47 protein-coding genes, 1 tRNA gene and 1 pseudogene (1 of these 49 only partly in view) are annotated in these 57671 nt (G+C 62.4%); 17 read left to right on the top strand and 32 right to left on the bottom strand.

Features of this window, described 5'->3' with window-relative positions; translation table 11 throughout:
• Positions 1 to 83 precede the first annotated feature (83 nt).
• The 5 genes from GYM54_RS12990 (at position 84) to GYM54_RS12970 (ending at position 5563) form a co-directional block, all read left to right on the top strand.
• On the top strand, positions 84 to 1181 hold the full coding sequence (locus GYM54_RS12990) for a polyamine ABC transporter substrate-binding protein (protein ID WP_131649067.1): 1098 nt from the start codon (positions 84 to 86) through the stop codon (positions 1179 to 1181).
• Between the two features lie 251 nt (positions 1182 to 1432).
• Positions 1433 to 2518, top strand: coding sequence for a polyamine ABC transporter substrate-binding protein (locus tag GYM54_RS12985; RefSeq protein WP_131649066.1), 1086 nt, complete (start codon positions 1433 to 1435; stop codon positions 2516 to 2518).
• A gap of 107 nt (positions 2519 to 2625) precedes the next feature.
• Positions 2626 to 3777, top strand: coding sequence for a polyamine ABC transporter ATP-binding protein (gene potA, locus GYM54_RS12980; RefSeq protein ID WP_131649065.1), 1152 nt, complete (start codon positions 2626 to 2628; stop codon positions 3775 to 3777).
• A gap of 11 nt (positions 3778 to 3788) precedes the next feature.
• Positions 3789 to 4670 carry an ABC transporter permease subunit gene (locus GYM54_RS12975; RefSeq protein ID WP_177493039.1) on the top strand — a complete coding sequence of 294 codons (882 nt, stop codon included), beginning with the start codon at positions 3789 to 3791 and terminating at the stop codon, positions 4668 to 4670.
• The gene (locus GYM54_RS12970; protein WP_131649063.1) at positions 4667 to 5563 is read left to right on the top strand and encodes an ABC transporter permease subunit; all 897 of its coding nucleotides are present in this window, start codon (positions 4667 to 4669) and stop codon (positions 5561 to 5563) included. Before GYM54_RS12975 ends, GYM54_RS12970 begins: the two co-directional genes overlap by 4 nt.
• A gap of 66 nt (positions 5564 to 5629) precedes the next feature.
• On the opposite strand, the gene GYM54_RS12965 is transcribed toward GYM54_RS12970, so the two are convergent.
• Positions 5630 to 6796 carry a methyl-accepting chemotaxis protein gene (locus GYM54_RS12965; protein ID WP_181103432.1) on the bottom strand — a complete coding sequence of 389 codons (1167 nt, stop codon included), beginning with the start codon at positions 6794 to 6796 and terminating at the stop codon, positions 5630 to 5632.
• Positions 6797 to 7340: 544 nt separating this feature from the next.
• Positions 7341 to 7925 carry a DUF6436 domain-containing protein gene (locus tag GYM54_RS12960; protein WP_181103267.1) on the bottom strand — a complete coding sequence of 195 codons (585 nt, stop codon included), beginning with the start codon at positions 7923 to 7925 and terminating at the stop codon, positions 7341 to 7343.
• An 86-nt stretch (positions 7926 to 8011) separates the two neighbouring features.
• Here GYM54_RS12960 and GYM54_RS12955 point away from each other — a divergent pair, with 86 nt between their 5' ends.
• Positions 8012 to 8944, top strand: coding sequence for an alpha/beta hydrolase (locus tag GYM54_RS12955; protein ID WP_181103265.1), 933 nt, complete (start codon positions 8012 to 8014; stop codon positions 8942 to 8944).
• Here the strand turns inward: GYM54_RS12955 and GYM54_RS12950 are convergent.
• Positions 8925 to 9701: a DUF2059 domain-containing protein gene (locus tag GYM54_RS12950; RefSeq protein WP_181103263.1), complete on the bottom strand. Its 777-nt coding sequence runs from the start codon at positions 9699 to 9701 to the stop codon at positions 8925 to 8927. The two genes, GYM54_RS12955 and GYM54_RS12950, sit on opposite strands and share 20 nt — an antisense overlap.
• A 149-nt stretch (positions 9702 to 9850) precedes the next feature.
• Here GYM54_RS12950 and GYM54_RS12945 point away from each other — a divergent pair, with 149 nt between their 5' ends.
• Positions 9851 to 10459 carry a 2OG-Fe(II) oxygenase gene (locus tag GYM54_RS12945; protein ID WP_181103261.1) on the top strand — a complete coding sequence of 203 codons (609 nt, stop codon included), beginning with the start codon at positions 9851 to 9853 and terminating at the stop codon, positions 10457 to 10459.
• 52 nt (positions 10460 to 10511) lie between these two features.
• On the opposite strand, the gene dctM is transcribed toward GYM54_RS12945, so the two are convergent.
• From dctM to GYM54_RS12875, 15 genes and pseudogenes are all read right to left on the bottom strand, one after another.
• Entirely contained in the window at positions 10512 to 11792 is a 1281-nt protein-coding gene (gene dctM, locus GYM54_RS12940; protein ID WP_131649057.1) for a C4-dicarboxylate TRAP transporter large permease protein DctM, read from the bottom strand.
• On the bottom strand, positions 11792 to 12418 hold the full coding sequence (locus GYM54_RS12935) for a TRAP transporter small permease (RefSeq protein ID WP_131649056.1): 627 nt from the start codon (positions 12416 to 12418) through the stop codon (positions 11792 to 11794). Before GYM54_RS12935 ends, dctM begins: the two co-directional genes overlap by 1 nt.
• A gap of 235 nt (positions 12419 to 12653) precedes the next feature.
• Positions 12654 to 13646, bottom strand: a complete 993-nt coding sequence (gene dctP, locus GYM54_RS12930; protein ID WP_131649055.1) for a C4-dicarboxylate TRAP substrate-binding protein DctP — start codon at positions 13644 to 13646, stop codon at positions 12654 to 12656.
• A 375-nt stretch (positions 13647 to 14021) separates the two neighbouring features.
• Positions 14022 to 15413, bottom strand: coding sequence for a sigma-54 dependent transcriptional regulator (locus tag GYM54_RS12925; RefSeq protein ID WP_131649054.1), 1392 nt, complete (start codon positions 15411 to 15413; stop codon positions 14022 to 14024).
• A gap of 1 nt (position 15414) precedes the next feature.
• Positions 15415 to 17214 (bottom strand): ATP-binding protein, encoded by a 1800-nt coding sequence (locus GYM54_RS12920; RefSeq protein WP_181103259.1) that lies wholly within the window; start codon positions 17212 to 17214, stop codon positions 15415 to 15417.
• A 115-nt stretch (positions 17215 to 17329) separates the two neighbouring features.
• Positions 17330 to 18241, bottom strand: coding sequence for a dTDP-4-dehydrorhamnose reductase (gene rfbD, locus GYM54_RS12915; RefSeq protein WP_181103258.1), 912 nt, complete (start codon positions 18239 to 18241; stop codon positions 17330 to 17332).
• A complete protein-coding gene (rfbC, locus tag GYM54_RS12910; RefSeq protein WP_131649051.1) occupies positions 18238 to 18783 on the bottom strand; it encodes a dTDP-4-dehydrorhamnose 3,5-epimerase in 546 nt (181 codons plus the stop codon). The genes rfbD and rfbC overlap by 4 nt, the downstream gene beginning before the upstream one ends.
• The gene (gene rfbA, locus GYM54_RS12905) at positions 18780 to 19652 is read right to left on the bottom strand and encodes a glucose-1-phosphate thymidylyltransferase RfbA (protein WP_131649050.1); all 873 of its coding nucleotides are present in this window, start codon (positions 19650 to 19652) and stop codon (positions 18780 to 18782) included. The genes rfbC and rfbA overlap by 4 nt, the downstream gene beginning before the upstream one ends.
• Complete coding sequence (gene rfbB, locus GYM54_RS12900; protein WP_181103256.1) at positions 19649 to 20719, bottom strand: dTDP-glucose 4,6-dehydratase; 1071 nt, start codon at positions 20717 to 20719, stop codon at positions 19649 to 19651. Before rfbB ends, rfbA begins: the two co-directional genes overlap by 4 nt.
• Positions 20720 to 21084: 365 nt before the next feature.
• Entirely contained in the window at positions 21085 to 21789 is a 705-nt protein-coding gene (locus GYM54_RS22080) for a methyl-accepting chemotaxis protein (protein WP_374105196.1), read from the bottom strand.
• Positions 21790 to 21942: 153 nt separating this feature from the next.
• A pseudogene (locus GYM54_RS22075) lies at positions 21943 to 22965 on the bottom strand (cache domain-containing protein); the annotation flags it as partial.
• 162 nt (positions 22966 to 23127) lie between these two features.
• The gene (locus GYM54_RS12890) at positions 23128 to 23754 is read right to left on the bottom strand and encodes an ABC-type transport auxiliary lipoprotein family protein (RefSeq protein WP_197445349.1); all 627 of its coding nucleotides are present in this window, start codon (positions 23752 to 23754) and stop codon (positions 23128 to 23130) included.
• A complete protein-coding gene (locus GYM54_RS12885; RefSeq protein WP_197445348.1) occupies positions 23751 to 24689 on the bottom strand; it encodes an MlaD family protein in 939 nt (312 codons plus the stop codon). Before GYM54_RS12885 ends, GYM54_RS12890 begins: the two co-directional genes overlap by 4 nt.
• Positions 24690 to 25478: an ABC transporter ATP-binding protein gene (locus tag GYM54_RS12880; RefSeq protein WP_197445347.1), complete on the bottom strand. Its 789-nt coding sequence runs from the start codon at positions 25476 to 25478 to the stop codon at positions 24690 to 24692.
• Positions 25475 to 26617, bottom strand: a complete 1143-nt coding sequence (locus tag GYM54_RS12875; RefSeq protein ID WP_374105195.1) for an MlaE family ABC transporter permease — start codon at positions 26615 to 26617, stop codon at positions 25475 to 25477. The genes GYM54_RS12880 and GYM54_RS12875 overlap by 4 nt, the downstream gene beginning before the upstream one ends.
• Positions 26618 to 26941: 324 nt before the next feature.
• Between GYM54_RS12875 and GYM54_RS12870 the strand changes: the two genes are divergently transcribed.
• Genes GYM54_RS12870 through GYM54_RS12840 form a run of 7 tightly spaced genes read left to right on the top strand, consistent with a single transcriptional unit; the run spans position 26942 to position 33791 of the window.
• A complete protein-coding gene (locus GYM54_RS12870) occupies positions 26942 to 27349 on the top strand; it encodes a VanZ family protein (RefSeq protein ID WP_197445379.1) in 408 nt (135 codons plus the stop codon).
• A gap of 57 nt (positions 27350 to 27406) precedes the next feature.
• Positions 27407 to 28423, top strand: coding sequence for a cytochrome c oxidase subunit II (coxB, locus tag GYM54_RS12865; protein ID WP_197445345.1), 1017 nt, complete (start codon positions 27407 to 27409; stop codon positions 28421 to 28423).
• An 8-nt stretch (positions 28424 to 28431) separates the two neighbouring features.
• Complete coding sequence (gene ctaD, locus GYM54_RS12860) at positions 28432 to 30939, top strand: cytochrome c oxidase subunit I (RefSeq protein WP_231752193.1); 2508 nt, start codon at positions 28432 to 28434, stop codon at positions 30937 to 30939.
• Positions 30936 to 31349 (top strand): hypothetical protein, encoded by a 414-nt coding sequence (locus GYM54_RS12855; protein WP_181103233.1) that lies wholly within the window; start codon positions 30936 to 30938, stop codon positions 31347 to 31349. Before ctaD ends, GYM54_RS12855 begins: the two co-directional genes overlap by 4 nt.
• A complete protein-coding gene (locus GYM54_RS12850) occupies positions 31346 to 31969 on the top strand; it encodes a cytochrome c oxidase assembly protein (protein WP_197445343.1) in 624 nt (207 codons plus the stop codon). Before GYM54_RS12855 ends, GYM54_RS12850 begins: the two co-directional genes overlap by 4 nt.
• Before the next feature lie 7 nt (positions 31970 to 31976).
• Complete coding sequence (locus GYM54_RS12845; protein ID WP_197445342.1) at positions 31977 to 33182, top strand: c-type cytochrome; 1206 nt, start codon at positions 31977 to 31979, stop codon at positions 33180 to 33182.
• Positions 33183 to 33185: 3 nt separating this feature from the next.
• Positions 33186 to 33791: a DedA family protein gene (locus GYM54_RS12840; RefSeq protein WP_197445341.1), complete on the top strand. Its 606-nt coding sequence runs from the start codon at positions 33186 to 33188 to the stop codon at positions 33789 to 33791.
• A 244-nt stretch (positions 33792 to 34035) separates the two neighbouring features.
• Here the strand turns inward: GYM54_RS12840 and GYM54_RS12835 are convergent, their stop codons facing one another.
• The 3 genes from GYM54_RS12835 to GYM54_RS12825 are packed head-to-tail and all read right to left on the bottom strand — an operon-like array spanning position 34036 to position 37603.
• Entirely contained in the window at positions 34036 to 35211 is a 1176-nt protein-coding gene (locus GYM54_RS12835) for a polysaccharide pyruvyl transferase family protein (protein ID WP_197445340.1), read from the bottom strand.
• Positions 35212 to 35219: 8 nt separating this feature from the next.
• Positions 35220 to 36278, bottom strand: coding sequence for a nitroreductase family protein (locus GYM54_RS12830; RefSeq protein WP_181103224.1), 1059 nt, complete (start codon positions 36276 to 36278; stop codon positions 35220 to 35222).
• The gene (locus tag GYM54_RS12825; protein WP_197445339.1) at positions 36275 to 37603 is read right to left on the bottom strand and encodes a flippase; all 1329 of its coding nucleotides are present in this window, start codon (positions 37601 to 37603) and stop codon (positions 36275 to 36277) included. Before GYM54_RS12825 ends, GYM54_RS12830 begins: the two co-directional genes overlap by 4 nt.
• Before the next feature lie 1066 nt (positions 37604 to 38669).
• On the opposite strand from GYM54_RS12825, the gene GYM54_RS12820 reads away from it, so the two are divergent.
• On the top strand, positions 38670 to 39284 hold the full coding sequence (locus tag GYM54_RS12820; RefSeq protein WP_374105170.1) for a 2OG-Fe(II) oxygenase: 615 nt from the start codon (positions 38670 to 38672) through the stop codon (positions 39282 to 39284).
• A 117-nt stretch (positions 39285 to 39401) separates the two neighbouring features.
• Here GYM54_RS12820 and GYM54_RS12815 read toward each other — a convergent pair whose 3' ends face one another.
• The 5 genes from GYM54_RS12815 to GYM54_RS12795 form a co-directional block, all read right to left on the bottom strand.
• Positions 39402 to 41621 carry an OsmC domain/YcaO domain-containing protein gene (locus GYM54_RS12815; RefSeq protein WP_197445337.1) on the bottom strand — a complete coding sequence of 740 codons (2220 nt, stop codon included), beginning with the start codon at positions 41619 to 41621 and terminating at the stop codon, positions 39402 to 39404.
• 195 nt (positions 41622 to 41816) lie between these two features.
• Positions 41817 to 41892, bottom strand: a tRNA-Thr gene (locus GYM54_RS12810).
• Between the two features lie 75 nt (positions 41893 to 41967).
• Entirely contained in the window at positions 41968 to 43200 is a 1233-nt protein-coding gene (locus tag GYM54_RS12805; protein ID WP_197445336.1) for a methyltransferase, read from the bottom strand.
• Positions 43201 to 43293: 93 nt separating this feature from the next.
• Positions 43294 to 44670, bottom strand: coding sequence for a TRAP transporter large permease subunit (locus GYM54_RS12800; RefSeq protein WP_131649033.1), 1377 nt, complete (start codon positions 44668 to 44670; stop codon positions 43294 to 43296).
• A complete protein-coding gene (locus tag GYM54_RS12795) occupies positions 44663 to 45208 on the bottom strand; it encodes a TRAP transporter small permease subunit (RefSeq protein ID WP_131649032.1) in 546 nt (181 codons plus the stop codon). Before GYM54_RS12795 ends, GYM54_RS12800 begins: the two co-directional genes overlap by 8 nt.
• 195 nt (positions 45209 to 45403) lie before the next feature.
• On the opposite strand from GYM54_RS12795, the gene GYM54_RS12790 reads away from it, so the two are divergent.
• Positions 45404 to 46519, top strand: a complete 1116-nt coding sequence (locus GYM54_RS12790) for a TRAP transporter substrate-binding protein (protein ID WP_131649031.1) — start codon at positions 45404 to 45406, stop codon at positions 46517 to 46519.
• A 66-nt stretch (positions 46520 to 46585) separates the two neighbouring features.
• Here GYM54_RS12790 and GYM54_RS12785 read toward each other — a convergent pair whose 3' ends face one another.
• The 4 genes from GYM54_RS12785 to GYM54_RS12770 form a co-directional block, all read right to left on the bottom strand.
• The gene (locus GYM54_RS12785) at positions 46586 to 47011 is read right to left on the bottom strand and encodes an OsmC family protein (protein ID WP_181103216.1); all 426 of its coding nucleotides are present in this window, start codon (positions 47009 to 47011) and stop codon (positions 46586 to 46588) included.
• A gap of 93 nt (positions 47012 to 47104) precedes the next feature.
• The gene (locus GYM54_RS12780) at positions 47105 to 47413 is read right to left on the bottom strand and encodes a DUF2388 domain-containing protein (RefSeq protein WP_131649029.1); all 309 of its coding nucleotides are present in this window, start codon (positions 47411 to 47413) and stop codon (positions 47105 to 47107) included.
• A gap of 78 nt (positions 47414 to 47491) precedes the next feature.
• Complete coding sequence (locus GYM54_RS12775; protein WP_197445335.1) at positions 47492 to 52195, bottom strand: PAS domain S-box protein; 4704 nt, start codon at positions 52193 to 52195, stop codon at positions 47492 to 47494.
• Between the two features lie 192 nt (positions 52196 to 52387).
• Positions 52388 to 54007: a murein L,D-transpeptidase gene (locus GYM54_RS12770; RefSeq protein WP_197445334.1), complete on the bottom strand. Its 1620-nt coding sequence runs from the start codon at positions 54005 to 54007 to the stop codon at positions 52388 to 52390.
• A gap of 229 nt (positions 54008 to 54236) precedes the next feature.
• Here GYM54_RS12770 and GYM54_RS12765 point away from each other — a divergent pair, with 229 nt between their 5' ends.
• Positions 54237 to 54944, top strand: coding sequence for a murein L,D-transpeptidase catalytic domain family protein (locus GYM54_RS12765; protein WP_197445333.1), 708 nt, complete (start codon positions 54237 to 54239; stop codon positions 54942 to 54944).
• A 117-nt stretch (positions 54945 to 55061) separates the two neighbouring features.
• Here GYM54_RS12765 and GYM54_RS12760 read toward each other — a convergent pair whose 3' ends face one another.
• Together GYM54_RS12760 and GYM54_RS12755 are read right to left on the bottom strand one after the other, a co-directional pair.
• Positions 55062 to 56843 carry a GspE/PulE family protein gene (locus GYM54_RS12760; protein WP_197445332.1) on the bottom strand — a complete coding sequence of 594 codons (1782 nt, stop codon included), beginning with the start codon at positions 56841 to 56843 and terminating at the stop codon, positions 55062 to 55064.
• Positions 56844 to 57184: 341 nt separating this feature from the next.
• Positions 57185 to 57671, bottom strand: the 3' end of a protein-coding gene (locus GYM54_RS12755) for an inorganic triphosphatase (RefSeq protein ID WP_181103208.1). 878 nt of this gene lie beyond the right edge of the window; the window shows 487 of its 1365 coding nt (coding positions 879-1365); its start codon lies beyond the right edge, outside the window; the stop codon is at positions 57185 to 57187.

Raw genomic sequence — 57671 nt, 5'->3', positions numbered from 1 at the left:
CCATTAGCTGTCCAGGTGCAATGAGGGTGGCCTCAGCGTGACCTGTCCTTAGCCGATACATGACAACAACAGGAGCTGCACGGATGAAACCCTTTGCCAAGACCCTACTCGCGATGACGCTGGCTGGTGCCGTCGCCGGCGCTGCGCAGGCCGAAGACAAGGTACTGCACGTTTTCAACTGGTCCGATTACATTGCCGAAGACACCCTGGAGAACTTCACCAAGGAAACCGGCATCAAGGTCGTTTACGACGTTTTCGACAGCAACGAGGTGCTGGAAGCCAAGCTGCTGGCTGGCAGCTCCGGCTATGACGTAGTGGTGCCGTCGAACCCCTTCCTGGCCAAGCAGATCAAGGCTGGCGTGTTCCAGAAGCTCGACAAGTCCAAGCTGCCGAACTGGGACAACCTCGACAAGGACCTGCTCAAGGCCCTGCAGCCTAGCGATCCGGGCAACCTCTATTCGGTCCCGTACATGTGGGGCACCATCGGCATCGGCTATAACGCCGAGAAGGTCAAGGCCGTGCTTGGCGAAGACGCCCCGGTGGATTCCTGGGATCTGGTCTTCAAGCCCGAGAACATGGAAAAGCTGAAAGCCTGCGGCGTCTCGTTCCTCGATTCGCCGACCGAAATCCTCCCGGCGGCGCTGCACTATCTCGGCCACGCGCCGGACAGCAGCAAGGCTGATGAGTTGAAAAAGGCCGAGGAACTGTTCATGCAGATCCGCCCGAACGTGGCCTATTTCCATTCCTCCAAATACATTTCCGATCTCGCCAACGGCAACGTCTGCGTCGCCATCGGCTATTCCGGTGACATCTACCAGGCCAAGGCGCGTGCCGAGGAAGCTGGCAACAAGGTCAAGGTCAGCTACAACATTCCCAAGGAAGGCGCGGGTACCTTCTTCGACATGCTGGCCATTCCGGCCGATGCGAAGAATGTCGAAAGCGCGCATGTATTCCTCAACTACCTGATGAAGCCGGAGGTGATGGCGTCGATCACCGACTACGTCCAGTTCCCCAACGGCAACGCAGCGGCGACTCCATTAGTGGATGAGGCGATCCGTACCGATCCGGGCATCTATCCGAGCCAGGCGGTGCTGCAGAAGCTCTACACCTTCCCCGACCTGGACCCGAAGACCCAGCGGACCATGACCCGCAGCTGGACCAAGATCAAATCCGGCCGTTGATGGGTCATTGATGTTGGGGTGCTCAGGCTGGCTCGCGCGAGCGGCCTGGGTGCTGTGTCGGTGCTTTATTTGGGGGATGCCATGCACACAACCGCATTTTTCTGCCCGGCACGCCTCATGCGTTGTTCTTATCCTGAGGCAGTCACGCACGCCAGTTGCGTTCTGCCAGTTGATTTTTAGAGGTTTTTCCAATAAACAGCCCGCCTTTCGCCCGCTGTGGCAGGCGCGGTCTGTAACAAGAGGACAATCCCATGCACTCGACACTGAAGTCGCTCATCATCGCCGCTGCCGTTGGCGGCGCCGCCTCTGCGCAGGCCGCCACCGTCCACATCTACAACTGGTCGGATTACATCGGTGAGACGACGCTGGAAGCGTTCGAGAAGGAGACCGGCATCAAGCCCGTCTACGATGTCTTCGATTCCAACGAAACCCTCGAGGGCAAACTGCTCGCCGGCCGCACCGGCTATGACGTGGTAGTGCCTTCCAACCATTTCCTAGGCAAGCAGATTCGCGCTGGCGCGTTCCGCGAACTGGACAAGAGCAAACTGCCGAACTGGGAAAACCTCGACCCGGGCCTGCTCAAGCAATTGCAGAAGAACGATCCCGGCAACGTCTACGCGGCGCCTTATCTCTGGGGCACCAATGGCATTGGCTACAACGTCGAGAAGGTCACCGCCGCGCTGGGGATCGAGAAGGTGGATTCGTGGGCCGTATTGTTCGAGCCGGAAAACGCCAAGAAGCTGGCCGGTTGTGGCATTGCCTTCCTCGATTCGGCCGACGAAATGATTCCGGCGATGCTCAACTATCTCGGTCTGGACCCCAACAGCGAGGATCCGGATGACTACGCCAAGGCCGAAGCCAAGCTGCTGGAAGTGCGCCCGTACGTGCGGTATTTCCACTCCTCCAAGTACATTTCCGACCTGGCCAATGGCAATATCTGCATCGCCGCCGGCTTCTCCGGTGACGTCTTCCAGGCCGCGGCCCGCGCCGACGAGGCGGGCAAGGGCGTCGACATCGCCTATTCGATTCCCAAGGAAGGCGGCAACCTCTGGTTCGACATGCTGGCCATTCCCGCCGATGCGCAAAACGTCGACGAAGCCCACGCGTTCATCAACTACTTGTTGAAACCGGAGGTCATCGCGCAGGTCAGCGATTATGTGGGTTATGCCAACCCCAACGTGAACGCGGGCGAGTTGATGGATCAGGAAGTGCGCAACGATCCCTCGGTCTATCCGTCTCAAGAAGTGCTGGACCGGCTGTATGTCTCCGCCGAACTGCCACAGAAGATACTGCGTCTGAAAACGCGTAGCTGGACCAAGGTGAAGTCCGGCCAGTAACAGGTCGGTAATGGTCACGGGCGCGGCGGCTCGGTATTGCCGCGCTCACTCGAATCGATACCACCCGGCGCTGTCCGGGCCCTTTTCTTTCAATCGGGAGTTCGCGCATGGCCGTTGCCTCCAGCGCCTACAAAAAGGCCCTCACCGGAGAGAGCCAGAACAAGCAGGTGCTGCTGAAGATCGACCGCGTCACCAAGAAATTCGACGAAACGGTGGCGGTCGATGATGTCTCGTTGAGCATTCACCAGGGCGAAATCTTCGCGCTGCTCGGTGGTTCGGGCTCGGGAAAATCGACCTTGCTGCGCATGCTGGCGGGCTTCGAGCGGCCTACCGAAGGGCGGATCTTCCTCGATGGTCAGGACATCACCGATATGCCGCCCTATGAGCGGCCCATCAATATGATGTTCCAGTCCTACGCGCTGTTCCCGCACATGACGGTAGCGCAGAACATCGCCTTCGGCCTCAAGCAGGATGGCCTGGCCAAGGCCGAGGTCGAGGAGCGCGTCAACGAGATGCTCGCACTGGTGCAGATGACCCAGTATGCCAAGCGCAAGCCGCACCAGCTGTCCGGCGGCCAGCGTCAGCGGGTGGCACTGGCCCGTTCGCTGGCCAAACGCCCCAAGCTGCTGCTGCTCGACGAGCCCATGGGCGCGCTGGACAAGAAACTGCGCTCGCGGATGCAGCTGGAGCTAGTGCAGATCATCGAGCGCGTCGGCGTGACCTGCGTGATGGTGACCCATGACCAGGAAGAGGCCATGACCATGGCCGAGCGCATCGCCATCATGCATCTGGGCTGGATCGCTCAGGTCGGCAGTCCGATGGATATTTACGAGACACCGGCGAGCCGGCTGGTCTGCGAGTTCATCGGCAACGTCAACCTGTTCGACGGTGAGCTGATCGAGGACGTCGAGGACCATGCCGTCATTGCCTGCCCCGGGCTCGAAAACCCGATTTACGTGGGTCACGGCATCAGCACCCGCGCTCAGGACAAACAGATTACCTACGCGCTGCGCCCCGAAAAAATGCTGATCGGCACCGAGCTACCGGAACTGCAACGGCCCGGCTACAACTGGGCGAAAGGGATCGTGCATGACATTGCCTATCTCGGCGGACACTCGGTGTACTACATCAAGCTGCCGTCGGGGCATCTGGTTCAGGCGTTCCTCGCCAACTCCGAGCGCCACGTGAAGTGGCCGTCCTGGGAAGAGGATATTTACGTGTACTGGTGGGATGACAGCGGCGTGGTGCTACAGGCATGAGCCGCTCACGCTTGAATACCGGCCGCCGACTGGTCATCGGCGTACCCTTCCTGTGGCTGTTCCTGTTTTTCTTGTTGCCGTTCGCCATTGTGCTGAAGATCAGCTTCTCCGAGGCGGACGTTGCAATTCCGCCTTACACGGAGGTTTTCGCCTACGCCGAGCAGCAGCTGCAGATAGTGATCAACCTCGGCAACTACATCTTCCTCAGTGAAGACAGTCTCTACTGGGCCGCTTACGCCGGCTCGCTGAAAATCGCTTTTTTCAGCACCCTGCTGTGCCTGCTAATCGGCTATCCCATGGCCTATGCCATTGCTCGGGCGCGCAAGGATCTGCAAACCGTGCTGCTGCTGCTGATCATGATGCCGACCTGGACGGCTATCCTGATCCGCGTCTACGCCTGGATGGGCATTCTCAGCAGCAACGGTATCCTCAATGGCCTGCTGATGGGGCTGGGGCTGATCGACGAACCCTTGCGCATCCTCAATACCGATGTCGCCGTCTATATCGGCGTGGTTTATTCCTACCTGCCGTTCATGATCCTGCCGCTCTACGCCAATCTGGTGAAGCATGACCTCAGCCTGCTCGAGGCCGCCTCGGACCTCGGCGCACGGAACCTCACCAGCTTCTGGAAGATCACCGTGCCGCTGTCGAAGAACGGCATCATTGCCGGCTGCATGCTGGTGTTCATTCCGGTGGTGGGCGAGTTCGTCATTCCCGAACTGCTCGGCGGTCCCGAGACGCTGATGATCGGTAAGGTGCTCTGGCAGGAATTCTTCAACAACCGCGACTGGCCGGTGGCTTCCGCTCTGGCGGTGGTGATGCTGGCGATCCTGCTGGTGCCGATCATTCTGTTCAACAGAAATCAAGCCAAGGAACTGGAGGGCAAGCTATGAAACGCTGGAGCTTTTCCAACCTGATCCTGGTGCTCGGACTGCTGTTCATCTACCTGCCGATGGTCATCCTGGTCATCTATTCGTTCAACGACTCGCGCCTGGTGACGGTGTGGGGCGGCTGGTCGGTGAAGTGGTACGTCGGTCTGCTGGACAACAGCCAGCTGATGGGTGCGGTGATGCGCTCGCTGGAGATCGCGCTGTACACCGCCATCGCCGCGGTGGCGCTCGGCACCATGGCGGCCTTCGTGCTGACGCGCATCCCGGTGTTCCGCGGCCGTACGCTGTTCGGCGGCTTGGTAACGGCGCCGCTGGTGATGCCCGAAGTGATCACCGGCCTGTCGCTATTGCTGCTGTTCGTCGCCATGGCGCAGCTGGTGGGTTGGCCGGCGCAACGGGGCATCGTGACAATCTGGATTGCGCACACCACGTTCTGCTCGGCGTATGTCGCGGTGGTGGTGATGGCGCGTCTGCGTGAGCTCGACCAGTCCATCGAGGAAGCGGCGATGGATCTCGGCGCGCGGCCCTGGAAGGTGTTTTTCCTGATCACCATGCCGATGATCGCGCCATCGCTGGCGGCTGGCGGCATGCTCTCGTTCGCCCTGTCGCTGGACGACCTGGTGCTCGCCAGCTTCGTCTCCGGACCCGGCTCGACCACGCTGCCGATGGAAATCTTCTCCGCCGTGCGTCTGGGCGTGAAGCCGGAAATCAACGCGGTAGCCAGTCTGATCCTGTTGGTGGTGTCGTTCGCGACCTTCATCGCCTGGTACGTCAGCCGTCGTACCGAGAAGCGCCGCGTTCGCTCCATGCGTCAGGCCATGGATGAAACCAGTACGCAAAACTGGCGTCCTGCGGCCACCAACACGGTGGCGGCGCCGCCATCGGCGCATAGCTGACGCACAGGATATCCGGCGCGCTCGGGCGATAGCCTGGCGCGCCGGCCTGGTTCAGGTGGGGTGCGCTCAGCGCAATGCCGGCTCTTGACCCATTGCGGCCGTGACCGGCCAGCGAGCATCACCGGGTTCAAAAGCGTCATCGGCTCGTAGCACGGTGTTTCTCGGCATCGAGGCGGGATGCTCGACGGCGATGGGCACCGCCGGAAGCTCGGTCTGATTCGTGCCACTTACCTCGAATTGCCGACAAAGGTCGAGCAGATGCCCGGCCAGCCGCTCCAGGCGCTGACTGTCCGCCGACACCCCGGCCGCATCGCCGGTGGATTGCGCAGCAATGCCACGAATCTGCTCGACGAGCCGGCTCAGTTCGTTTGCGCTGGCTAGTTGCTCGCGGGTTGAAACGCCGATGTCCTGCACGGCTTCCATGGATCGATCGATCTCTCGCAACAGCTGGGCAATCTGCTCGGTGTGGCCGACACAGCGCTCGACGCCTTCCTTGCTTTGGGTCATGGCCCGAACCGCGTTGGCCGAACGCTCCCGCAGCTGGCCGGTCATGCTCTGGATTTCTTCCGTGGCCTGCTGGGTGCGATGGGCAAGCTGGCGTACCTCATCGGCGACGACGGCGAAACCACGGCCATGGGCGCCGGCCCGGGCGGCTTCGATGGCGGCGTTGAGCGCCAGTAAATTGGTCTGCGCCGCGACGGCATGGATGACATCGAGCACCCGGCTGATTTGCTGTGTATCCGCCGCCAGAGCGTGTACGACGTCGCTGCAGAGGCCGATTTCAGTGGCCAGCTCACCGATCCCGGCCTGTGCGGAGCCGACTGCGGTAATGCCGGCCGCAACGTCGCTGTCGGCCTTCCGCGCGCTTTGCGCTGCCCGTTCGGTCTCCTCGGACACCTGCGTCACCGCAGCACTGAGTTGCCCGACGGTATGGCCTATCTGGTCGGTACTGTCCCGCAAGGCTTCGGCGCCCAGGTTCAGGCGGCGGGTGGTTTGCGCCAGATGGCCGCTGGTGTCGTGCAACTCAGTGCCCGTATCGACGACGCGGCTGACCAGCCCGTCAAGTTCGTCGAGAAGCTGATTGAAACGCTGCGCCGAATCATCGGTTGCCTCGCTGCGGTAACTGAGGTCGATCGGGCGACCTTCGCGCAGCAGGTGCGCCGAGGTCTGCTGCAGGTGCTCGCCGATTGCCGCGTCACGAGCGCCATGACGGGCCAGCACCACCAGAATCATGCTTTCGACCACCACATAACCTGCATGCACCAGAACCACCGGCCAACCGGCATTCGCGTGAACCAGGCGTATGGTTTCGCCGCTCTGCTGTAACAGGAAAAAGCCGACGTGATGCAGGGCAATCACCGAGGCTGCCACCACAATCGGCAGCCAGTCGCGGTAATACACCAGGATCGCCAGCAGAACGAAAATGCCGAAGTGCATTTCGATCATGCCGTGGCTTTGCTGGATGTGCAGCGCGGAAAGCACCATGAAACCGGCGCCGATCAGGCAACGATAAGCGCGGGTGCCGCCGATCAGCGTTCGGAGCACGCTCATGGTGATGGCTGTGCTACCGGCTACGATCAGGGAGAGGGCGAGCGTATCCTTCCAGAAGGACAGGCCAATGGCATAGACCGCCATCGTCCAGAGTACGCCGAGCATGATGCGGTCGGCTTGCAGATGGAATTTGTTGGCCATAGTAGCGGTCCGTGTTGTTATGTCCAATGGCATCAGTTTTATCCAGTTCCCTGCAAATGTCTACGGATAGACGACTTATCCTTACTCATTCAGCGGTTATGTCTTTTCCCCAATCACAGAAGCAGGCCACCGCCAGGGAGTGCGTCGCGCGCACTTCGCGGCTAGCCAGCACGGCCTCGAGAATGGGTTCGACGAAGCTGTTGTCCGAGCTGCATACGGCGCCTTCGCTGTAGGGACCGATGTAGGCAAGCCGGCCTTGGGTGTCCCAGATGGCCACCGCCGGGCTGGCAGGCAGCTGGCCGGCACCCGCGAGATTATCGAGCGGTTTCAGCGCCGCCAGTTGCTGCGGCAGGCGTCCGGTGCTGCCCGGTTTCTGTACCGCATAGAACTCGGCTCCGGCGCCGGCAAAGCGCTTCAGCAGTTCCTCCAGATGCTGCTGGTTACCGACGTTGCACGGACAACCCGGATCCCAGAAATGCACGAAGCGCACCGGGCCGGGGCCCTGCAACTCGGCTGGCAGCTGCAGCGCATCGCCCGAGAACAGTTCGGCGCGCTCGCCTTCGAAGGTGCGCAGATAGCGCGCTTCGAACCACCAGAAGGCCGCCAGCATGGCGCCGCCCCAGAGCAGGGCGATGAGTGCTGCGATCAGGTATTTGTGGCGTACGGACATGGCGGCGCTCTTCTGTGGGGGCGCCAGCTTGCCACGTCGCGCCGCAGAGCTGAATATCGCCGTTAATTCGAGCCAGAAAACCCGACATGCCTTCGCGAATCGATCCCGACGCGCTGCGCGCGCAGCTGCGTCCTATCAATCACGGCGCCGAGCTGACCGCCGATGCCCATTTCTACCAGACCTACTACGGCCTGGATCTGCCTCATCACCGCAACGTCCAGCGCCGCCTTGGCTGCTTTCCGGTTCATGGTTACGAGGTGGCCGTGCAGGCCTGGTGCCCCGAGCAGCCGGTGGCGACACTGCTGATCCTGCACGGCTATTACGACCACATGGGACTCTACCGGCACGTGGTGGATTGGGGGCTGCGGATGGGCTTCGCAGTACTGACCTGCGACCTGCCGGGGCATGGGCTGTCCAGCGGACCACGCGCCAGCATCAACGAGTTCGACGAATACCAGGCGGTGCTGCAGGGCCTGCTGCATGAAGCCGCCGAGCTGGAGCTGCCGCAGCCTTGGCATTTGCTGGGGCAGAGCACCGGGGCTGCGATCGTGCTGGATTATCTGCTCGGCGAGCCGGAGCACCCGGGCCGCGGCATTCTGCTGGCACCGCTGGTGCGACCGCGTGCCTGGGGTTGGTCCCGCTTCAGTTACGAGGTGGTGCGCCGCTTCGTCAAACAGATCCCCCGGCGCTTTAGCGAAAACTCGGGCGATCCGGTATTTCTGGAGTTCATCCAGTCCAGCGATCCGCTGCAGCCGAATATCTTGCCGACCGCCTGGGTCGGCGCGCTGTCGCGCTGGATTCCGCGCATCGAGGGTGCGCCGCCGAGCCCCCATAGCCCGATCATCGTCCAGGGCGAGGCGGACATGACCGTCGATTGGCAGCACAACTTGCCGATTCTCGAAGGTAAATTCACCGCCCCTGAGATTTTGCGTCTACCTGGCGCGCGGCATCATCTGGTCAATGAGCGCGAAGCACTGCGCCGCGAATATTTCGACTTTCTCAGTGAACGGTTGAAGTAGTCGCCTGTGCCTGAACGTCGGCGGTGGTGGTATCAGCCGCCAGGCCGGCACGTAGCGCCTGGAACGCGGCCTGATAGTAAGCCTGGCCCGCTTGTGACTGAGCGAATTCGACGAATTGCTCGAGCTCGGCGTCCTCGAGGTCGCGATAGATGTACAGCAAGGTATTGTCCAGATCACTCTCGACCTGCTGCTGCAAGCGCTCGCGCTGGCTGTCCAGCAAGCCCTGTGCCTGCCCCCCGCCGAGCAGGCCGGGAATCATCTGGCTGAGGCTGTCGGCTGCGACACCGGCCAACGCCAGGCTGACTTCGGCGCCCGCTTCGGCCGCCGGCAAGGCCTGGGCCAAATGGCGGATCAGCAACTGCCGATTGCTGCCAGCCTCCATACGTGGCAAGCCATTTTCGTAGCGGGTGAGCTGTTCGCGACGGCCTGCCAAGGTTTCCGCCGAAACCACCTTGCGGCCCAGCGGTGACTGGAAAAAATCCAGCGCTGGCTGCGGGTCGGACAGATTCTGCCGTAGCGCCTGCTTGGCACGCTGGTCGATGGCGTCGACGGCGAAACGCCGGTTGCTGTTGGTCACCAGCGCCTGGTAAACCGCCGGCGGCAGACTGTTCTTGTAGCGTTGCTGCGCGGCTGTCAGCGCGTCGGAAAAGTTGGCGCGTTGTTCGGTCCAGCCCGCCGCCTCGTAAAGTTCATCATAGCTATCGGCCCAAACGTTCAGACTGAAGGCAAGCAATACACAAGCAATAAGGGCGCGCATGGAAGCTCCTTTGTGGCGGCGGTTTATTTTCGGCGTCGCAACCCGGGCTTGTCGAGCAGCGAAAGCGCTGCTGCTAGACTCATCCGCTGTTTCACTCCGGCCTGCCGAAGGCCGTAGGGAAACGCCATCAGCCCATTGGAGTCACGTCCTTGCCGTTCTCTACCATCATCGACGACCTCGCCACGCGCGGCTGGTCGTTGCAGAGTGCTTTCCTTTCCAGTGATGTGACCCGCCAGCTGGCCGATGAGTGCCGCAGACGATACGCCGAAGGTGCGCTGGCACCGGCCGGGGTTGGCCGCGGTGAAGATCAGGCGGTGCGCGAAGGCATTCGCGGCGACCATATCCACTGGCTGGAAGAAGGGCAGGCGGCAGTCTGCGATGCCTACCTGACGCTGATGGACGAGTTGCGACAGACGCTCAACCGCGAGCTGTTTCTCGGCCTGGAAGAGTTCGAGTGCCACTTCGCGCTATATCCGCCTGGCGCCTTCTATCAGACGCATCTGGACCGCTTCCGCGATGACGACAGCCGTTGCGTCAGCGCCGTGCTCTATCTGAATCCGGATTGGCGAGCGGCCGATGGCGGTGAGCTGCGCATGTACCTGGCCGATGGTTCGAGCCTGGATATCCCACCACTGGCCGGCAATCTGGTGGTTTTTCTATCGGGGAGTTTCCCGCATGAAGTGCTGGTCACGCAGACCGACCGGCTGTCGCTGACCGGCTGGTTCCGTCGTCGCCCGGCGGACGTGTTGGCGCTCTGAAGCGCGCACAAAAAAGCCCGGCACAAGGCCGGGCTGGATGCGTCTGGAGCGGTTACATTCCCAACAAGTTCGGCAGACCGAGCGAGATGGACGGCACGTAGGTGATGAGGATCAAGAAAGCCAGCATCATCGCGAGCCATGGCATGACTGCACGGATTACCTGAGTCACCGGCATACCGGTCACGGCCGAGGCGACGAACAGGTTCAGCCCCACTGGCGGCGTGATCAGACCGATCTCCATGTTCACCACCATGATGATGCCCAGGTGGATCGGGTCGATGCCCAGCTGCACGGCGATCGGGAACAGGATCGGCGCCAGGATCAGGATGATCGCCGACGGCTCCATGAAGGCACCGGCAACCAGCAGCACGATGTTTACCACCAGCAGGAACATCCAAGGCTGCAGGCCTGCCTCGAGCACCATGGCGGTGATCTGTTGCGGGATCTGCTCGGTGGTCAGCACGTGGGCGAACAGCATCGCATTGGCGATGATGAACATCAGCATGATGGTGAGCTTGCCCGACTCCAGCAGCACTTTCGGGCAATCGCGGATAGTGATGTCCTTGTAGACGAACAGCGCGATGAAGGCGGAATACACCGCAGCCACCGCAGCCGCTTCGGTCGGTGTGAACATACCGGAGTAAATGCCGCCGAGGATGATCACCATCAGCAGCAGGCCCCAGAGCGCCTTGCGTGCCGAAGACAGCCACTCGCGGAAGGTCGCGCGCGGCATTGCCGGGAGGTTCTTCTTCACCGCGATGATGTAGATCGCGGCCATCAGTGCGACGCCAAGCAGAATGCCCGGGACCACACCAGCCATGAACAGCTTGCCTACCGAGGTTTCGGTCGCGGCGGCGTAGACCACCATGACGATCGACGGCGGGATCAGGATGCCCAGCGTACCGGCGTTACAGACGATGCCAGCGCCGAACGCCTGCGGGTAGCCAGAGCGGACCATGCCGGCGATGGCGATGGAACCCACGGCCGCTACGGTCGCAGGCGACGAACCCGAGAGCGCGGCGAACAGCATGCATGCCATTACCGCACCGATGGCCAGACCACCACGGATGTGACCGACAGTGGCGTTAGCGAAATCGATCAGGCGACGCGCCACGCCACCGGTGGTCATGAAGGCGCCGGCCAGCAGGAAGAACGGAATGGCCAGCAGCGTGTAGTGCTCGGAGGTCTCGAACAGCTTGATCGCCAGTGAGGTAACCGAGTCCGGGCTGAACAGCAGGATGGTCAGCGAGCCGGCCAGGCCGAGAGAAATGGCCACCGGCACGCCGATGAACATCAGCGCGAACAGCGCCACGAAGAGGAACAGGATAGTCATTATTTCGGCTCCTCTTCACCGAGCTTAAGCGCCTCGGCGGCCTCATCGGCGAGTCCCAGCCCGGTTTGTTCGTTACGCAGGATGCGCACGAAGATTTCAACGAAACGGATGAACACCATGGCAAAACCAATGGGCACGATCATGCCGATATGCCACTGCTTGACGCCGATATGGCCAAGGTCTTCGGCGCCGATGTTGGCGACGAACAACGCCTGGATCCATTCGAAACTGGCCACCGTCATCAGGCCGGCGTAACCCAGGCAGAACAGGCAGGCGACGATGCTGATGTAGCGCTGTACCGGGCGCGACGCGAGCTTGACCAGCGCATCGACACCGATATGGCCAGCTGTGCGTACGCCGTAGGCGAGGCCGGTAAAGATCAGCCAGGCGAACAGCGCCTTGGTCAACGCGGTGCTCCACGTCATCGACTGGGCCAGTCCGATGACGAAATCGCCGATGGCGAAGAAGAAGTCTTCAGCCGCTGGAAAGCTGTCCGCGAGGCTGTAGAAAATGGTGTAGAGGTTGTTCAGGACCACATAAACAAAGGTCACCAGCGTCATGGCGGCCAACAGGAAGGCGATGAAGGCCTCCTCGAAGTGGTCCCAGACGCGCCGGAGGGCGTTCATGGATGACATCTCCCGATGGAATGCATTTTGTTTTGACGGGCGTACAGAACGTTCGCCATGAGCCGGTGTGGTGACCGGTTTATAGAGCAATGAAAAACGCTTGTTTTCGTCCAGACCTCAGGCTCGGGATCGCCTTGCCTCGATGACTGCCTGGTCGGGTTCTTTTTTCACTGATCTATCGGTGTTGTAGCTGTCGCAACGGAGAGGGCGAGTTGTGCCCGCCCTCTCTTCAGGCTTACTGAGCGTTGGACGCTTCGGCGGCCTTGATCAGGTCAGCACCGATTTCGTTCTCGAACTTCTTCCAGACCGGCTTCATGGCTTCGCGCCACTTAGCACGCTCTTCCGGAGTCAGCACCAGAATCTCGGTAGTACCGGCAGCCAGAATGTCCTGCTTGGCTTTCTGGTTCAGCGCGTCGGCTTGCTTGTTCACCTCTACGGTCACCTCGGCCAGGATACTTTCCAGCTCGCCGCGAACATCGTCGGGCAGGCCGTTCCAGAACTTGGTGTTGGTGATCAGCATGTAGTCGAGCAGACCGTGGTCGGACTCGGTGATGTGCTTCTGCACTTCATGCATTTTCTGCGAGTAGATGTTCGAGTAGGGGTTCTCGGCACCGTTGACCACGCCAGTCTGCAGACCCTGATAAACCTCGGCGAAGCTCATCTTGCGCGGGTTGGCGCGCAGGGCTTTGAATTGCTCGTCGAGTACGGCGGAAGCCTGAACGCGGAACTTCATACCACGGGCGTCTTTCGGTTCGCGCAGTTCCTTGTTGGCCGACAGCTGCTTCATGCCGTTGTGCCAGTAGCCCAGACCGGTGATGTTCTTGTCTTCCATGGAGCGCAGCAGGCCCTGGCCGGCTTCGCTCTGCTGGAAGCGGTCTACCGCCTGGATGTCGTCGAACAGGAACGGCAGGTCGAATACCTGGACGCCCTTGGAGTAATGCTCGAACTTGGCCAGCGACGGTGCGATCAGCTGCACGTCGCCCAGCAGCAGGGCTTCCATTTCCTTGCCATCACCGAACAGCGAGGAGTTCGGGTAGACCTGAACTTCGACCTTGCCGGGCAGACGCTCCTCTACCAGCTTCTTGAACAGGTTGGCGCCCTGGCCTTTCGGCGTGTTGTCGGCGACCACGTGGGAGAATTTGATCGTGATCGGATCAGCGGCCTGGGCCAGACCTGCGATACCCAGTGACAGAGCGCAGGCAAGCGCCGTGGCAGTCAGCTTGAACATTGTTGTGTTTCCTCTTGTTGTGGATTGAGCCGCCGCGTTGGCGAGGCAACTCGGTGAAGTCAGCAAGACCAGTCTAGGCGTCATTGAAAAAATCGCTGCGCGCTAGGCTCGCTTGCCGGCTCATGGATTAGCGAGAGCAAGTGCTGTGCCAGAAGCACGCACCTGTCTCGCGGTGCGAGAGTTTACTGGTGTAGTGGCGAAATGCTGACGAATATTTCTCAGGCCGACATGTCTATCTCGTAGCTTTTAACGATTCGGGACGGGTTCGGCGGCGCGGGTTATCTAGCCCAGGCAACTGTTGCAGCGGCGTGGCAGCCCATTCTTGGATACGTCCGTTGTGAACTGGCGCACAGCACGCTGGCGGAAATCCGCCAGCTATTCGCCGTCGTCCGGCGAGGTTCCGCCAGTATCACTGAAGACCAGCCCATGCTTGCGCAGCTTGTCGTGCAGCGTCTTGCGCGGCAGACCGAGGGCCTCGGCGACGCTGCGCAACGAGCCGTGCGGTCGCGCCAGCTCGGCGGCAATCAGAGCGCGTTCGAAGGCATCGACCTGCTCGTTGAGCGCATTGCCCGTCGCGTCAGCCGTGCCGTCGGCAAGCCGGGCTCGATCATCGAGGCCCAGTTCCAACCCCAGGGCGAAGCGCTCGGCGGTGTTCTGCAGCTCGCGGACGTTGCCCGGCCATGGATGTCTGAGCAACTGCGCGCGCTGCTCCGGGCGCAGTTCGCGGATCGGCAGCCCGTGGCGGTTGGCGGCGGTCTCGGCAAAATGCTGGAACAGGAACAGCAGGTCCTCGCTGCGCTCGCGCAAAGGCGGGATGCGCAGCGGTGCGACATTCAACCGGTAATAGAGGTCGGCGCGAAAACGGCCCTGATCGGACGCCTGGCGCAGGTCTTCCTTGGTCGCGGCGATGACACGGATGTCGAGCGGGATCATCTGGTTGCCACCCAGTCGCTCGACGACCCGCTCCTGCAGCATGCGCAGCAGTTTGACCTGCACGTCCAGGCTCATGCTTTCGATTTCGTCGAGGAACAGGGTGCCGCCATTGGCGAATTCGAATTTGCCGATGCGGCGCTTCTGCGCGCCGGTGAAAGCGCCCGCCTCGTGACCGAAGAGTTCGCTTTCGACCACCGACTCGGCCAGTGCGCCGGCGTTGATTGCGACGAAAGGACCACCGCGGCGACTGGACAAGTCGTGTAGCGCGCGTGCCACCACCTCCTTGCCAGCACCGGTTTCGCCAAGGATCAGTACGTCGGCCTGGGTGCCGGCGAGCGCACCGATCTGTTCCCGCAGGCGCTGCATGGCCGGCGATTGACCGAGCAGACGCATCGAAAGCTGCTGCCGATCGGCCAGTGCCAGACGCAGGCTGCGGTTGTCGAGTACCAGCTGACGCAGGGCCAGGGCGCGACGCACGCTGTCGAGCAGCGCCTCGCTGGGGAAGGGTTTCTCGAGAAAGTCGTAGGCACCGGCACGCATCGCCTGCACGGCCAGCTGAACGTCGCCATGGCCGGTGATCAGCAGAACCGGCAGCTCGCTGTCGAGCGCATGCAACTGCTGCTGAAGTTCGAGGCCGTCGAGACCGGGCATGCGGATGTCGGTAACCACCACGCCGGGCCAGTTAACCGGCAGCAGGGTCGACAGGCCGCGCGCATCGCCCAGGCTGAGGACCTTGAGCCCGGCGAGGTCGAGCGTTTGGCTCAGCGCCTTGCGCAGATGGGGATCGTCATCGACCAGGACTACCTGAAACTGCGGGTCGATCTGGCTGGTCATGCTAGTCCTCGCTGGGGAAGGCGATGCCAGGATCGGCGGATCGCAGATAGAGGCTGAGCTGGGCGCCGCCTTCGGGATGGTTGGCCATCTTCAGCTCGCCGTCCAGGGCGCGGGTCAGGGTATCGCAGATGGCCAGCCCCAGCCCCAGGCCCTGGGCGCTTGTCTTGGTGGTGAAAAAGGGTTCTCGGGCGCGTTCCAGAGCCGCGGCGGTAAACCCCGGACCGTTGTCCCGCAGGGTCAGCAGCACGCCATCATCCGTGCGTTCGGCGCGCAGCCAGATGCGCCGCACCGGCGGGCGCTCGTTGAGCGCGTCGAGCGCGTTGGCCAGCAGATTGGACAGAATCTGCCGCAGCCGTGTCTCGCCCGCCTGAACCCAGAGGGTTGCGTCGGGCATGTCGCGGATCAGTTCGACGCCCATCGCCTGTCGCCGCTTGGCCAGCAGCGCCAGCGCATCATCCAACGCCGGTTGTAGGGCTACCCGTTCCGGCGCATGGCGGTCGCGCCGGGCGAAGGCACGCAGGTGAGCGATGATCGAGGCCATCCGCGCGGTGAGCTCGCTGATCAGCCTGAGATTGTCGCGAGCCTCCTCGTTGCGCTGATGATCGAGCAGCACACCGGCGTTGTCGGCATAGCTGCGGATGGCGCCCAGCGGCTGGTTGAGTTCATGGCTGATGCTGGCCGACATGGTGCCCAGCGCCGACAGTTTGCCGGCCTGCAGCAGCTCGTCCTGTGCGCGGACCAGTTCCTGCTGGGCCTGCTCGCGTTCGAGCACTTCCTGCTTGAGCCGGCTGTTGAGCGCTTCCAGATCCCGCGTCCGCTCCTGCACGCGCTGTTCGAGCTGCTGCCGGGCCTTGGCATCCAGGGCGATGCGTTCCAGCAAGTGGCGCCGCCGCTGCATCCACAGGCCGAGCAGCAGTAGCAGCGCGGCGAGGGTTGCGCCACCGATGGCGACCACGGTGCGCACCGGGCGCTCAACCAGGTTGATGGGTGCCAGGATGCGGACCGTCCAGCCGGTTTCCTTCAGCTCGCGGCTCTGGATCAGCCAGCGTTCGATGTCCAGCGTCAGGTTCTGTGGCGTGATCGTGGGGTAGGGCTGGTCGAAGGCGATCTGCTCGCGCTCTTCGGCATCCAGGGCGCGGCTGGCGCGAAACCGCCAGTCAGGCCGAGAGGTAAGGATGACCACGCCGAAATTGTCGGTGACCAGCAATTGCTCGGGCGTATTGCCCCAGAGCGTTTCGGTGTGGTCCAGATCGACCTTGACCACCAGCACACCAATAATTCCCTCGCTGTCGCGCACCGGCGCCCCGAAATAGTAGCCGCGCTTGCCGGAGGTGTTGCCCAGGCCGTAGAAGCGCCCAAGGTGGCCGTCCATGGCCTGGCGGAAATACGGACGGAAGGCGAAGTTGCGGCCGATGAAGCTGTCTTCGGCATTCCAATTCGAGGTCGCCAGGGTCTGGCCGTTGGTGTCCATCAGGTAGATGACGTCGGCGCCGGTCTGCTGGCGCAGCCGGTTCAGCAGACGATTGGCCCGGTCGATCAGGGCCGGGCTCTGGCCGTCGCGCAGCAGGCTGCGCAGGTCCGGCAGGTCGCCCAGAATGCGCGGCAGGACTTCGTAGCGGCGCAGGGTACCGAGCAGGTTGGCGACGTAGAGATCCAGCGTCTGGCGGTTCTGTTCGATCAGCTCGTTGCGGTAGTAGCGCTCCGTCAGCTGCTGCAATGGCCAGAGCAATGGCGCGAGCAGCAGCGCTAGCAATGCCAGGTTGCGCCAGCGTGGGCGGCGAGTAGAAAGGGATGCGGTCATGCGTACGTGCCTGTTGTCCGGGCGACATTATGCACGTTCAGGCCTTGCGCGTTAGGGACGTGCCCGTTCGGACTCGAACAGCGCCGCAGGGCCGTCGCTTGGCTTCGATCCGCAATTAGACGTTCTGTGCAGCGACGGCGTCTTGTCCGGTCTGCGCGTTGCGCGGGCTGTTCAGGCACTGATGCAAGGCGTCCTCCCAGTCTGGCAATTCGATGTTCCAGTCGCGCTGCAAGCGTGAGCAGTTGAGGCGCGAATTGAGCGGGCGCTGAGCGGCGGTGGGGTAGTCGCTGGACAGGATGGGTTCGAGGCTGGCGCGCAGGCGGCCCTGCTGGCTCAGGTGTTCGGCGATGCTGCAGGCGAAGCCGTACCAGGAAGTCTCGCCGTTGGCGGTCAGGTGATAGAGCCCGCTGGGGCCGCCGCTGCCGTTGCGCCATTTGCGCACCAGCTCGGCGGTGACCGTGCCGAGGGTACCGGCCCAGGTCGGCGCACCGATTTCATCGTCGACGACCGACAGCGAATCGCGCTCCTGCAGCAGGCGCTGCATGGTCAGTAAGAAGTTGCGACCGTGCGATGAGTAGACCCAGCTGGTGCGCAGAATCAGGTGCTTGCCGCCGACCGCCTGAACCGCCTGTTCACCGGCCAGCTTGCTCTCGCCGTACACGCTCAGAGGGGCCGGCTGATCCTCCTCCCGATACGGCTCGGATTTGCGACCGTCGAAGACGTAATCGGTGGAGTAGTGAATCAGCGGCACGCCAAGAGCGGCCGCTTCCTCGGCCAGCACGCCGGGGCCGACGGCGTTCACCGCGAAGGCCTGATCGCGATCAGCCTGCGCCGAGTCTACGGCGGTATAGGCAGCCGCGTTGATGATCAGGTCGGGACGCAGCAGGCGAACCTGCCGGCGAATCTCCGCCGGTTTGGCCAGGTCCAGTACGTTGTGGCCCAGGGCGAGTACCTTTCCCTCACCGGCGAGCGCCAGTTGCAGCTCCCGAGACAGTTGCCCCCTGCTACCGGTGATGAGAATTTTCATGCGAACAGCTCCGCCTCGCTGAGTACTTTGCCGTCAATATCCTTCTGTGACAGCTGAGGCGGCTCGCTGAATGGCCAGTCGATGCCGATCTGCGGATCGTTCCAGAGCAACGAGCGCTCATGGGCCGGCGCGTAGTAGTCGGTGGTCTTGTAGAGGAATTCGGCGCTCTCGCTGAGCACCACGAAGCCGTGCGCGAAGCCCTCCGGAATCCACAGCTGACGCTGATTCTGTGCGCTCAGGTGGGTACCGACCCAGCGGCCGAAACTGGGCGAGCTGCGCCGCAGGTCCACCGCCACGTCGAACACTTCGCCGGCCACGACCCGCACCAGCTTCCCCTGGGGCTGCTGGATTTGATAGTGCAGGCCACGCAGCACGCCGCGCTGGGACTTGGAATGGTTGTCCTGGACGAAGGTGCGCTTGAGTCCCGTCGCGGCTTCGAATGCCGCGGCGTTGAAGCTCTCGTAGAAGAACCCGCGTTCATCACCGAAGACCTTGGGCTCGATGATCAGCACGTCGGGAATGTCGGTTTCGATGATCTTCATGCGGTTTCACCCGCCAGCTTGAACAGGTATTGGCCATAGCCGGTCTTGCCCAGCGCATCGGCGCGCTGCAGCAGCTGCTCGCGGTCGATCCACTTGTGCTGGTAGGCGATCTCTTCCAGGCAGGCGACCTTCAGGCCCTGGCGGTGCTCAATGGTCTGCACGTACTGCGAGGCTTCCAGCAGGCTGTCGTGGGTGCCGGTGTCGAGCCAGGCGAAGCCGCGACCGAAGCGCTCGACATTCAGGTCGCCGCGCTTGAGGTAGGCGTTGTTGACGTCGGTGATTTCCAGCTCGCCGCGTGGCGACGGCTTGATCGATTTGGCGATCTCGATCACGTCGTTGTCGTAGAAGTACAGGCCGGTCACCGCGTAGCTCGACTTCGGTTTCGCCGGCTTCTCTTCGATTGACAGGGCTTTGCCGTTCTCGTCGAAATCGATCACGCCGAAGCGCTCGGGGTCCTTGACCCAGTAGCCGAACACCGTGGCGCCTTTCTGCTGCGCCGAGGCGCGCTGTAGCTTCTCGGTGAAGTGCTGACCATGGAAGATGTTGTCGCCGAGGATCAGGCACACCGAGTCGTCGCCGATGAATTCTTCACCGATCAGGAAGGCCTGGGCCAGACCGTCCGGCGAGGGTTGTTCGGCGTAGCTGAAATTGACGCCGAACTGGCTGCCATCGCCCAGCAAATTCTTGTACTGCGGCAGATCCTGCGGCGTGGAAATCAGCAGGATGTCGCGGATCCCGGCCAGCATCAGCACCGAGATCGGGTAGTAGGCCATCGGCTTGTCGTAGATCGGCAGTAGCTGCTTGGATACGCCCAGGGTGATGGGGTGCAGACGGGTGCCGGAGCCTCCGGCGAGGATGATTCCTTTCATGCGTTCTCCAGCGCGCCAAGGCGCTCACGTTGATAGCTGCCGTCCTGAACGCGACGGCACCATTCCAGATTGTTCAGGTACCACTCGACCGTCTTGCGCAGACCTGTCTCGAAGGTTTCACGCGGGACCCAACCCAGCTCGCGCTCAATCTTGCTGGCGTCGATGGCGTAGCGCAGATCGTGGCCGGGACGGTCCTTGACGAAGGTGATCAGGTCCTCATAACGCGCCAAACCTTCCGGCTTCTGCGGCGCCAGTTCTTCGAGCAGGGCGCAGATGCCACGCACCACGTCGATGTTCTTCTGCTCGTTGTGACCGCCGATGTTATAGGTCTCGCCGACCTGGCCTTCGCTGACCACCTTGAACAGCGCGCGGGCGTGATCTTCCACGAACAGCCAGTCACGCACCTGGGCGCCATCGCCGTAGACCGGCAGCGATTTGCCATCCAGCGCGTTGAGGATTACCAGCGGGATCAGCTTCTCGGGGAAATGGTACGGCCCGTAATTGTTCGAGCAATTGGTGATCAGCACCGGCAGGCCGTAGGTGCGCTGCCAGGCGCGGACCAGGTGATCGGACGAGGCCTTGCTGGCCGAATAGGGCGAGCTGGGCGCGTAGGGCGTGGTTTCGGTGAACAGGTCGTCGACGCCGTGCAGGTCGCCGTACACCTCATCGGTTGAAATGTGATGGAAGCGGAAGGCCTGGCGGCGGCCTTCGGGCAGCGTCTGCCAGTAGGCCCGGGCGGCTTCCAGCAGTTGATAGGTACCGACGATGTTGGTCTGGATGAATTCGGCCGGGCCGTCGATGGAGCGATCGACGTGGGATTCGGCGGCCAGATGCATGATGGCGTCTGGCTGGAATTCCAGCAGCGCTTCGGCCACGCGCTCGCGATCGGCGATGTCGGCTTGCAGGAATTGATAACGATCGCTGCCCTGCACCTCTGCCAGCGACTCCAGGTTGCCGGCATAGGTCAGCTTGTCCAGGTTGAGGACGCTGTGCGGGGTGTCGTGGATGAGGTGACGGATCAGTGCAGAGCCGATGAATCCGGCTCCGCCGGTTACGAGAATGCGCATGATGATTGGCTTCCTTGGCGCGCTACAGAGCAACAGGCTCTTGGCATGTCGGCAGGATAGACCCGCTGAAAATACAAAAATTCCCAGCCACGGTCTGGAGATGTGAGGCGGTGGTGTAAGTCTGAGGCCGGCGTCTTCGGCAGGCAACGATGTCGGCACGTTACGCGGCGGAGCGACCAAGATGGCGACTAGGGGTGCGTATATTGCGCTAGGGCTCGCCTGGCTCGTTCAACGCGCGTGGCGATGCAAAGGAAGGTCGGAGACATTAGTGGCAAAGAGCACGCCCGGCTTCGGGCGTGCCGTTCGCCGAGACGGCCCGAAGACGGAGTCTGACGCCGTTCGGGCTCGCTCATAAGAGGAGCGTCTCAGAGAATGAAGCGACCGACCTTGTCGTTCAGCTCGCTGGCATGCCCTTGCAGCAGGTGCGCCTGCCGTTCGCCTTCCACCGAGTTGGTGGCCAGGGTGTCGCCCAGCGACTTGATGGTCACCACGTTGCGGGTGATCTCCTCGGTGACGGCGGACTGCTCCTCGGCTGCGGCGGCGATCTGCATGGACATATCGGAAATCTGCTGCGCCGCCTGGGTGATTTCCTCCAGCGCGGCGGACGCCTGCTGAGCGTCGTTCACGCTGCGTTCGGCCAGCGCGCGGCTGCTGTCCATCTTGTCCACAGCGCTCTGGGTGATGCGCTGGAAGGTGGCGATGGTCGCCTGGATTTCCTGCGTCGAGGCATGCGTGCGCTGCGACAGCACCCGCACCTCGTCGGCCACCACGGCGAATCCACGGCCCTGTTCGCCGGCGCGCGCGGCTTCGATCGCGGCGTTTAGCGCCAGCAGGTTGGTCTGCTCGGCGATGCCCTGAATGCTGGCCAGCACGCCGGAGATCGACTGCGAGTGCTGGCTCAGCTCGGCAATCACACCGGTAGCCTGCGCGACCTCATCGGCCAGGCCAGTGATCGAGCGCTGGGTATTGCGCACCAATTCCAGCCCCTGCTGGCTGTTATACGTCGATTGCTGCGCCGACTGCGCGGTGCGCTCGGCATTGCCGGCGATTTCCTGGGTGGCCGAGGCCATCTCGGTCACCGCTGTGGCAACCAGCGCCAGCTCCTGCTGCAAGCGCCCAAGTTCGGCGACCGACAGGCTGCTGCGCTGCAGCACGTCACCGGACTCGCTACCAATGTCTTCAGCGTGACGGCGAATGTGACCGACCAGCGTATGCAGGCTGCCGACGAACTGGTTGAAATGCCGAGCAAGGCTGCCCAACTCGTCGTTGCTCGCTTCGGGGATGCGCTGGGTCAGATCGCCGTTGCCGTCGGCGATTACCTGCAGGCCCGCGGAGACCACGCCGAGCGGCCGCAGCAGCCAGCTGCACAGCAGGCCGATGGCGGTCAGCGAGATAATCAGTATCACGCCGAAGGCGGCGAGGCCCGTCCACAGCTGGCGATACAGCGGCGCCGCTAGCACGGCGTCGTCCAACACCATGACCAGCACCTGATCGGCATGGCCGATCGGCGCGGCGTACAGACGCTTGCCGTCGCCATCGAGCAGGTGCCGCGTGCCACTGTGGGCAACCAGGCCGGCGAGCGTCGCCTGATCCAGCGCCGGATAGAGGGCCGTGACCTTCTTATCCAGGTAAGCGCTGTCCGGGTGGCCAAGCACGGTGCCCTGCTTGTCGATGAAGAACGCCAGACCCTCGCCGGGGAGTTCGATCTGCTTCAACTGATCGAGAATCTCGCCCATGCCGACGTCGGCACCCAGGACACCGAGCGCCTGCCCGTTGTGCTGCAGGGTACGCCCCAGCGAAAGCACGAACTGGCCGGTCGCCGCCGCCACGCTGGGTGTGGAAATGTAGACCTCGCTCGGCGTCAGCAGCGCTTGCTGATACCACTTCCAGCGGCGCGGATCGTTGTTGTCCGCCGGCAGGCTGACCTGGTCGGCGTTGATCTGGCTGCCGTCGGCACGAGCGAAGAACACGTTCTCGAATCCGCCGGCGACCTTCGCCTGCACCAGCGCACCCTGCAGACCCGACGTTTCGTCGACCGGTACAGACAGCAGCGCCGCTTCCTTGCTCTGCAGCCAGTAGCGCACGCTGGCGCTGAAGGTCTTGCTGGCGATTGCGACTTGCTCGGCGATATGGCTCTCCAGACTCTTGCGGCTCTCGATGAAGTTCAGCGACAACTGGCTGGTGCCGGCGAGCAGCACTGCGGCGCAGGTGGAGAGCACGATTTTCTTTCGCAGTGACAGCGACATGGAACACCTTCAAAAGCTGATACGGCCCCGATTGAAAAGAGGCACTGACCGGCTGTTATCGTCGGGCCGCGCGCGAGCTGTAGCTGGTGCGATGAATGGTAGGGACGGGCGGGTCATGCTCGGGGCACAAACCGCCGTTACAAGCAGGGTAGCGGAGGCGCCTCAGCCTTGCGGCAGCTGCCGTGCGTGGGAAAGGGTCCAATCGAGCACCTCGCGGCTCAGCGTGTCGCTGGCCTGGCCGAACGCCTCGACCATGCTTTCCAGGCTGGGGTCGGCGCTGGGCTGGCGGACTTCGAAGCGTCGACTGGATAGGGTGTGCTGATCGTGCAGGTTCACCAGGCGCGCATCGAGACGGATCACTATCTGCGGCTCGCCGTCGATGTATTCGGTTTGAAAAGCGCGCAGATCGCTGTGCAGGCCAAGATCGGCGTAGAGGTTCACTTCTTCATTGCTCACCGAAGGCATGCGCCCGTCGCGCTGGAAGGCTTCGATCAGGCGATCGCGCAGCAGCATCGGCGCCGCATCGCTCCAGCGAGCACCCCGATAGGCGCTGATCTGGTTGCCTTGCGGCACCACGGCGATCCTTGAGCTGGAAAGGATGCGGCTGGCCTGCGGAGTATTGATGCGCAGCGCGTGCTGCAGCTCCGGCTCGCGGGGCTGTTGAGAAGTCGTCGCGGTTGGCAGCAGGAAGATCCGCAGGATTTCGGACTCAGGCAGGATCGAACACGCCGCGAGCGCCATGATCAGTCCGGACAGGGCGAGGCGGAGCGAGGTTTGGCGAAGGCTCATGGGGTGAACTCCTGCAGTTTGTCGCGGCCGAGCAGGAAGCCACTCGGGTTGTCTTCCAGGCGCTGGGTCACCCGGCGCAACGCACCGAGCGTGCTGCGCAGCTCGTTGATCGCCGGGCCGAGGTCGTTGAAACCCTGCATGCCATTGTTCAACGCACCCTGGTTTTCTTCGAGCAGCGTATCCAGGCGGGAGGTGGTGCGATCCAGCGCGCTCATCGACCGCTCGGCACTGTCCAGCACGCTGCGGCCCTGATCGTCGAGCAGGCCGTTGGCGTTGCGCGCCAGGCTCGACAGTTCGCCCATGACGGTATTGGCTTGCTGGCTCAGTTGATTGAATTGCTGCAGCGTCTGGGCCAGGTCACCGCGCTGTTCGGACAGCACGCTGGTCGCCTGTTCCAGGTGCTCCAGCGTGCGGCTGAGACGGTCGGTATTTTCTTCGGAAAAGATCTTGTTGGCGCTGAGCAGCAGATTGTTGATGTTGCTCATCAGGTCTTCGCCGTTTTCCAGCAGCGCGCTGAGTGGCGACGGGTCGGCGATGATCAGTGGCGGCTCAGCCCGGCTGCCTTCAAGGCGCGGGCTGTCCGGCTTGCCGCCGTGCAACTGGATGATCATGCTGCCGGTGATGTTGGCCAGTGCCAGCCGCGCCTGAGTGTCGGTCTTGATCGGTGTGCCGCCGTAGACGCGAATGCGCGCGCGGACTTTGCGCGGGTCTTCGGGGTCGAGCCACAGGTCGGTGACATCGCCGACCTTGATGCCGCTGTATTCCACCGAGCTACCGCTGGACAGCCCACTGACCGCCTGGCTGAAGCCGATATCGTAATAGCTATATTCGCGGTCCATGCTGGACTTGCCCAGCCACAGCGCGAAGAGCAGCGCGCAGCCGACCGCGACCACGGTGAATAATCCGATCAGAACATGATGGGCACGGGTTTCCATTTAGGGCGTCTCCAACTTTTGCGCGGCATCCTGCGCGGCGCGGCCACGTGGGCCGTGGAAATAATCGCGAATCCAGTCGTCGTCGGTGGCAGCAACCGCTTCCAAGGTATCGACCGCCAGCACCCGCTTCTGCGCCAGCACCGCGACGCGGTCGCAGATGGTGTAGAGCGTATCCAGATCGTGGGTGACCAGAAACACGCTGAAACCCAGCGCATCGCGCAGGGTCAGGATCAACTGGTCGAAGGCCGCTGCGCCGATGGGATCGAGGCCGGCGGTGGGCTCGTCGAGAAACAGTACTTCCGGATCGAGCGCCAGGGCGCGGGCCAGTGCGGCGCGCTTGACCATGCCGCCGGACAGCTCGTCGGGATACTTGCAGGCGGCGTCGGGCGGCAGCCCGGCCAGCGCCAGCTTCTGCCGCGCCAGATGCTCGGCATCGGCGCGCTTGAGCCCGGCGTGTTCGATCAGCGGCAGCGCGACGTTTTCCTGCAGGTTAAGCGAGGTGAACAGGGCGCCGCGCTGAAACAGCACGCCGAAGCGCCGCTCGATCTCCGAGCGGCGCTCCGTCGAGAGCTTCAGCAGGTTCTCGCCGAACACCTTGACGCTGCCGGCGTTGGGCTGGCGCAGGCCGACGATGCTGCGCAGCAGCACCGACTTGCCGGTGCCGGAGCCGCCGACCACGCCGAGAATTTCGCCGCGACGGATATCCAGGTCGAGATTGACGTGCACCGCCTGGCTGCCGAAGCGGTTGACCAGGCCCCGGACCTGGATGACGGGTTCTTCCGATCTCACCAGCCCATCTCCATGAAAAACAGTGCGGCGATGGCGTCGAGCAGGATCACCATGAAGATCGACTGCACCACGCTGGAGGTGGTGTGTTCGCCCACCGACTGCGCGCTACCGCTGGCCTTGAAGCCTTCCAGGCAGCCGATCACCGCGATCAGGAAGGCGAATACAGGTGCCTTGCCCAGGCCGACCAGAAAGTGGTTGATGGAAATGTCTCGCTGCAGAATGGTAAAGAACATCGCCGGCGAGATATCCAGCGCCAGCGAACAGACCACCAGCCCGCCGACGATGCCGCTGAGCATGCCGATGAAGGTCAGAATCGGCAGGGTGATCAGCATTGCCAGGACCCGCGGCAGCACTAGCAGCTCGACGGGACTCAGGCCGATGGCGCGGATGGCGTCGATTTCCTCGTTGGCCTTCATCGCGCCGATCTGCGCGGCGAAGGCGCTGGCGGTGCGCCCGGCGAGCAGGATCGCGGCGAGCAGCACGCCGAATTCGCGCAGGAAGGAAAAGGCCACCAGATTGACCGTGTAGATGGTCGCGCCGAAATCGGCCAATACCGTGGCGCCGAGGAAAGCCACCACCGCGCCGACCAGAAAGGTCAGCAGGGCGACGATGGGAACGGCGTCCAGGCCGGTCTGCTCGATATGCGCGACCAGCGCGGTGATTCGCCAGCGCCGCGGGTTGAGGATGACGGTGAACAGCGTCTGCAGCGTCAGGCCGATGAAACCGAGCAGGGTGCGCTGTTGGTTCCAGACGCCGGCAACGCTGCGCCCGATATGCGCCAGGACGTCGGCGAGGCCGTTGGGTTCAGGCTCCTGCTTGGCTCGCGGCTGATCCAGCGCGGCGGCGACGGTCTGCAATAGCGCCTGGCGTTCCGGCGGCAGTCGCGGCGCCCATTCCGGCAGGCTGGCGATGCGTGCCGGGCCGAGCAATTCGACCAACAGCCCGGCGCCGGCGGTGTCTAGCTCGCCGATGGCGTCGAGCTCGATGCAATCGGCGTCACTGCCCTGACGGCGTGCCTGTTCGACTTCACGCCGCAGCGCCGCGTAATGCTGCAGCGTCCAATCGCCTCCGATCGCCAGCGTCTCGCTGTTCGGGTGACGCTGCAAACTGCCGGGCGTAGACGTCGGTTGAGTCAATATTCTTATCCGTATGCGATGGCGTCGGAGCGAGTGCTCGGGCGCCGAGGCTTTTGACGATCCTAACAGTTGGGACTCTGCCAGCGCGGTTCGGTTTAATTTGGCGGCACAGCCGAATGAATGGGCGGTGCACACGACCGCCGAGCTATTTGTTGCAGACGGGCGCGAACTATCGACCGCAATCAGCCTCCATAGCGTGCGAGCCGGATTGCCATACCCGTTACGCATCGCGTCACGTGACTTATGCGCTGGTCGTGATGCCTTCCTTTTGCCCGTTCGGGTCCTGCTCCCCTTTACCCCGACCACTGCGAGAGTTTTCGTTTGTCTATCAATTGCTTGCGTGCGTTGCCATTCATCGTGGTCCTGGGCGTCATCCTGTTCAGCGGGCTGCGGCCCGAGCCGGTGCCACAGGTGTTCGACCAACAGGACAAGCTGCACCATATGCTGGGCTTCGCGGCACTGACCTTCACCCTGCGCCTGGCCTTCCCGCAATGGCGGGTGGTCTGGACCATTCTGGCCAGCCTTGGCGCGGCCTTGCTGATCGAGGTCGGTCAGAGTTTTCTACCCAATCGCCAGGCATCGCCGGGCGACATGCTGGCCAATGCGGCGGGCGTGCTGCTGGGCTGGGGTTGCTCGCATCTGGCGTATCTCTGGTATCTGCGGCGTATCGGCGTCACCACCGACCCCGAAGCGCCCGAGGCAGCGGAGCGTGTCGAGACTGCCGCGCGGCCCTGAGCCAACTTTTCCGTTTGGTCGTGGGTCACACGCAATAGACTTTCGACGAGCCGGACCATGTGGCCCCAGCCGACCAACGATAATCCGCCTATGCGGCCCTGGCGACGCGGCTTCGCTCTGTTGCCCGTGGCGCTGTTGGTCGCCTGTGACGGTCAGCAGTCGACGCTGAACCCCGCCGGCACCGGTGCCGAACGCATCGCCGAACTGTTCTGGTGGATGTGCGGCGGCGGCCTGCTGATCTGGGCGCTGGTGATGGGCATCGCCTACTACGCCACCCGGGCGCACCCCGAGGCACATGGCATTCGCAGCGCGCGCTGGCTGATCCTGGGTGGCGGGATCGTGTTTCCCGTCGTGGTGCTCACTGCGCTGCTGATCTACGGGTTGATGCTGATGCAGCCGCTACGCTCGACCGCCGATGTCGACCTGCAGGTGGATGTCTCGGGCGAACAGTGGTGGTGGCGGGTGCGCTACGAAACCGAGGCCGGCGACAAGGTGGAGCTGGCCAACGAGATTCGTCTGCCGGTCGGCCAGCGGGTGGCCTTCAGCCTGACCAGCCCGGACGTGATTCACTCGTTCTGGATTCCCTCTCTGGGCGGCAAGGTCGACATGATTCCCGGCCGCACCACCCAGCTGGTGCTCGAACCGACGCGCACAGGCACCTTTCGCGGCGCCTGCGCCGAATATTGCGGCACCGCTCACGCGCTGATGAATTTCCCCGTCGTGGTGATGGAACCGGCGGCGTTCGGCGCTTGGCTCGCCGGGCAGGCCGAGCCCGCGCAGGCACCGCAAACCGCTTTGCAGCGGCAAGGCCAGCAGGCGTTTCTCGCCAACGGCTGCGGCGCCTGTCACCGCGTGCGTGGCACCGAGGCTGATGGCGCGCTCGGCCCCGATCTGACCCACGTCGGCAGCCGCCTGAGCCTTGGCGCGGGAACCTTGCCGGCAGATGTCGACGCCTTCCAGCGCTGGATCGGCCACACCGGCAAGATCAAGCCGGACGTGAGAATGCCCGCCTTCGGCATGTTGCCCCAAGAACAGCTGAACGCCATGGCGCACTACCTGAGCGGACTGAAATGAGCGAGCCGATGGACGTGCACGACGAAACGCGCGCCAAGGCGCAGGCCGAACGCCTGGCCGCCGCCTGGAAGACGCCCACCGGCTGGCGCTACTGGTCAGCGGTAAACAACACCGAGGTCGGACTCTGGTACACCGGCGTGTCCTTTCTGTTCTTCCTCTTTGCCGGCGTGCTGGCGATGCTGATTCGCGCCCAGCTGGCAGTGCCGGACAATGATCTGCTGTCCGCCGAAACCTACAACCAGGTCTTCACCCTGCACGGCTCGGTGATGATGTTCCTGTTCGGCGTGCCGATCTTCGAGGCGTTTTCGATCCTTATCCTGCCGCAGATGCTCGGCGCGCGGGACCTGCCGTTTCCGCGACTGTCGGCCTACGGTTTCTGGTGTTTCATCATTGGCGGCGTGTTCGTCTGCGGCTCGATCTTCTTTGGCGTCGCGCCCCAGGGCGGCTGGTTCATGTATCCGCCGCTGACCACCAGCTATCAGGAAGGACTCGGCGCGGATATCTGGCTACTCGGGTTGTCGTTCATCGAGGTGGCGTCGATCGCGGCGGCCGTAGAACTGATCGTCGGCGTGCTGAAGACGCGCCCGCCCGGCATGCGCATCAACCTGATCCCGCTGTATTGCTGGTACATCCTGGTGGTGGCGGGAATGATCCTGTTCGCCTTCCCGCCGCTAATCGCTGGTGACCTACTGTTCGAACTGGAGCGCGCCTTCGACTGGCCATTCTTCGACCACACCCGCGGCGGCGATCCGCTGCTGTGGCAGCACCTGTTCTGGATTTTCGGCCATCCGGAGGTTTACATCATCTTCCTGCCCGCTGTGGCGCTGGTGGCGACCATCGTGCCCACCGCCTCGCAGCGGCCCATCGTCGGCTACAGCTTTATCGTGCTGGCGGCGGTGGGCACCGGCTTCATCAGCTTCGGACTGTGGGTGCACCACATGTTCACCACCGGCATGCCGGGCATCTCGCTGGCGTTCTTCTCGGCGGCGTCCGAGGCGGTGGCGATCCCGACCGGCGTGCAGATCTTCTGCTTTCTCGCCACGGCGCTGGCCGGGCGCTTCGTCAAATCGGTGCCCATGCTGTTCGTCGCCGGCGCGTTGGCGATCTTCGTGCTCGGCGGCCTGACCGGGGTGATGGTGGCGCTGGCGCCGTTCGACTTCCAGGCGCACGACACCTACTTCATCGTCGCGCACCTGCACTATGTGCTGATCGGCGGGATGCTGTTCCCGGTGATCGCCGGGCTGTACTACTTCTTCCCGCTGGCTATGAGCAAAACGCTCTCGGACAAGCTTGGGCGGATCGCCTTTTGGCTGATGTTCATCGGCTTCAACATTGGCTTCTTGCCGATGCACTTCACCGGCCTGCTGGGCATGCCGCGACGGGTCTACACCTACGCCCCAGACATGGGCTTCGACGTGCTCAACATGGTCTCCACGGTTGGCGCCTTCATCCTCGCCGCTGGCGTCGCGGTGCTGGTCTGGGACGTGCTGCGGCCCAAGGGTAAGCAGCCCTACAGCCAGCGCAACCCGTGGAATGCCGGCACCCTCGAATGGCTGGCGGAAATGCCCGGCAAGTCCTGGGGCGTGCGCTCAATTCCGATCATCAAGGGCCGTTATCCGCTGTGGGACCAGCCGAACCTGATGCGCGACGTCGATGCCGGGCGCTTCTATCTGCCCGATGCTGAGGAAGGCAAGCGCGAGACGCTGATCAGCAGCATCATCGACGCCGAGCCGATCCAATGCCTGCGCGTGCCGGGACCGACCTTCCTCGCCTTCTGGTCGGCGGTGTTCACCGGCGGGCTGTTCATCTTCGCGACCTACAGCTGGTATGTCGCGGCGCTGACCAGCGGCTTTCTGGCGCTGGTGACCATCCTCGTCTGGTTGTGGACCGGCACTGCGGTGATTCCGGAAAAACCGCGCAAGGACATCGGCCTCGGCGTGTCGGTGCCGCTCTACGCCTCGGGCGCCAGGTCGGTGGGCTGGTGGGCCATGTTCATCACCATGATTGGCGACATGAGCGCCTTCGCCAGTCTGGTATTCGGCTACTTTTTCTTCTGGACGGTGCACGAAAATTTCCCGCCGGCGGACGCGGCCGGTCCCGGCGTGGTCTGGCCGGTGATCGCGCTGGGGCTTGTTCTTGCGTCCTGGGGGCTGACCCTGCTGGCGCGCCGCTGCAATGGGCGCGATCAGGCGGCGGGGTTCTATCTGGCGCTGGGGCTGGCCGCCTTGCTGACTCTCGCCGGTGCTGGCGCGCTGTTCGCCGGGCCGCATTTCAGTGGGCTCGATCCGACCACAAACGTCTATCCGGCGACCGTCTGGGTGCTGGTGCTCTGGTGCCTGTTGCACCTTGGCGTCGGCCTGATCATGCAGCTCTACGGTCTGGCACGCCGCGCTGCTGGACGGATGACCGCCGAACACGACATCGATATCCACAATGTCGCGCTGTACTGGCATTTCATGGCCATCACCGTTGGCGTGACCGTTGCGGTCATCGCCGGATTTCCGGAGGTTGCATGAACGAGCAAGCCGAAGCCCGACCGGAAGAAACATCCGAAGCGCCGCTCGACGAGCGCAGCACGCTCTGGCTGCTGACCTTCGGGCCGACCATCTGGGCCGTGCACTTTTTACTGTGTTATGTCGTCGCCGCAGTCTGGTGCGCCAAGGTCGCGGGGCGTACCGGGCCGTTGGGTGACCTGCGCCTGATTATCGGTGGGCTGACGCTTTTGGCCCTCATCGGCATTGGCCTGACCGGCTGGCGCGGTTGGCGCATGCACACCTTCGGTCACGCCACGGCGCCCCATGATTTCGATACGCCCGCCGACCGCCATCGCTTCCTTGGCTTTTCGACGCTGCTGCTCAGTGGCCTGAGTTTCGTTGCGACGATATTCGTGGCCCTGAGCGCGGTCTTCATCAGGAGCTGCGAATGATTTGGCGCCCGTTGGCCTTGATGCTCGGCCTGGCCACGCTGGCGGCGGTCTGGCTCGGTCCGCTGCCGGCGATGGCGGATCGGATGTTCGTCGGACACATGCTCATGCACGTAATGGTGGTGGCCGTCGCGGCGCCGTTGCTGGCGATCGGACTTGCCGGGGGCCGACTGGATATTTCCAGCCGCCTACCCGCGCTGTTCTCGCCAATTCTGGCCTCGGTGATCGAGCTGTTCGTAGTCTGGGCCTGGCACATGCCGGCGCTGCACCACGCGGCACGCACATCGCAGGCCGCGCAGGTGCTGGAGCAAGGCAGCTATCTATTCGTCGGATTGCTGGTGTGGCTCGCGGCCTTCGGCGGCGCCCGGCATCACCGCGCGCTGGCCGGCATCGCCGGGTTGTTGCTGACCTCGATGCACATGACGTTGCTCGGCGTGTTGTTGACGATGTCCAGCCGACCGCTGTTCGAGCACAGCGGGCTGTCGAGTTTGACGCTGCTCGAAGACCAGCAAATCGGCGGCGTGATCATGCTGGTCTTTGGCGGCACTTCCTACCTGATCGGCGGGCTGTATCTGCTCTTCGGGCTGCTACAGGACAAGCGCGATGCCGTTTCGGTCAGCTAGGCAAATCATGCAGCGAGCTTCAGCGCCCTTGCGGCGCTGGCTGTGCTGGCTAACGGGTGGGTCCTGGAAACGCGTGGTGGCTGCGGTGGCGCTGATGGCGGCGCTCTCGGGTGTGGGCGGTTTCGTGCTGGTTTCGCTGGGGCTGGTGTCGATCAGCGCCAGTTCCGGCCACTGGAAAGCGACCGGCTGGTTGCTGCACTACGCCATGCGTCGCGCGGTAAGCACCCAGTCGATAGGCATCAAGGTGCCACCGCTGGACGATCGGGCGCTGGTGCTCAAGGGCGCGGGGCATTACGAGACCGGTTGCGCCACTTGCCATGGCGCACCGGGGCGCGAGCGTTTGCCGATCGTGCGCGGGATGACGCCCGAACCGCCATTCCTGCCGCCACGGATAAAGCGCTGGGAGCCGCAAGAGCTATTCTGGATCGTCAAGAATGGCATCAAGTACACCGCCATGCCGGCCTGGCCGACCGCCAACCGGGATGATGAAATCTGGGCGATGGTGGCGTTTCTCCAAGCATTGCCAGAGATGTCCGAGCAGCGCTATTGCGAGCTCGCGCTGGGCGATGATTGGGGATCAGCGAATAGCGATCGCCTCGGGCCTGCGGAGGGGGTGCTTGAGACGGTATTGGCCAACTGCAGCCGCTGCCACGGCGCGGATGGTGGCGGACGCGGAAAAGGCGCCGTCCCGCGACTGGCCGGACAGAGCGAAGCCTATCTGCTCGGCACGCTGCAGGCTTACGCCCGTGGCACGCGCCACAGCGGCATCATGCAGCCGGTCGCGGCCGGGCTCGAACCGCCGGTGCTGAAGGCGCTTGCCAAGCACTATGCCGCGCTGCCGATGGTTGCCCTCGCAGACGACTCCACCGCGGCGCCTAAAACCCTTGCACACGGAAAAGTGTTGGCCGAACGCGGTATGCCGGAGCGCGGCGTACCGTCCTGCGTTCATTGCCATGGACCGAAACGTTCGCCGCGCAATCCGATGTACCCGGATATCGCCGGGCAGCACGCCCGCTATCTGAAGCAGCAGCTGGACCTGTTCACCGCCGGCACCCGCGGCGGTAGCGAATACGTGCACATCATGCACAGTGCCGCGCAGCGCCTCACGCCTGAGCAGATACAGGCACTGGCGGATTACTATGCGTCGCTGCCGCCGACGGACATGGCGACATTGACTGCCGAGCCGGCCGCCACACTACAACCGCAGAGGTAATCGATGTTCGATAAGGTCGTGGAAATCGTTTCGGCGTTCGGTTACGTGGGCGTGTTCGCGCTCATGTTGCTGGAGAATATCTTCCCGCCGATTCCGTCCGAACTGATCATGCCTCTGGCGGGCTTCGTGGCGGCGCGCGGCGAACTGAACTTCGCCGGTGTGATCGTTGCCGGCACTGCCGGCTCGGTGGTGGGCGCGCTGCCCTGGTATTACGCCGGCGCCAAGCTAGGCCAGGAACGCGTGAAGCGCCTCGCCAAGCGTTGGGGGCACTGGCTTACGCTGTCGCCTGAGGACGTCGACGCGGCGAGCCGCTGGTTTGATCGCCATGGCAAAAGCGCGGTGTTCTTCGGCCGTCTGGTGCCGGCGGTGCGCACCCTCATTTCGGTGCCGGCCGGGATCGTCGGCATGCCGATGGCGCTGTTTCTGCTCTATTCGACGCTGGGTTCGCTGATCTGGACCGCGCTGTTGGCACTGGCTGGCTTCGTGCTCGAATCGCAGTACGAGAAGGTTGCCGATTACATCGACCCGGTTTCCACTGGCGTGGTGGTGGCGTTCGTCCTGTTCTACCTGTACCGGCTGATCCGCCAACGCTCTGCCCGGCGTGGCTGAGCGGGACGAGCGGAAGCGAAGGCCCAACCAAAAGCCTCAACCCGTAGGGTGGGCTTCAGCCCACCGCTTTTCCGAACAAACAGGGTTTAACACCGCCAGGGTGTTGTCGCTGGCTCCGATTGTTGGTGGGCTGAAGCCCACCCTACAGGGCACATAGGCCGCAGGTAGGGCTGGCCGAGTGGCGTTCCGCTTTAGCCCACCGGCTGTTCAACTGTTGCTGGATGCTTCGCCAGCCCTACTGCGCTCAGGCTGCGCCGGCGCAGGAGCGGCTGCTGTGCTGGCACTGGTCGATGACCGCGAAGACCTCCTGCCACATCCGTTCGGACTGTTGCTTGAGCTGATCGGTGCGGGCCTGAATCAGCGCTTTTATCCGCTCGGCATCGTCGGTCACCAGATCGATCTTGCGTTCGATTTCCGCCTCGTCGGTCGTTACTTCGACCAGGCCTTCGGGGAAGCCATAGTCCTCGAATAGCATCTGGTACTTGTGGCTCCAGCCCGTCGCTAGCGCTGGCACGCCCTGGGACAGAGCACTGACCAAGCCATGAAAGCGGCTACCGAGGGTGCCACTGCAGGCACCTAGAATGCCCTTGATCTCCAGCGCACCACTTTCCTGAACGATCGGGATACCGCCGACGGCCGCTGACAGCTGTTCGGCCAGCCGCTGGTCATCCTTACCTTCGTGGACCAGCACGAAGGGCTTGGCGTTCTTTTTCAACAGATAGCGAGTGCAGGTGATCAAAAACGGCAGGTACGCCTCGCGCGTCTTCTGATCGGTCTTGTCGAGCATCCGGCAGTTGGGAACGATGCAGAAACGGTTCTGCTCGACATCGAAGCCTTGGGGCAGCACGCCGCTCACCAGATTGGTGAAGTCCGGCGATTGCTTGATCTTGGCCTGCTCGCCGACCAGTCGGGTCAGGTGTTCGTAGGAGACGCGTTCGCGCGGGAAGATCAGGTCGACGTTTTCCACCACGGACTTCATCGCCGCCTGGTTCTTCTCCGATTCGAACGGGCCCAACGCCTGCGGCAGCAGGATCACGCGGGTGCCGTTCTTCTTCCAGCGCCGGGTCGACTGCGCCAGTTCCGCGCAAGGGCTTTCGCCCCATTGATCGCTGTAGGCAAAGCCGGCGGCATCGATGACCACGTCGACTTCCTTGTCCAGCACCACGCCGTACATCTCGCGCAGCGGACGCGGCGCGAAGTTGGCCAGCGTGCCCCACTGGATGCCGTAGCGCCACAGCCACGCCTTGGGATAGAAGCCCAGCTGGACCAGCTTGCGGAACGGTTGCTCAGCCTTCTTCGGCGTGGGCGCCATGACGAAGGTAGCGTCTGGGTACCGGGTCTTCAGCTTCTGCAGCGTCGCGTGCAACATCAGCTCTGCGCCTTTATTGACGAAGCCTGCCTTTCGGATCTCGATAATCATCGCTTACCTCAGTTGTATACGATCAAATCTTGCTCGGTCTTCTTGTCCGAATAGGGGATCCCTCCAGTTGGATCGGCATAGCCCACCGCCAGCAGCATCACCGTGCGCTCGTGGTAGGCCAGGCCCAGTTTTTTCGCCAGTTGGCGTTCCTTTTCTTCCACATCCGGCCAGTTGATCGAGCAACTGGACAGACCCAGGCTTTCCAGCGCCAGCATCAGCTGCATTGCCGCCAGCGAGCCGTCGATATAGATGACGTGGCGGTCGCGCGCTTCCGGATAGCAGCCCAGATCGCCCACCACTGCGATCACGCAGGGCAGGTTGTCGTGAAAGCCCGCGGTGCCGCCGGCGCACTGGGCGACTTCCGCGGCCTTGGTCCGGTCGTTGCTGACGTAGAAGCGAAATGGCTGACGGTTGCAGGCCGAAGGCGCGAGCGCCGCGGCTCTGACCGCTTGCTCGATCAGCTCATTGGCGACCGGCTTGTCCTGATACCAACGCACCGAGCGGCGGCGGCGGAACAGCACCATCAGTTCGTCATAACTGACCGGGCACGCCGGCAGCTGGCTATGCGGGTAGGGCACGCAACGGCTGGATTGATCGGGGCGTTGCGCGTTGGCAAAGGCCTGTTTAGCCGAGTCGATGCGCGGCGTGCTGCCGACTGCGGAGAAGTAATCGCCCAGCACGTCGTTGGCCCAGCGCTGCTGGCCGTTGACCATCCCCGCCTGAGTCGCATCTGCGAAGCAGCGTACCGTCGGGCCGATGTAGTCCTCGGCGAAGGTGGAGCGGCGGGGGCGCATGATCAGACCCTTCTCCAGGCGATGCACGTTGCGCCGCAGAAAGGCATCGTTCTCGCCTTTGCTGCGCATCAGCCGGGCGAACCGTAGGCGACCCAGCAGCACCGCTCGGTGCTCGCGATCGAACTCGCGGCTGATCAGGCAGTAATAAACAGAGGACAGGAAGCCATTGGCGGAAAACAGCCGGACCAGCGTCAGGCGGGCATTGTCCCGGGTGGCCTTGAGCGCGGCCTTGATCGGGTCGGGCAGGGCCTTGGCAAGTGATTTCAAGCTCATCGACTGGCTCCTACGGCACTGAATGCATAACGGAATGGACTGAACATGGATTTGGTCATCATGTAGAACACCGGCCGGGTCTTCTTGTGCACCAGCAGCGCGGCGTAGGAGGCGACGGCATAGGAAATCAGCGTCGCCATAGCAGCACCTTCACCACCGTAATGGGGAATCAGCACCAGATTCAGGCCGATATTGGCCAGCGCGCCAAGGCTCTGGGTGATCAGCGAAAACATCAGCGCGCCTTCGATCAGGATCCAGCGGCTGAACGCCGCGCGCATGAAAATGAACACACCACCCCAGATATGGATGGTGAGAATCGATGCGGAGTTTTGGTATTCGGCGCCGAACAGCAGTGCGATCAGCGGCCCGGCGACGAGCGACACCAGCACCGCAACGGCGATGGCAAGAATGAACAGCACATCCAGCAATTGCTGGAAACGCAGGTTGAAACGCGCCGCATCGGCCGCATGCAGCTTGATCAACTTGGGAAAGAAGGAAGCAACGATGGCCGTCGGCAGGAAATACCAGGCCTCGGAGAGCTGCGCGGCGACTGCATAAACGCCGACCTCTTCGGCGCCGACCATCCACTTGAGCATCACCTGATCGATCTTCATGTAGATCACCGCGAAGATCGAGCCGAGGTAAATGATCCAGCCCTGGCTGAGCAGCTCCTTCGCCTTGGCGAAACTTGCCTTCCAGCTCATCAGCGAGACGGTCGTCGTGCCCTTATAGAGCATCGCCAGAATCACCGCCGCAAGCACGAACTGCGCGGTATGGGCAAACGCGAAGGCCACCACGCCGGCACCGCCAAGGGCCAGCAACAGCTTGAGACCGGCCGACAGCAAAATCGCAGTGGATTTGGCGATCGCCGGGTACTTGGCCTGCACCTGCGACTGGAACCAGTACTCGACCACGTCGAAGGTCTGAAAGAAGATCGCCGTCGAGACGATCAACAGCATCCAGAATTCGGTGCCGCCGATTTCTTCGAACAGCAGCGAGTAGATGAGGATCAGCGTGAAGCCGATGGTCATCCCGGTCAGCTTCAGCACGAAGGTGGTGCCGAGTGTTTCCGGTATTTTATCCGGCTGCTGGACCACCTCGCGCACCACCAGCCCGGCGAGGCCCATGTGCCCGGCGGAGGCGAAGATGGCCGTCATCGAAATCGCGTAGGAGAGGATGCCGAACTGCTCCGGTCCTAGATACCGCGCCAGCAGTATCGCCGTGAGAAAACCTACGCCGATGTGTAAAAGCCGCTCCGCCATCATCCAGGAGGCGTTGAAGAGGTAAAGCTTGAGCTTGTTGAAAAGGGTATGGATCGCTGTCATCGAATGGCCTAACTCCTCAAGGCTGCTGGCTCCGTGGTGGCAGTCATATGCCCGGTTTGTTGCGCTGGAGTGCGGCGACGCTCAGCTGACCGCAGTAACCCCCTCATGTTCCGATGATCCGCGGAACGGAAATGTATCGAGACCGTTACCAATGTTCGGCGCTGTTGCTGCCTGGCCAATGGCTATGCCGACCGAACCCTGTATTCGCGGCATGTGCGGGCTAAAGCGCCTGGCGGGGCGTGCGGGCTTGGAAAAACAGGAATCCGCCGACCTGCGGAGCGCGCCCCGATCAGCGGTATCGTCACGAAGATGGGCTTTGGCCGATCGTGCCGCTTAATCCTGGTGGCCTTTTCATTTCAAAAGTTGAACTTTTGCCATCACACCCGCTCTTAACCCTGCGCCGCTTGTTAGCCGCTCCATAACCCGTTTCGACGCGTCATGGATCGCCTAGCACGGCGCACGGCCCGCCACGTTCGGGCCGTCGGCAAAGCTGCCGCGAAGGATCTCGCAAGCGCCTGGATGGGCGTAGGGAATTGCCGCTCGGAGCGGCTCAAAGGAACAGGACTCAGCGCCAAACAGAAAAGCCCCGCATCTCACGATGCGGGGCTTTTTTGTATGTGTTGCCCCCAGTAGCTTCAGCCAGCAAACCTAGTAACACTGCCGCTATGCGTTCCGGCGAGCTTCGTACCTGCTTCCTCTTTCAATCCCATCCTCATGCCCGTCTTCGAAAGCCAGAACCGGCATACAGGGGCAGGCGCACCTGGTCACACTAGGGCCAACCCGGCGTAACCTGGACTAGCGCGATCTAAGCCTTACGCCGAAAAGACCGCCGTTTCCCCGTCATTGCTGAGCGTTGAATTGACCAGGCCTTGGCTGCACACGGCGAGTACTCTGCAGGGAAAACCCAGAACAACGGCTGACCCAGACGACTCAAGCGCTGAGGCGATCGCACAACGGATTTGTGGGTACGATTGGCCCCAGGCCATAGACGACTTGGACGCGCGCGGTCACACCGTCTTCAGAAGCCTACTGTCGATGAGTGAATGCGAGTGGCTCGCCGGATTGTATGAACATGACGACGGTTTTCGGACCCGAGTCGTCATGCAGCGTCACGGTTTTGCCGTGGCGAATACAAAGATTTTGGTTACCCGCTTGTGCTGTGCATATCCCAATTGAGGGCGGCGCTCTATCCCGTTTAGTGCCGATAGCCAACCGCTGGAATCAGGCTTTACGTCTTTCCGTACGTTACCCCCAGGATCTGGCCGATTCCTTGCTGGATGCCACGCTGCTGGGCAGCCGCGGCCTACGCCTCTGCCTGCTGCGGTACGGCCAGGACGATTACAACTGCCTGCACCAGGACGTCTATGCGGAACACTTCTTTTCTCTGCAGGCCACGGTTCTGCTGTCTCGGCCGGGCGTTGATTTCACCGGTGGTGAGTTCGTATTGACCGAGCAACGTCCCAGGATGCAGTCGCGCGTAGAAGTCGTCCCCCTCGAGCAAGGAGACGCTGTGGTGTTTGCCGTTCAACATCGCCCGGTTCCCGGGAAACGGGGCTTTTATCGGGTCAGCATGCGTCACGGGGTCAGTCGGGTCCGCTCTGGAACCGCTACGCGACAGGGATCATCTTTCACGATGCGCCGTGAAAATCGCTACACGGCGGCGCGGGGATGCCGGGCCTGACAGGCCGGGCAATTGCGATGTACAAGCACGCCCTGGTTGGCGAGGGCCTACAAAAAAGCCAGGCGCTGCCTGGCTTCCTCATACGCGAACAGGGCGCATGAACTGCGCATCAAGCGGTTAGCGAGCCAGCGCTGCAGCACTTGCCCGGGCGCTGTGCAGCTTCTTGTAGCTTTCAATCAAGCGCAGGTGCCTGTCGAGGCCTTCCAGTTTCATGCTGGTCGGCGTCAAGCCGAAGAAGCGAACGTTGCCGTTCACCGAACCGATTGCAGCGTCCATCCGCTCATTGCCAAACATTCTGCGGAAGTTGACTTCGTAATCGGCCAGCTCAAGTTCGTCGTCCAGTTGTACTTCAAGCACTACATTCACGGCCTGATAGAACAAATCGCGTTCGACGGTGTTGTCGTTGAACTGCAGGAAGGTTTCCACAAGCTCTTTCGCTTCATCATTTTGCTGCAGGGCAAGATAGATCAGCAGCTTCAGCTCAAGGATCGTTAGCTGGCCCCAAGCTGTGTTGTCGTCAAACTCAATACCGATCAAGGTGGTGATATCGGTGTAGTCATCCAGTTCGCTTTCGACCAATCGCTCGACCAGTGCACGCAATTCGTCATTGCCCAGGCGATGCAAATTCAGGATGTCTTCGCGAAAGAACAACGCCTTGTTGGTGTTATCCCAGATCAAATCGTCGACCGGGTAAATCTCCGAGTAATCCGGCACCAGAATACGGCAAGCGGTTGCGCCTAACTGGTCATAAACCGCCATATACACTTCCTTGCCCATGGCTTCGAGAATGCCGAACAACGTGGCGGCCTCTTCGGCGTTGGCGTTTTCTTTTTCACTGGAGCCGCCCTGGCTCGAAAAGTCCCACTCAACGAACTCGAAATCTGCCTTGGCACTGAAGAAGCGCCACGACACGACCCCGCTGGAATCAATGAAGTGTTCGACGAAGTTGTTCGGTTCCGTTAATGCGTAGCCTTCGAAGGTAGGTTGGGGCAGATCGTTCAGCCCTTCAAAACTGCGGCCTTGCAGTAACTCCGTCAGGCTGCGCTCAAGCGCTATCTCGAAACTGGGGTGCGCGCCGAACGAGGCAAACACACCGCCGGTACGCGGGTTCATCAAGGTGACGCACATCACCGGAAATTCACCGCCCAGCGACGCATCCTTCACCAGCACAGGGAAGCCCTGTTCTTCCAGGCTTCGGATACCCGCGACAATGCCGGGATATTTCGCCAGCACGTCTTGCGGCACGTCCGGCAGGGCCATTTCGCCTTCGAGGATTTGGCGCTTTACCGCACGCTCGAAGATTTCCGACAGGCATTGCACCTGTGCTTCGGCCAGCGTGTTGCCGGCGCTCATGCCGTTGCTGAGGTACAGGTTCTCAATAAGGTTGGACGGGAAATACACCACCTCGTCATCTGACTGACGTACGAAGGGCAGCGAGCAGATACCGCGCGCTTCGTTGCCGGAGTTGGTATCGATCAGATGCGACCCACGCAGCTCGCCATCGGGGTTGTAGAACGTCAGGCAGTACTCGTCGAGGATTTCTGCCGGTAGCGCATCGTTGCGGCCAGGCTTGAACCAGCGTTCATCTTGGTAATGCACGAACGGCGCGTCGACGATCTCTTCGCCCCAGAACTGATCGTTGTAGAAGAAGTTGCAATTGAGCCGCTCGATGAATTCGCCCAATGCCGAGGCCAGGGCCGCTTCTTTCGTAGCACCCTTGCCATTGGTGAAGCACATCGGCGACTGCGCGTCACGGATATGCAGCGACCACACGTTGGGGACGATATTGCGCCAGGAGGCAATTTCAATCTTCATGCCGAGGCCCGCCAGAATGGCCGACATGTTGGCGATGGTCTGTTCTAGCGGGAGGTCCTTGCCAGCGATATAGGTGCTGGCATTGGAGTCCGTATCGAGCATCAGCAGTGCCTGAGCATCGGCATCGAGGTTTTCGACTTCTTCGATGACGAACTCAGGCCCGGTTTGCACCACCTTTTTAACGGTGCAGCGGTCTATGGAGCGCAGGATGCCCTGGCGGTCCTTGTCGGAGATATCCGCCGGCAGCTCGACTTGAATCTTGAAAATCTGGTTATAGCGATTTTCTGGGTCAACAATATTGTTCTGTGAAAGGCGGATATTGTCGGTAGGGATATCGCGCGTCTGGCAGTACAACTTCACAAAGTAAGCTGCGCACAATGCTGACGAGGCCAGGAAGTAATCGAACGGGCCGGGTGCCGAGCCATCGCCTTTGTAGCGGATCGGTTGATCAGCCACCACAGTGAAGTCATCGAACTTGGCTTCAAGTCGAAGGTTGTCGAGAAAATTAACCTTGATTTCCATGCGGGATTCCCTCAAGGGTTCTGCCAACAAATCTCGACGATGCGGAGCCTCGTCTGGAGTCTGGAGCGGACCTATGGTTTCGGCTGCGGTAGCGAAGAGGCGCGGGGGATGATTTCCGCTTAGCCGTTTATCGACGCCGTTTTGCGTACGACAGAAAAAACAAAGGCCTGCATTGCTGCAAGCCTTTGTTTTGTATGGTGCCGGCACCAAGAGTCGAACTCGGGACCTACTGATTACAAGTCAGTTGCTCTACCAGCTGAGCTATACCGGCTAAAAGATGGGCGCCATTATAGCGATTGCTTAGCGCGAGTAAACAGTTTGTTGGCGCTTGTTTGCATCGCCTATTTCAAGTGGTTGCGCTTGGTACGTCGAGCTCTGCAAGCAGCAGCAGATTGCGCGGCGTGATTTCGGAAGGGCAGAAGGTGCCGAGCCGTACCTCATAGCCCTTTTCAGAGAGCAATAGAGCGCGGTCGAGCAACAGCCAGAGCTCCAGCGGTCGGCGGAACAGGCCACGCAGCAGTTCCAGGTTGCGAACTTCAGCAAGGCGCTGCCAGCCGCGGCGTTCGAGCGCGCTCCAGTCCAGGGCGGGCGGTTCGGGGAGTGCTTTCAGGGCTGCCAGGTCCCGGCAGTAACGTTCGAAGCCTTTCTTCAACCAGCTGGTCGGCAGTGACGGTGTTGGCAGGTAATCGTCCTCACCGCGCAGCTCGCGCTGGAGCAGGTCGAAGCCCAGGCGCCAGGCCATGGAATGGTCGCGCTGACGGCGTTCGCGGGCGCCGGCGGTCACCGTTTCGCTGAGTGGGAGGCCGAGATCGTCGCGCGACAAGGCGAGCGCCGACCGTGCGGCCAGTTGTGACAGCGGCTGATAGTGGTCGGTCTGGATGCGGTTGTAACAGCAGGGTGCGATTGCCAGCTGACGGCAATGCTGCGTGATGCTCAGGTCGATCAGGCGCACGTGGAGATCGCCGCACGCATGCAGCGCCACAGGGGTTACGGTCGGGCTGAGCCATGCAGCGGCTTCCTCGCTCATCACGTCTTGTTGGAGATGTTTCGCGTCGATACCCAATCGCTGGCTGAGCAGGTTACCCGCTGCGACCAGAGCTGGGTCCCATTCCAGACAGGTCAACATGTTGCCAGTACTGGTAAGCCGTCGCCCGAGGTGGCCTTTGCCTGCGCACCAGTCGAGCCAGTGTCGAGGCGCTTCGGCGAACGCCAATGCTGAGCCGAACGCTTGGATCTGCAGCCATTTTCGCCCGGGTACGTCAACCGATTGTCGTGAGTCGATTGGGTGATGTGGTGAATGAGGCAGTTCGTCCACGTGGCTCAGCGCAACGGCTTGCGCGGCCAGTTGCGGAAACGGGGCGGGCGCCGGCAGGTCGGCGGGGTGGTTATGCGCCGCTTCGGCTGCTTCCAGCGAACGGCCACGTAGCCAGCGCGCCAGCTCGGGATGATCTGTTTCCCACCCGAGGTGGTGCTGAGTGAACGGCCGCGGTTGCCACAAAGGCTGATGCCGCAGTAAGAACGCGTCGAGCTGCTCGAAGCGTTCGGCAAGTTGCGGGTAGCTGGCGGAATGGGGGGGCATGGGCGATTGGCGATGGCGGCTTTGCGCATATGATCGCGCCTAAACCCTCTGCCGAAAAGCGAGACGCCCGTCTAAACGGGCGTCTGCGTGCTGCTATTTGCCGTAAATCTGCTCGGGCAGCCAGGTGACCAATCCGGGGAACTGATAGGCGATCACCAGTAGCAGCAGCTGGATCAGGATGAAGGGCACCACGCCTTTGTAGATGGTGCTGGTGGGCACGGATTTCGGTGTCACGCCACGTAGGTAGAACAGAGCGAAGCCGAACGGCGGCGTGAGGAACGAGGTCTGCAGGTTCAGGGCGATCATCACGCCGAGCCACACTGGATCCAGGCCCATGGCCAGCAGCACCGGGCCGACGATGGGCACTACCACGAAGGTGATCTCGATGAAGTCCAAGATGAAGCCCAGCAGGAATATCACCACCATGACCAGGAAGAATGCGCCGAGCACGCCGCCTGGCAGCTGTGCGAACACATCTTCGATCAGTGCTTCGCCGCCGAAGCCGCGGAACACCAGCGAGAACAGCGAAGCGCCGATCAGGATCAGAAATACCATCGCGGTGATTTCGGTGGTGCCGTAGGCGACATCGCGCAGCTGGCCGAAATTCAATTTGCCCTTGTAGAAGGCCAGAATCATCGCGCCCAGCGCGCCGAGAGCCGCGGCCTCGGTGGGCGTTGCGTAGCCCGCGAGGATCGAGCCGAGCACCGCGCTGATCAGCAGCAGCGGAGGCACCAACGCATTGATCAGCTTGCCCCACTCGATCGGGCCGAGTTCTTCCTGCGGCAGGGCCGGCAGCTTCTTCGGCTGCAGCACGGCAACGGCGATGATGTAGAGGATATACAGGCCGACCAGTAGCAGGCCGGGAAGCAACGCGCCAATGAACAGATCGCCGACCGAGACGGTCTTCGGCGAGAAGATGCCCATCTTCAGCTGCGCCTGCTGATAGGCGCTAGACATCACGTCACCCAGCAGTACCAGTACGATCGAAGGCGGAATGATCTGGCCCAGGGTGCCGGTGGCGGCGAGTGTGCCAGTGGAGATGGCCGGGTCGTAGCCGCGGCGCAACATGGTCGGCAGCGCCAGCAGGCCCATGGTCACAACCGTAGCGCCGACGATGCCGGTGCTGGCGGCAAGCAGCGCGCCCACCACGCAGACGGAGATTGCCAAGCCGCCACGCAGAGTGCCGAACAGCCGCGACATGGACTCGAGCAGGTCTTCGGCCACTCGGCTTTTTTCCAGCATTACGCCCATGAACACGAAGAGTGGCACGGCAAGCATGGTCTGGTTGTTCATGATGCCGAACAGGCGGTTCGGCAAAGCGCTCAGGTAGCCGGCATCGAAAGTGCCGGTCAGGATGCCAATGCCGGCGAACAGCAGCGAGACGCCACCCAGGGTGAAGGCCACCGGGTAGCCGGCCATCAATGCCACGCAAATGCTGACGAACAGCAGTATCGCCATCAACTCAGCCATGCTTCACCTCCGGCTCCGGCAGGCGTCCGGCAACGATGTAAGCAGCCTTGATGATTTCCGATATGCCTTGCAGGGCCAGGCTGACAACCAGAACCAGGATGATGCTCTTCTGTAGGAAAACGAGTTTCAGGCCGCCCGTTTCGCTGGAAGCTTCCAGCGTCGCCCAGGAATTGCCGACGTAATCCCAGCTGGCCCAGCCGAGAAACAGGCAGACGGGCAGAAGAAATAGAAGGGTGCCAAGTACTTCGACCAAGGCCTGGTAGCGGGGGCTGAATCGCTGATAGAAGATATCTACGCGAACATGGCCGTTGCGTTGCAGGACCCAGGCGGCGGCGCCCATGAAGACCAGTGCGTGGGCATAGAGAACGGCTTCTTGCAAGGCGGTTGCGCCAATACCGAAGCCATAGCGCAGCACCACTACCAAGGCTGTGCCGAGGACCAGAAACAGGGTCAGCCAGGCGCAGGCCTGACCGAAGCGGGCGTTCGCAGCGTCGATAAAGTGCGCGACACCGAGCAAGGGAGGGGCATGTTTCGACATGGCAGATCCTTTATTGTTATGGCCCAGACGGCCGGCGATTCTAGGCGTCGCCGCGACAAGGCCGCAACCAGCAGTACTACGTACGTAGTCGCTATACGTAGTCGCGGCGCTTGAGCGAAAGATAGCCATATGATAGCTAGAACCACCTGAGTACGGCATTCCGATATTCAGCATTACAACAACAAGGAGTTACCCATGAAACGTCGTCAAATTCTGGCCGCCGCGGGCGTTGGCCTGGCTGCTACAGCGCTGGCCGGCTGCAATAAGGAAGCCGAGACCGCTGCCCCATCCGAAGGCAGTGCAAGCGAAGGCACTGCAAGCACCGAGAAATTCAACTGGAAGATGGTCACCTCCTGGCCGAAGAACTTCCCGGGCGTGGGCGTCGGTGCTGAGAACTTCGCCAAGCTGGTCAATGAAATGAGCAGTGGCCGCCTGACGGTCAAGGTTTATGCCGCTGGTGAGCTGGTGCCCGCGCTGGAAGTATTCGATGCCGTCTCTCGCGGTACCGCCGAAATGGGACATGGCGCCCCCTACTACTGGAAAGGCAAGGTCCCGGCGGCGCAGTTCTTCTGCGCACTGCCGTTCGGGCCGAACGCCCAGGAAATGAACGCCTGGCTGCATTACGGCGGCGGCATGAAACTTTGGGAAGAGGTTTACAAGCCGTACGGCGTTCTGCCGATGGCTTGCGGCGCGACCGGCGTGCAGACTGCTGGCTGGTTCAACAAGGAAATCAATTCGGTCCAGGATTTCGAGGGCCTGAAGATGCGTACCCCGGGCCTAGGCGGCGAAGTGCTGACCAAGATGGGCGGCACCGTGGTCAACATGCCTGCCGGGGAGATTTTCACCGCGCTGCAGACCGGCGCCATCGACGCCACCGAGTGGATCGGCCCGTACAACGACCTGGCCCTGGGCCTGCACAAGGCATCGAAGTACTACTACACGCCGGGCTGGCAGGAGCCGAACGTGACCTTCGAGCTGGACGTCAACCTCAAGGCCTGGGAAACCCTGCCGGACGACCTCAAAGCCATCGTTCGGGCTGCGGCCCGTGCGGTCAACGGCGACATGCTCGACGACTACAACGCGAAGAACATGGAAGCGCTCGAACAACTGCGCGAGCAGGGCGTCGAAGTTCGCCGTCTGCCGGATGACGTACTGGCGCGTCTGAAGGAAGTGGCCGCCGAAGTGGTCGATGCCTCCGCCGCTGCCGACCCGGTTGCCGCCAAGGTCTGGGAACAGCAGAGCGCCTATCTCAAGCGTCTGTACGAATATGCCGAGCTGAACGAGAAGGACATCTACAACATTCGTGGCTGATGGTCGCAAGCCGTCCGAAACGAGAACGCCGCCCGAGGGGCGGCGTTCTCGTTTCAACCTGCCGAATCAGCTTTCTAGTGTCGCGCTCAGGCTGATCTGCGCGTTGAGAACCTTGGATACCGGGCAGCCTTCCTTCGCCTGATTGGCGATCTGCTGAAACTGGCTTTCATCGGCGCCGGGGACTTTGGCTTTCAGCGTCAGGGCGATGGCCGTGATCGAGAAGCCTTCGCCGTCCTTGTCCAGGGTGACTTCGGCAGTGGTATCGATGCGCTCGGCGGTGAGGCCGGCCTGGCCAAGCATCATCGACAACGCCATCGAGAAACAGCCGGCATGAGCCGCGCCGATCAGCTCCTCGGGGTTGGTGCCGGGTGCGTCTTCGAAACGGGTGTTGAAGCCGTAGGGATTGTCCTTCAGTGCGCCGCTCTGGGTGCTGATGGTGCCTTTGCCGCTTTTCAGGTCACCTTGCCAGACGGCGGATGCGGTTTTTTTCATGAGTTCCTCCGGATGCCTAGAGTTGAACGAATGGCGATGTCGGTCACGGTGCCGTGTCAGGCAATGCGTCCGGGCTTTCGGCTAGCCTGCTTGCTACTGCTGTTCGGCTGCGAGAATGGCGCTCGCCAGCTGCATATCACTGGCCTGCAGTTCGGGTTGCTCGCTGCGCATCTTCAGCAGCATCGCTTCCAGATAAGGGCCGCGGATGGCGCCATCGCTGGCAACGAAGCTACCGGCGTCTTCACGTGCGGCGGCGACCAGCTTGTCGTCGCGGAAGGTCATGTAGGTAGAGGCAGTGGTCGCGCCCGAAGAGAGAATCTGTCGGACGAAATCGCCGTCAGCCATTGCCGCGCCAAAGGGGACACAGCTCAAGGTAATTGCCGCCAGTATTGATTTGCGCATGATGGGTGCCTCCGCTTGATCCTCCTTTAGAGAGTGCACCGCGCTTGGCAGAGTTCCTTGCCGTGAGTTCCTTGCGGTTCATCCGCTGCGCTCGATCAGTTGGCGGACCTTGGCCCCAAGCATCTCGATACTGAAAGGCTTGGCCAGCATGTCCATGCCGGGAGCGAGAAACTCTCCACGCACCTCGGCGTTCGGGGCATAACCGGTGATAAACAGCACACGCAGATCCGGTCGATACTGGCGCGCAATCTCGGCCAGTTGCCGGCCGTTGATGCCCGGCAGACCGAAATCGCTGACTAACAGGTCGATGCGCTGATCGCTCTGCAAATGGGGCAGCGCGGTGTTGCCATCGACCGCTTCGAGCACCCGATAGCCCAACTCCTGCAGCACCTCGACCACCAGCATGCGTACTGCGGCTTCGTCTTCCACCACCAGTATGGTTTCGTTGGTCTGCGCGCCCTGTACCGCCGCAGGCGCACCGGTATGTTCTGCCTGCGGCTCGGCCTGCGCCCGATTGCGTGGGAGGAACAGCGTGATCAGGGTGCCGTGACCGGGCGTACTGTCGATGCGCACATGGCCGCCGGTCTGCTTGATGAAGCCATACACCATGGACAGCCCGAGGCCGGTGCCCTGGCCAATGGGCTTGGTGGTGAAGAACGGATCGAACGCCTTGGCGACCACGTCGGCGGGCATGCCGGAGCCATTGTCAGCGACGCTCAGGGTCACGTAGTCACCTGGCTCGGGACTGTCGGGCTGAGTGTCCCTGATCTGTACGCAGCCGGTCTGGATGGTCAGCCGGCCGCCGTCGCTCATGGCATCGCGGGCGTTGATCACCAGGTTGAGCAGGGCGTTTTCCAGCTGGTGCGCATCGGTATAGGCCAGCCAGGGTTCCGGCTGCAGGTGCGTCTCGAACTGGATGTGTTCGGCCATGGTGCGGCGCAGCATGTCCTCCATCGACAGCACCAACTGGTTGACGTCCACCGGTTGCGGATCCAGCGATTGGCGACGGGCGAAGGCCAGCAGTCGGTGTGTCAGCGCCGCTGCGCGGTTGGCCGAGCTGGTCGCGGCGTCGACATAGCGACCCAGATCGTTCACCCGACCGCTGGCAATCCGCCGTTGGATCAGGTCGAGCCCGCCCAGCACGCCGGTCAGCATGTTGTTGAAGTCGTGCGCCAGGCCCCCGGTGAGCTGGCCGATGGCCTCCATCTTCTGTGCATGGCGCAGGGTTTCCTCGGCGCGCTCGCGTTCGCCCATCTCCAGGTGCAGCAGATGGTTAATCTCCGCCAGTTCGCGGGTGCGCTCGGCAACGCGCCGTTCGAGATTGTCGTTCAGCTCGCGCAGCGCCTCTTCGGCCGCTACCTGCGCGTTGACGTCGGTATTGGTGCCGAACCAGTGCGTGACCTGGCCGAAATCATCGCGAATGGGCACGGCGCGCGCGAGGAACCAACGGTACTGGCCATCCTTACCACGCAGCGGGAAGGTTTCCTCCCAGGTCGAGCCGATCGCCACGGCGCGTTTCATCGAGGCGCTGACACGAACGTGGTGATCGGGGTGATGTACCGAGCGCCAGCCCAGAGCACGCATGGCTTCCATGGTGGTGCCGGTGTAGTCGTACCAGCGCTTGTTGTACCAGTAGATGCGCCCGGTCGGATCGGCCATCCAGGCGAACTGGCTCATGTTGTCGGCCAGCGTACGGAACTGTTCTTCGCTGGCGCGCAGCGCGCGTTCGGCGCGCATCCGCTCGTCCGTGGTCCAGGCTCGGTCGGCCACTTCGCGTATGAACGAGATGTCTTCCTCGGCCCATTGGCGCGGGTGCTCCTGCAACAGGATCAAGGCGGCACTCAGGCGCCCTTGCTCCTGTAGCGGCACGCAGACCAGACTCTGGATACGCCGCAGCCGCAGGCTCGAAGCCTGCGCGGCGGTACGGGTGTCGTGCAGGGTGTCATTGACGACCACCAGCTCGTCGTTCTGCAGGTCGTAGATGAAGTCGCCATAGTCGGTGAAGCACATGCGCTCGCTGTAGTCGCCCAGCGCACCGTCGCTCCAGTAGCGCTCGACGGTGGCGTAGTGGCCGCCGGGGTCTACGGAAAGAAACGCTGCGCGGGTCACGTTCAGTGTCATGCCCAGTGCGCGCACGGCCGCCGTAATGATGGTGGTGCTGTCGGGCTGTCCGCGCAGCAGATCACCCAGCTCCATGAGCACCGTCTGGCGCTGCTCGGTGCTCTTGCGCTCCTGTATCTGCTCTTCGAGCAGGGCATTCATGCGCAGCAGTTTCAATGCCGCGTTGCGCTCGGCGGTAATTTCCCGGGCGGTACCGAGCAGGCGAATCCTGCCGTCGGCGTCGAGCAGGCGGCGCCCACGATTGGTCAGCCAGCGGAACTGGTCGCTCGCCTCGTCGTAGACCCGGTAATCGAGATTCAGCTCACCACCGCCGATGCCTTCGAGGGCGCTGCGAAAGGCCTCGAGCAGGGCGGTCCGGTCGTCGGCATGGACACGTGCGAGAAATTCGCTCACGCTCAATTCGGGCGCATCGGGAGCGACGCCGGCGAGTGCTTTGAGCTGCGCATCCCAGTGCAGCGTGTTGCGCTGATAGTCATATTCCCAGACGCCGATCGAGGCGATCTCGTTGGCCAGGCTGACCCGCTGTTCGGCCTCGAGCAGGGCGCGACGTGCCCGTGCACGCTCGGTCGCGGCACGAAGGCGCTCGGCCATCTCGCGTACGAATGAGATGTCCGCCTGACTCCACTGCCGCGCTTGTTTATCAGCCAGCAACATGAACGCGCAATCCGGCGCCTGCGCCAGCAGCGGTGCCAATAGCAGGCTGCTATAGCCAAGACGCTCGTGCAGGGCGCCGCAGTTATCGCGGCAGTCGGCCTCGTCCAGCAAGTCTTCGAAAGGCACAATCATCCCTTGCGCCAGCCGCAGGCGCAGGGTCCGGGCGCAGCCGCCAATCGGATATCGGATCAATCGTCCCGCATCGTTGACCGATGGCCATTGCTGCACGATCACCAGGTGATCGTGCTCATCGAGATGACCATAGGCCAGGCACTCGATACCGATCAGTTGAACCAGGCGTTCGGGCATCACCTCGCTCAGGTCGATGCGGTCACCCGCGTCGTGCAGGCGGTCGCTGAGCTCCAGCAGATAGGTCTGCTGCGCGTCGCCGCGGGCCCGCTCGCTGATGTCGGTAAAGGTGCATATCGCACCCTGCAATAGTTCGTCGCGGTACAGCGGCGCGACCCGATACTCGACCGGCAGGCTTTTGCCGTCCTGGCGGAAGAACAGCTCGTATTCGACATGTGCCGGTTCGCCGGTCTTGGCGGTGCGCTGGATCGGGCAATCTTCCACCGCATACGGCGAGCCGTCCGGGTGGCTGTGGTGAATCACGTGATGCAGCTGGCGACCCAGTACCTGCTCTTTGCTGTCGAAGCCGAGCAGCTTGACGAACGCCTCGTTGCAGAGGGTAACGAGGCCATGGGAATCGATGGAATAGAAGCCTTCACTGGCCGAGTCCAGCAGGCTGCGGGTGAACGCCTCGCTTTCCAGCCGTTCGATCTCGGCGCGGCGGCGTTCATGGATGTCCTGCGCCACCAATACCCAATGCAGCAGGCGACCGTCATGCCCGTAAACCGGCGCGCCGCAGCCTTGGAACCAGCGTGGCTCGCCGGCGGCGTTGAGCAGTGGCACTTCGAAACTGCCGGATTTGCCGCTTTTCAATGCCCCATGCCATTGCTGCATCACCGCGTCCCGGTGGTCCGGTGCGACGGCGGCCAGCCAGCCCATGCCAGCGGACTCGCTTTCCGTCAGCCCGGTGAGTTCGCACCAGTAGCGATTGCAGAAGATCAACGAACCGCTGGCATCGCATTGCCAGATCACTTGGGGGCTGAGATCGACCAGTGCGCGGTAGCGCTCCTCGACCTCGCGAATCGATGCTTTTTCATGCAGCCGTTCGGTCAGGTCGCGCAGAATCTTGACGAAGCCCTGCAGCTGCCCCTGCTCGGTCCTGAGCTGCATCAACACGCCGGCCGCCCAGAAGTGACTGCCATCCTTGCGGCGGTGCCAGCGCTCGTCGTTTGCCGAGCCGTCCTGCACGGCCCGTTGCATCTCGCTCTCCGGCACACCGTCGGTAACATCCTCATCGGTGAATATCCGGGCGATAGCGCTGCCGATGATCTCCTGCCGCTGCCAGCCGAGAATCTGCTCGGCGCCTCGGTTCCAGCTGATGATGGTGCCCTGGGAGTCGGTGCTGAGGATCGCGTAATCCAGCGCGCTGTCGATGATCTGCCGGTTGTGCTCCTCGTGCTCGCAGCTGCGGCGCAACTCGAGCAATGCCATGACCTGCCGGGCCAATGCCTGCAGATGGCCGAGCTGGCGCTGCGACAAGGTCTGCGCCTGGTCGCCGATCACGCACAGTGCACCGAGCAACAGGCCTTCCGGGGTCTTTAGCGGCGCGGCTGCATAGAAGGCGGATGCCTCGACCGGGCTTTCGATCACCTGCGTTTCCGCGCCGCTCATGCTGCAGGCATCAAGCGCCTGGGCAAGCGTTCGGCTGTCATCGTCAAGGTTGAGCGAGGCCTTGATCCAGAGGCGTCCCTGGTCGAGAAATATGAGGGCAGCGCTGTTGCACGTGCACAGCTCGGCCGCGAGCGTCACCAGATCATCGAACGCCGTTTCCGGTGGCGTATCGAGAATGCGGTATTGGGCCAGCGCTGTCGTTCGGTCAGCTTCGACCCGGCTGTCGACTTTATTTTCAACGTTCAAAATTTCTGCTCGGCTATCCATGGCGGCAAGACGTCCCCAGCATAAGGCGTCCGAGCACCTGCATGTGGCGAGGCGTTACTGATTGTTTGCAGATATTGTCGCTGCGAAAGAGGCGTTTGTCGCAAGTAGACCTCGGTCTACGGGCACTCTGCCAGAGCCGCCGGTCCGGTCTGGTGAATGCCTGGTTGGGGAGGTTTGATACGCGCGGCCTCATCAATCTTTCAGCAGCTTCTGGTCAGCCATCCGCAGCGAGGCGATCAGGTCTGGGTCGCGTTGATAGATGTCCGGGCGATAGTGTGGCTCGCCGGTGTCGTCCGCTTCGGCTGTCCAGTACGCCAGCAGCACTGGGGTGGGCTCGGTCAGACGAAACTCATGGGTCTTGCCCGTCTCCAGCAGCCGAGCGAAGCGTTCGCGTTCGCCATCGGTTAGCAGCAGGTCGACCAGCTGCATGACCGACTCGACCCTGACGCAGCCGGAGCTAAACGCTCGCTGGGAACGATCGAACAGGCCCTGGCTCGGCGTGTCGTGCAAGTAAATCGCAAACGGATTGTCGAACCGGACGACCAGACGTCCGAGCGGGTTGTTCGGACCTGCGGCCTGGCGCAGCAGAATGCGGCCGGGATCGTTCCAGTCGATCTGTTCGGGGTCCAGCGGGTTGCCCTCGTAGTCGAGGACCTGCAGGTCCTGCTCGGCCAGATAGTCGTGGTCCTCACGGATTTTGGGCAGTTTGTCTTCGCTCAGGATGGTGGGTGGCACGGTCCAGGTCGGATTGAGGGTCAGCCGGGTGACGGTCGATTTGATCTCCGGCGTCTGCCGCGTCGCGCGGCCAACCTGGCTGCGTGTCTCCCATTGCGCGCGCCCGTCACGGAAATAGACGACGCGCCCGCCAGCGATATCGACCAACAGCGAGCGCGCCTCGATGTCGCGGGATAGCCAGCGGAATCGCTCCAGATTGATCTTCAGCTGGTCCAGTCGCTCACTCGGGGTGACGTTCAGAGTGGCCAGGGTGTCGACGCCCAATATGCCGTCGTCCTGCAAGCCGTGGCGGGCCTGGAAGGCTTTCAGCGCCTGCTCGATGGTTCGGTCGTAGCGGTTCTGGACGCTTTCCACCGCGATGTCGGGAAGATAGCCGCTGGCGGCCAGACGTTGGCGCAGCAAGGGAACCCGGGCATCCGACATACCGGGACGCAAAGTCTCTCCGGCAGGGATCAGCAGTTGGCGTTGCGCGGGCTCGGCTCGCAGGCGGGCATGGGCCTTGCGCAGGTTGTGGTACTGCTCGAAGGTCGGGCGCGCCTGATCGAAGGCCTGGACGATGGTCATCAGGCCGGCATCGGCGATCTCCAATAGCCGCTCATCTGCCCGCTGCGGGGCCACAGCATCGGTGCTGCGCCAGACCGGCTCCAGACGATCCTGCGGCAGCCGCCCGTGGGACAGATGCCGCAGTGCCAGCAGGTAGACGTGCGTCGCGAGAATGTCGCCACACTCGCGATGCAGCGGTTCGGCCGTCGCCGTATACAGGCTTCGGCGAATGGCTGCGGGATGGTAAGCAGCAGGATTCAGACCGTCGTCGACCAGCGCATCGAGTTGCGCTAGCAGCGTGTCGATCTGCTCATAGGATGTCCACAAGGCTTCGAACTGCTGTCGACTATAGAACTCGGTCAGCTGCCGAGAAGCCGTCTGGTCGATGTCGGCAAGGGGACTGGCGCAGGCGCTGGCGAGATTTTCCAGGGCGCTCTGGATAGGTTTGACTGGATTGCTGGCAGGCTGCGCGAACGCCAATGCGGGTGCGAGGCAGAAGATGCCAACCAGACGAACTGCATGTTTTTTATACAATGCTTCACTCCCGGCAAACCCACCGACTGCTAGACTTTGCCGCTAATCCGGCTGCGGCTTTGGGAAAACCAGACCCATCCGGACCACCACAAAATGCTCTGTCAGACGAAGTGGGAGTTTTTTCGCTCCCGTCTGACCTGTTTCGCTGCCGCCTGCTCGGTGCTGCAGCGCGTATGGACGCTAGCCAAGAGGGAAATGCGGCTTTGGCGTCGGTGAGGTAATTCAATACATGATGGTTTCGTTCCGACGCCTCTGCCTCGTGGCAGGTATGTTCCTGTCAGCTCCGCTCCTGGCGGCCAGTCCTTCCTACCAGCCGGTTGTGGATGACTTGTCACTGATAGCGCCTACGTTAAACCTCAAAGTGCTCACGCATGCCGTAGCGGCCATGCAATGCGCTGTGAATAACGGCGCCAGCCCCGCGAAGCGGCTGGCGGTGATCGATTTTTCGCTGCCGTCGTCTGAACGCCGGCTCTGGATATTCGACCTGCAGCAGCGGCGGTTGTTGCTTGAAGATTTCGTCGCCCACGGAATGAAGTCTGGCGAAAACCTCGCCACACGCTTCTCCAACGTACTTGGCAGCCATCAGTCGAGCATCGGCCTGTTCCGCACCGCCGAGAGCTACAGCGGCAAGCATGGCTATTCACTGCGTATGGATGGGCTCGAACCCGGCGTGAATGACCTGGCCCGCGAGCGAGCGATCGTTATCCACCCGGCTGATTACGTGAACCCGGCCTGGATCGCCACTCAAGGCCGCATCGGCCGCAGCCAGGGCTGCCCGGCGGTGCGCCCGGAAGTGGCGCGCATGGTGGTCGATAGCCTCAAGGGCGGGCAGTTCATGTTTTCCTGGTATCCGGATCAGGATTGGCTGCAGACCTCGGCCTATCTCAATTGCGAGCCTTCGCGCGTTGCGGGGATATTGGCGGCGCGGCAGGGGTGACTCAGCGGCAAGGCTCGTAGGGTCGAACTTGTTCGACTTTCGCAAACTCGGCCGAATGAATTCGGCCCTACGGCGACAGCGCGACGCGAACGAAGCGTCAGCAGTTCGCCTGCGGCTCTATTTCTGCTCACTCTGCGGTGTTACCCGCAACACCTCTTCCAACGTAGTCAGCCCCGCTGCGATCTTCTGCGCGCCGGACAGGCGCAGGCTGTGCATGCCGTCCTTGAACGCCTGGCGACGCAAGGCGATGAGGTCGGTGTCGGCGGTGATCAGTGGCTTGATGCCGTCGTTGAGTAGCATGATCTCGTAGACTCCGGCGCGCCCGCGATAACCGGTGTCGCGGCATTCGATGCAACCCACCGCCTGGTGCGCGTGGGTCGGCAGCGGCGCATTCCAGGGCTTGGTCAGCGTCTGCCAGTCATCGGCATCCAGTTGAACCGGCGTCTTGCAGTGCGGGCAGAGTGTGCGCACCAAGCGCTGGGCCATCACGCCAAGCAGCGTTGCGCGCAACAGATAATGGGGTACACCCAGTTCCAGCAGGCGGGTGATGGCGCTTGGGGCGTCGTTGGTGTGCAGCGTCGAGAGCACCAAGTGGCCGGTCAGCGCCGCCTGGATCGCCATTTCTGCAGTTTCCAGATCGCGAATCTCGCCGACCATGATGATGTCAGGGTCCTGGCGCATCAGCGCGCGCACGCCGCTGGCGAAGGACAGGTCGATGTTGTGCTGCACCTGCATCTGGTTGAAGGCGCCCTCGATCATTTCGATCGGGTCCTCGATGGTGCAGACGTTCACCTCCGGCGTGGCCAGCTGCTTAAGCGTGGTGTAGAGCGTGGTGGTCTTGCCCGAGCCGGTGGGGCCGGTGACCAGGATGATGCCGTTGGGCTGGCCGGTCATGCTCTGCCAGCGACGCAGGTCCTCGGCGGAAAAGCCCAGCTGGTCGAAGCCCTTGAGCAACACTTCGGGATCGAAGATACGCATCACCATCTTCTCGCCGAAGGCGGTGGGCAGGGTCGAGAGGCGCAGTTCCACCTCACCGCCATCCGGCGTCTTGGTCTTGACCCGGCCATCCTGCGGTTTGCGCTTTTCGGCGACGTTCATCCGCCCCAGCGACTTCAAACGACTGACCACCGCCATGGTTACCTGCGGCGGGAACTGGTAGACGTTGTGCAGCACGCCGTCGATGCGAAAGCGCACCGTGCCCTGCTCGCGCCGCGGCTCGATGTGGATGTCGCTGGCGCGTTGGTCGAAGGCGTACTGGAACAGCCAGTCGACGATGTTGACGATGTGCGAATCGTTGGCGTCGGGCTCCTGATCGCTGGCGCCGAGGTTGAGCAGCTGCTCGAAGTTACCGGTGCCGCTGATCTTCTGGTCCGTAGCGGTGGCGCCGCTGACCGACTTGGCCAGTCGGTAGAACTCCACGGTGAAGCGCTGCAGCTCCACCGGATTGGCCACCACCCGCTTGATCGGCCGCTTGAGCACGTGGGTGAGGTTGGCTTCCCAGCTCTTCACGAAGGGCTGGGCGCTGGCGATGGTCACCGCCGAGCTGTCCACCGCCACGGCGAGGATCTTGTGGCGCTGGGCGAAGGCGTAGGACATCAGTGGCGTGATGGCCGCGACATTGATTTTCAGCGGGTCGATGCGCAGATAGGGCTGCCCGGCTTGTTCGGCGAGCCAGAGGGTCAGGGTTTCCAGATCGAGCTTCTTACCGGGTCGCGCCAGATCGTCGAGTTGCTGCTCGGCGAGAAACTCCAGCGGATGTTGCTGTGCTGCCGTGCTGCGCCGCAGGGTCAGGCATTGTTCGGCCGTGTCCTGCAGCAGCCGGCCCTGCGCCACCAGGTCGCGCAATAGATCGTTGAGGTCGAGCAGGCGATCGGCGGTGGAAGGGGCGAAGGCGGACATTGGGACTCCTGGATGTAAAAGCTGCTTGAAGCCTGACGATGAAAGCTTGAAGTAAAAGCCGAAGCTTGGCAGCGCTCCGGCACCGCACGCACCTTTGGATTTAGCTCCAGCTTCCAGCAGCTTACTTCGTCAGCGCCTTTCAGGCCTTGAGCGTCGGCACAGTACGCGTCTGCTCGACACGGGTATCGAACAGTCTTGTGGGTGAGTCGGCGGCGTTCCGCTTCAGCCCACCATAAATCGGCTTGACGTGTAACAGGCCAGGCGAGGCGTGATAACGGCGGTGAGTACGAATAAGCGGTGGGCTAAAGCCCACCCTACGCGTGACTTGCAGCTTGCGAAGTTTACTTCGTCAGCGCCTTCCAGGCCTTGAGCGTCCACACAGTACGCGCCTGTTCGACGCGGGCATCGAGCAGTTCGTTGCTCAGCGGCTGTTGTGCCAATTCGTAGAGCTTGGCCAGTTCGCCATAGAGACGGTCGGTTTCCGGTACTTCCAACGTCGTGCGTGCCAGGCGCAGCCAAACCAGCAGCCGCTCCATGCGCGGGCGTTGTTCGGCGAGGTCTTCAGGCTGCTGCTGATAGCGCAACAGCTGCAATGCCTCAGCTTCTTCACCCAACAGGCGTGGTAACCAATTGCCCAGCCCGGCCGCACCTTGGCGATTGCCACGGTTGTTGCGCTCAGCGGTCCAGCCACGTTGCAGCAGCCATAGCGAGGCCTTCAGCGAGAACAGGCCCCAGCGTGGCTGATCGAGTTCGGCAGCGAATTCGTCCGGCACTGCCTGGCGGATCGATTCGTCGTCCTGCCCGGCTTCGAGGCGTGGACGCCAGTCT

The sequence above is a fragment of the Pseudomonas sp. MTM4 genome, from assembly GCF_019355055.1.
GTDB lineage: Bacteria > Pseudomonadota > Gammaproteobacteria > Pseudomonadales > Pseudomonadaceae > Stutzerimonas.
The sequence above is the reverse complement of the archived record's forward strand: the minus strand, read 5'-3'. Positions and strand labels throughout refer to the sequence as shown.

What these genes read in the sequence shown, in the direction of transcription:
- GYM54_RS12990 (WP_131649067.1), top strand. Translation starts at nt 84, where the DNA reads ATGAAACCCTTTGCCAAGACCCTACTCGCGATGACGCTGGCTGGTGCC.
- GYM54_RS12985 (WP_131649066.1), top strand. Translation starts at nt 1,433, where the DNA reads ATGCACTCGACACTGAAGTCGCTCATCATCGCCGCTGCCGTTGGCGGC.
- potA (WP_131649065.1), top strand. Translation starts at nt 2,626, where the DNA reads ATGGCCGTTGCCTCCAGCGCCTACAAAAAGGCCCTCACCGGAGAGAGC.
- GYM54_RS12970 (WP_131649063.1), top strand. Translation starts at nt 4,667, where the DNA reads ATGAAACGCTGGAGCTTTTCCAACCTGATCCTGGTGCTCGGACTGCTG.
- GYM54_RS12965 (WP_181103432.1), bottom strand. Translation starts at nt 6,796, where the DNA reads ATGATTCTGGTGGTGCTGGCCCGTCATGGCGCTCGTGACGCGGCAATC.
- GYM54_RS12960 (WP_181103267.1), bottom strand. Translation starts at nt 7,925, where the DNA reads ATGTCCGTACGCCACAAATACCTGATCGCAGCACTCATCGCCCTGCTC.
- GYM54_RS12955 (WP_181103265.1), top strand. Translation starts at nt 8,012, where the DNA reads ATGCCTTCGCGAATCGATCCCGACGCGCTGCGCGCGCAGCTGCGTCCT.
- GYM54_RS12950 (WP_181103263.1), bottom strand. Translation starts at nt 9,701, where the DNA reads ATGCGCGCCCTTATTGCTTGTGTATTGCTTGCCTTCAGTCTGAACGTT.
- dctM (WP_131649057.1), bottom strand. Translation starts at nt 11,792, where the DNA reads ATGACTATCCTGTTCCTCTTCGTGGCGCTGTTCGCGCTGATGTTCATC.
- GYM54_RS12935 (WP_131649056.1), bottom strand. Translation starts at nt 12,418, where the DNA reads ATGAACGCCCTCCGGCGCGTCTGGGACCACTTCGAGGAGGCCTTCATC.
- dctP (WP_131649055.1), bottom strand. Translation starts at nt 13,646, where the DNA reads ATGTTCAAGCTGACTGCCACGGCGCTTGCCTGCGCTCTGTCACTGGGT.
- GYM54_RS12925 (WP_131649054.1), bottom strand. Translation starts at nt 15,413, where the DNA reads ATGACCAGCCAGATCGACCCGCAGTTTCAGGTAGTCCTGGTCGATGAC.
- GYM54_RS12920 (WP_181103259.1), bottom strand. Translation starts at nt 17,214, where the DNA reads ATGACCGCATCCCTTTCTACTCGCCGCCCACGCTGGCGCAACCTGGCA.
- rfbD (WP_181103258.1), bottom strand. Translation starts at nt 18,241, where the DNA reads ATGAAAATTCTCATCACCGGTAGCAGGGGGCAACTGTCTCGGGAGCTG.
- rfbC (WP_131649051.1), bottom strand. Translation starts at nt 18,783, where the DNA reads ATGAAGATCATCGAAACCGACATTCCCGACGTGCTGATCATCGAGCCC.
- rfbA (WP_131649050.1), bottom strand. Translation starts at nt 19,652, where the DNA reads ATGAAAGGAATCATCCTCGCCGGAGGCTCCGGCACCCGTCTGCACCCC.
- rfbB (WP_181103256.1), bottom strand. Translation starts at nt 20,719, where the DNA reads ATGCGCATTCTCGTAACCGGCGGAGCCGGATTCATCGGCTCTGCACTG.
- GYM54_RS22080 (WP_374105196.1), bottom strand. Translation starts at nt 21,789, where the DNA reads ATGGCCTCGGCCACCCAGGAAATCGCCGGCAATGCCGAGCGCACCGCG.
- GYM54_RS12890 (WP_197445349.1), bottom strand. Translation starts at nt 23,754, where the DNA reads ATGAGCCTTCGCCAAACCTCGCTCCGCCTCGCCCTGTCCGGACTGATC.
- GYM54_RS12885 (WP_197445348.1), bottom strand. Translation starts at nt 24,689, where the DNA reads ATGGAAACCCGTGCCCATCATGTTCTGATCGGATTATTCACCGTGGTC.
- coxB (WP_197445345.1), top strand. Translation starts at nt 27,407, where the DNA reads ATGTGGCCCCAGCCGACCAACGATAATCCGCCTATGCGGCCCTGGCGA.
- ctaD (WP_231752193.1), top strand. Translation starts at nt 28,432, where the DNA reads ATGGACGTGCACGACGAAACGCGCGCCAAGGCGCAGGCCGAACGCCTG.
- GYM54_RS12855 (WP_181103233.1), top strand. Translation starts at nt 30,936, where the DNA reads ATGAACGAGCAAGCCGAAGCCCGACCGGAAGAAACATCCGAAGCGCCG.
- GYM54_RS12850 (WP_197445343.1), top strand. Translation starts at nt 31,346, where the DNA reads ATGATTTGGCGCCCGTTGGCCTTGATGCTCGGCCTGGCCACGCTGGCG.
- GYM54_RS12845 (WP_197445342.1), top strand. Translation starts at nt 31,977, where the DNA reads ATGCAGCGAGCTTCAGCGCCCTTGCGGCGCTGGCTGTGCTGGCTAACG.
- GYM54_RS12840 (WP_197445341.1), top strand. Translation starts at nt 33,186, where the DNA reads ATGTTCGATAAGGTCGTGGAAATCGTTTCGGCGTTCGGTTACGTGGGC.
- GYM54_RS12835 (WP_197445340.1), bottom strand. Translation starts at nt 35,211, where the DNA reads ATGATTATCGAGATCCGAAAGGCAGGCTTCGTCAATAAAGGCGCAGAG.
- GYM54_RS12830 (WP_181103224.1), bottom strand. Translation starts at nt 36,278, where the DNA reads ATGAGCTTGAAATCACTTGCCAAGGCCCTGCCCGACCCGATCAAGGCC.
- GYM54_RS12825 (WP_197445339.1), bottom strand. Translation starts at nt 37,603, where the DNA reads ATGACAGCGATCCATACCCTTTTCAACAAGCTCAAGCTTTACCTCTTC.
- GYM54_RS12820 (WP_374105170.1), top strand. Translation starts at nt 38,670, where the DNA reads ATGAACATGACGACGGTTTTCGGACCCGAGTCGTCATGCAGCGTCACG.
- GYM54_RS12815 (WP_197445337.1), bottom strand. Translation starts at nt 41,621, where the DNA reads ATGGAAATCAAGGTTAATTTTCTCGACAACCTTCGACTTGAAGCCAAG.
- GYM54_RS12805 (WP_197445336.1), bottom strand. Translation starts at nt 43,200, where the DNA reads ATGCCCCCCCATTCCGCCAGCTACCCGCAACTTGCCGAACGCTTCGAG.
- GYM54_RS12800 (WP_131649033.1), bottom strand. Translation starts at nt 44,670, where the DNA reads ATGGCTGAGTTGATGGCGATACTGCTGTTCGTCAGCATTTGCGTGGCA.
- GYM54_RS12795 (WP_131649032.1), bottom strand. Translation starts at nt 45,208, where the DNA reads ATGTCGAAACATGCCCCTCCCTTGCTCGGTGTCGCGCACTTTATCGAC.
- GYM54_RS12790 (WP_131649031.1), top strand. Translation starts at nt 45,404, where the DNA reads ATGAAACGTCGTCAAATTCTGGCCGCCGCGGGCGTTGGCCTGGCTGCT.
- GYM54_RS12785 (WP_181103216.1), bottom strand. Translation starts at nt 47,011, where the DNA reads ATGAAAAAAACCGCATCCGCCGTCTGGCAAGGTGACCTGAAAAGCGGC.
- GYM54_RS12780 (WP_131649029.1), bottom strand. Translation starts at nt 47,413, where the DNA reads ATGCGCAAATCAATACTGGCGGCAATTACCTTGAGCTGTGTCCCCTTT.
- GYM54_RS12775 (WP_197445335.1), bottom strand. Translation starts at nt 52,195, where the DNA reads ATGGATAGCCGAGCAGAAATTTTGAACGTTGAAAATAAAGTCGACAGC.
- GYM54_RS12765 (WP_197445333.1), top strand. Translation starts at nt 54,237, where the DNA reads ATGATGGTTTCGTTCCGACGCCTCTGCCTCGTGGCAGGTATGTTCCTG.
- GYM54_RS12760 (WP_197445332.1), bottom strand. Translation starts at nt 56,843, where the DNA reads ATGTCCGCCTTCGCCCCTTCCACCGCCGATCGCCTGCTCGACCTCAAC.